Source organism: Nocardia albiluteola, assembly GCF_018860155.1.
Taxonomy (GTDB): domain Bacteria; phylum Actinomycetota; class Actinomycetes; order Mycobacteriales; family Mycobacteriaceae; genus Nocardia; species Nocardia albiluteola.
Genome location: NZ_JAHKNI010000002.1, coordinates 573,471 through 630,707 on the forward strand (window position 1 = coordinate 573,471; position 57,237 = coordinate 630,707).

The following is a 57,237-nucleotide window of genomic DNA, read 5'->3' on the forward strand; positions in this document are numbered from 1 at the left end:
CGCCGAGCCGCGCCCAGCCAGCGGATGGGTGCGTGCGACGGCCAGCATGCGCGGGTAGGTGGCCAGCACCGGGCCGATCATCATATCCGGCTGCTGGATCGGCGCCAGGCACACCTGCACGTCGACCTCGCCGCGGCGCAGCGGGCCCAGGATGTCGATCCACGGGACCTGGATCCGCGTGATGGTGCAGTCCGGATGGCGTGCCCGGAACCGGGCCATTCCGGTGTCCAGCGCGGAGGCATACGGGCCCAGGAAGCCCACCCGGACGCCGCGCGCGGCCCGGCGGGTATCGATGATGGCCCGGCGCAGGTCGGCGAAGGCGGGCCGGACGCCGGCCAGTAGCTGCTCGCCGAAGGCATTGAGGGTGACGCGACGGCTGGTGCGGTGGAACAGCTGCCGCCCGATGCGGCGCTCCAGTGTCCGGATCAGCTGGCTCACCCGCGGCTGGGACAGCCCGAGCCGGGCCGCGGTACGGCCGAAGTGGAGCTCTTCCGCCAGTACCAGGAAAGCCTGCAGTTCGACGGGGTCGATACGGTCCGTATCGGAGTTCTCAACCATAAACATCGCTTATTGATTGTGCCGAATTTGCCCGTTGATGACGAGTCATGACGACGACGAAGCTGGTTCGGTGAGTGAGGAACGGCGATTGATAGTCGGGATCAGCGGCGCCACCGGCATCGCCTACGGGATCCGGGTGCTGGAGCTGGCCCGCAAGGCCGGGGTGCAGACCCACCTCGTGGTGACCCCGGCCGGGCAGCAGACCCGCGCCTACGAGACCGGGCTGAGCGCGCGGGATCTGGCCGCCATGGCCGATGTGGTGCATCGGCCCGCCGATATCGGCGCGTCCATCGCGTCGGGTTCGTTCCGCACCGCCGGAATGATCGTGGCGCCGTGCTCGATCCGCAGCCTGTCGGCGATCGCCTACGCCAACAACGACAACCTGCTCACCCGCGCCGCCGACGTGACCCTGAAGGAACGCCGGCGGCTGGTGCTGATGGTGCGCGAGACCCCGCTCACGCTGGCGCATCTGCGCGCCATGACCGCGGTCACCGAGATGGGCGGCATCGTCATGCCCCCGGTCCCGGCCTTCTACCTGAACCCCGGCTCGGTCGCCGACATCGTCGATCACACCGCGGGCCGCGCGCTGGACCTGCTGGGGATCGACGTGCCGGACCTGCCGCGCTGGGGCGAGACCGCCGTTACCGCAAGCGAATAGAACGTCGCGGCGCGCCGTACGGCCGCCGATGCCCGAGTACGAGAAGGAAAGAGCCTGTGGCACATCTGAAGAGCCTTCGCGAGTTCATCGATGCGCTCACCGAGATCGGTGAGATCCAGCGCGTCGACGCCGAGGTCGACTGGAACCTGGAGTTGGGCGCGATCATTCGCCGCTCCTACGACCGCAAGGCCCCGGCCCCGCTGTTCACCAACATTACCGGCTATCAGGACAGCGGGTTCCGGGTGCTGGGTGCGCCGGGCGGACTGTCCGGGCCCAGCCATCCGCTGGCGCGAATCGCGTTGGCGCTCGGCCTGCCCGCGAACGCGCCGGGGCAGCAGATCGTCGAGACGATCGTCGAGGCCCGGCGCAAGCCGGGCATTCCGCCGGTCCAGGTCCCGGCCGCCACCGCGCCGTGCAAGCAGAACATCGTGCGCGGCGACGACATCGATCTGCTGGCGTTCCCGACCCCGCTCATCCACGGCAACGACGGCGGTCGATACATTCAGACCTACGGGATGAACATCGTCAAGACTCCGGACGGTTCGTGGACCAACTGGTCGATCAACCGCATGATGATTGCCGGTCGAAACACCTTGGCCTGCCTCATTCCCGGGCCGCAGCACCTGGGTATCATTCGCGCCAAGTGGGCCGAGCAGGGCAAGCCCATGCCGATCGCTCTCGCGCTGGGGGTCGAGCCCGGCCTGCCGTTCGTCGGGGCCATGCCGCTGCCCGAGGGCGCGGACGAATCCCATTTCCTCGGAGCGCTGTTCGGCGAGGGCATCGAGGTGGTGCCCGCCGAGACCGTGGATGTGCTGGTCCCCGCCACCGCCGAGATCGTCATCGAGGGGCATATCGCCTTCGACGAGACGGTGCCGGAGGGGCCGATGAACGAATACCCCGGCTACAACGCCGTTGAATCCTCGGAGAAGCCGGTCTTCCACGTCTCCGCCATCACCTACCGCGACGGCGCGATTCTCCCGGTGGTGGCCGCCGGGCCGCCGGTGGAGGAGGACCACACCGCCACCGGCACGATGCACGCCGCCGAGATCCTCTACCAGTTGCGCGAGGCCGGGCTGCCGATCGCCTCGACCTGGTTCTCGTACGAATCGGCGCTGCACTGGCTTGTTGTCGCCGCTGATTCCGACTGGCACGACAAGCTGCCGGTGTCCTCGGGTGAGCTCGCGCAGCGGGTCGGCGAGATCGTCTTCGCGGGCAAGGCCGGTTTCGGGGTTCCGAAGGTGTTGTTGGTGGAGAACGACATCGACATCACCAATGTGAACGAGATCGTCTGGGCCTTCGCCACCCGCGCCCACCCCGAACACGGTGAGGTCCACTTCCCTGCCGAACTCACCGCCGCCCTCTCGGTCTATCTCTCCGAGGTCGAACAGCATTCGTACCGAGCGGGCAAGGTCATCTACAACTGCCTGTTGGCCGACCTTTTCGACGAATCCCAGCGCCCCATCAAGGGCAGCTTCGAAAACGGCTGGCCCACCGCGACTCAGCAGCGTGTCCTGGCCCGCTGGCAGGAATACGGCTACCGCTGACCTGCGATCGCTCGGACGAAACGGCACACCGGCCCAGGCGGTGGAGGTACGGTCCGGGCGCCGAAACTCACTCTGTTGGGAGGACAATGATGAAGATCGGAATCATCGGCGCAGGGCGCATCGGCGGCAATGTCGCGCGTCAGGCCGTTCGCGCCGGGCACGAGGTCGTGCTGAGCTTTTCGCGAAATCCCCAGTCGCTGACGGACTTCGCCGCCGAGCTGGGTGAGCGGGCGCGGGCGGGATCGCCGCGCGAGGCGGTGACCGATACCGACCTGACCGTGCTGGCGGTGCCGTGGAGCACGATCGACAGCGCCGTGCAGCAGGCGGGCGCGCTGGACGGCACGATCGTGGTCGACACCACCAACCAGTTCGGTCCCGGACCGGGACCGGCGGCCGGGCAGACGCAGGCGGGCTTCAACGCCACCCGCATGCCCGGCGCCCGCTACACGAAGTCCTTCAACACGCTCACCTCCGCCTTCCAGGAGGAGGTGGTCGGCCGCCCGGTGGACGAGCGGGTCGTGCAGTGGATCTGCGGCGACGACGCCGATGCCAAGGCGGTGGTCGCAGACTTCGTCGCGAGTCTGGGCTACGTGCCGATCGACCTCGGCGGCATCGCCGGCTGCACGGTCATGGAGTCGCCTCGCCGCCCCGGCGCGGTGTACGGCGAGGAGTACCGCCGCAAGGACGCCGAGGCCGTCGTCGCCGCGGTCCACGCGGGTGAGGCCATTCCGCCGACGCCCGAATACTCCTGACGCACCACGGTATTACCGTCCGGTCAGACGAAAGGCCCCGGCGCACCAGCGGTGTCGCCCGGGCCTTTCGTCGATAGCTGTGCGCTCAGTGCTTTTCGGTGCCGTCCGGGTTGAGGATCAGCTGGGCGCCCTTCGGGCTGGAGAAGTCGAACATGCCCGTCAGGTCGCCGGCGGTGGTCTCGGACGAGCCGTTGCCCAGGGCGGGCAGGGACCAGTTGCTCTCGATGAATTTCACGATCGAGGTCTCATCGGTCTGGGTATGGTCGACGAAGTTGGCCTTGGAGTACGGCGAGATGGCCAGCAGCGGCAGGCGCGGGCCGGTGCCGCAGCGGCCCTGGTGGTCGCCCAGCGCCGGTTTGGTCGCGCACGGGGCGTAGACGTCGGCGTCGCTCTTGGAGCCGTTGATCACCGGACCGGCCACGTGGTCGTACCAGCCGTCGGAGTCGTCGTAGGCGATGAAGACCGCGGTGGACTTCCAGTCGGGGGACTGCTGCAGCGTGTTGATCGTGTCGGTCACGAAGTGCTGCTCGTCGATCGGATCGGAGTATCCGGCGTGCCCGTCCTGGTATTCGGCGGCCTTGACGTAGCTCACCGCGGGCAGCTTCCCGGCCTTGGCGGCCTGCGCGAACCACTCCAGCCCGTACTGGTGGTTCGCCGCCCCGTTGTGGCCGACCTCGTCCAGCGAGGCGGGGGCGGTGTGGTGCTCGTTCGCGGTGGACTTGAAGTACTGGAACGGCTCGTGGTGCGGACTGTAGTCGGCGACCTGCTGGCCGCCGAGGTTCGCGTGCTTGGTGCCGCAGACGGCCTTCCCGGCGTTCTTCCCGGTCGGGGTGAATCCGCCCTGGAACCAGCCCCAGGTGATGTTCTTGTCGTTCAGTTCGTCACCGATGTTCTTGCCCTGCATGGACATCAGGTTGTCGGTGGTGGTGTGGCCCTTGTTCGAGCAGTCGTCGAAGGCCGGGTCGGCGTCGTCGATATCGGAGCCGACGCCGTTCGCGTCCGGCGCGGCCACCAGCTTCGGATCCTTCACCGGCTGGCCGGATTTCGCGTCGACGGCCTGCGCGCCGTAGGTCTGCGCGGCGGTCACCTCCAGCGCGCCCGGCGTGGACGGGCCGAAGGTGGTGCCGAAGGAGTTGTCGCTCATCGCATAGTGCTGGGCGTAGTTCCACATGGCGGTGACGGTGTTGCCGTCGTAGTAGTCCATGACGATCCCGTTGGGGCCGTACTCGGCCGGGCACTCGTCCTTCTGGGTCTTCTGGACGAACTGATCCATCTTGCCGTTGTCGAACGCCTCCTGCTCCGCGGTGTAGGAGTGGTCCTGGTCGCAGGTCATGGCCTGCGTGGGGCCCAGACGCTGGGGCTGGAACAGATTCGGGTTGTGCTGCAGCAGATCCGGGGTCAGCCCGTTCACCGCCGGGGTGCCCGCCGCCGCGGTGAACGGCACGCCGTCGGCATTGGTCGCGTTCGGGTAGGTGCCGAAATAGTGGTCGAAGGAGATGTTCTCGTCGTACAGGACCACGATGTGCTTGATCGGGGTCGTGGTCGCGCCCGAGCCGTCGGCGGCGGGAGCCGACGAGGAGGAGCACCCGGCGGCCGCTAGCAGCCCGGCCGCCGCGACCGCGGTGATGACCGTGCGGCGCTTGCGCTGCCTGCCGCGGCCGAAGGCCCGCGTGTGCCACGCCTGGGAGCCTGTGCTCACATCTCCTCCTGAAGCATCGTGAGAAATTCCCGCTCGCCCCACGGCGATAGGAAGTCACACGATAGTCACGATATGAGATTTCCCGCGGATGAACACAGGGCAACGACCGCTTGTCAGCTGAGCGATGTCGCCGCGTCCGAGGCTCCCCGCGGTGACGCATGCCGCCGCGGCCGGGTGGGTGCCGCGATGCCTGTCACGTCAATAATCCGCGCGCGTAATAGTCCGCGTCGTCGCGCACACCGGGCAGCGCGAAGAAGTATCCGCCCCCGAACGGCGCGATGTAGTCGACCAGCGGCTCGTCCTTCAGCCGGTGCTGCACCGCCTCGAACTGGGCGCGCGGATCGCGCTGGTAGCACAGGAAGATCAGGCCCTGGTCGAGGTTGCCGGCCTGGTCGTTGCCGCGGTCGTAATTGAAGGCGCGGCGCAGGATCTGGCTGCTCGCCGTGTCCGGGGTGCGCGGATTGGCCAGGCGGATATGGGAATTGATCGGAATGACCAGGCCCTCGGGATCGTCGGAGTAGTCCGGGAGATCGGATTCGTGATCACCGCTCAGCGGCGCACCGGTATCGCGCGCCCGGCCGAACATGTTCTCCTGCTCGGCGATGTCGACCCGATCCCAGAACTCGACCAGCATCCGGATCAGCCGGATCACCTGGTAGCTGCCACCGACTGCCCAGGCGGGCTCGCCCGCCCCGGTCCACACCAGCTGCTCGAGGTCGCCGCCGCCCGGGTTGGCGATGCCGTCCTTGAATCCGAACAGATTTCGCGGGGTTCCGGACGGGCGCGGTGGGCTGAGGAAACCGTTTGCCCGCCAACGCGGTTGCATCGCGCCGCGGGTGGCGCGGGTGATGTCGCGCAGGGCGTGCACGCAGGTGTCGGCGTCGGGCGCGGTCAGCTGCAGGCTCAGATCGCCGTGGCACCAGGCGGATTGGAGGGCGTCGTTGGGGAAGACGGGCATCGGCGTCAGGCCCGCCGGGCGCCTGCCGGACAGCCCGAAGCGGTCGTCGAACAGCGACGATCCGACACCGACGGTGATCATCGGCCCGCCGGGCGGCACGTCGGGCCCGAGCACGCCGCTGTCGGCCGGGGGAGCGGTGATGCCGACCGCCGGTGGCGGGCCGCCGATGCTCAGGACGCGTGCCCGCTCGGTCAGCGTGCGGAACAGATCGGTGAGCTCGGCCCGGTCCTGCGCGATGACATCGAAGGCGGCGACGATCGTCTGCGAGCCGGGCGGGGGCGGATCGGCGATCCCGGCCTGGTGGATCCCGTGAAACGAGGGCGGCAGTCGATTCGCGATCGTGCCGGGCAGGGCGGACGCGCTGGTGACGGCGCCGCCCACCCCGGCGGCGCCGGCAACCAGCGCACTGCGCAGAAACCCGCGCCGGCTCGGCGGATTCGCGGTCACAGCCCCACCTCCCGGACGTCGAGCCTTCGCACGGCCGGTGCTGTGCCGGGGATTCGTGGTTGCCCGCCTGTGGTTCGTTGCCCACGCCCGGAGCCGCCCGAGCCCGGCCGATACGCCGTTGCGTTGACGCCGGACGATGCTGTTGCGAGCGTTCCTGTGTGGTGTCCGGTCGCGGGGTGGCGATGTGGGCGTCGCGTGCTGTGCCCGCTCACTGGAACGTCTTTCGCGGCGTGCAGATGGTGGCGATCGGGGCCAGGTACTCGAGCAACTGGCTCAGGGTGCCGTTCAGGTGCTGCCGGTCGGCGAGGCTCAGCGCGGCCACCGGAGTCCACGTGCCGTTCGTATGGTGGCTGTTCACAAGGGATTCGAAGCGGTCGAGCCAAGTGGTGACCTGGGGCAGTTGCGGGTAGCGGGAGCGCAGGAGCGGGTCCAGCACGGTCAGGAGTTCGCGGGTTCCGGCGACATTGGCTGTGGCCGTGGCCAAGCCGGTGCCGCTGCCGTAGTCGGCCTGGCCGGTCAGCTCGAATTGCAGTGTGTTCTCCAGGATTTCGTGGGTGCGCAGACCGAGGTCCAGCAGCGGGACCTGCATCGAGGGGAAGGCCGCGACGAGGGCGTGCACGGTGTCGTCCAGTTGGCCGGTGGCTCCGGCGAGCGCAGTGAGCGGCTCACCGTGCCAGAGGCCGTACTCGAGCCGGTGGAAGCCGGTGAACTGCGGGTCCGCGGTGCCGCCCGGCAGGCCAGCCGCCGCGCCCGGCGGGCCCGGAGGAGGCAGCTTGCGTAACCACGCAGGGTCCTCGGAAGCGGCGACAGTAGACACGGCCCGGCCGTCGAGCTTGTCGTCGAAATCGGCGAAGGCGTCGTAGGCGGCGCCGAGCCGCTCGTAGTCGAGGTGGGCGGTCAGCCAGGCGGTGCGGGCCGCGGCGGCGTCGCCGCCGTCGACCGCGGCGCGCAGCGCATCGGTATCGGTCGCCAGCGTGGACAGCCCCGCCGCGACGTAGTCCGTGTACTGCTTGTCGGGCCCGTACAGGTTCTCGGCGGTGACGGGCTGGATCGCGGCGGCCGTCCGGGATGGTGAGGAGGCGGAGCTTGCGGAGCCGACTGGGCGGGTAAGCACAGGCTTACCGGGGATGGTGATCTTGGGCCCGGTGATCAGCGCGTTGTCCGATCCCTCCATCGCGCATCGGACCGCGAACGTCCCGCCGCCGAGGTTCACCCGCGTGCCGCGGGTGGTGTTCGGCCCGATATTGGGAATCTCGGCGTAGATCGCGCCGGTGCCCGCATCGATGAGATCGGCGGTGGTGGGATTGGACCCGGTATTGCGGAAGTACAGCGTCTGCTGCCCGGCATGCGGATCGGACCAGCCGGTGCCACAGGCGTTCTCGGACACCTGGATGACCTGCTGAGCGCGGACCGGGGCATGTCCGCAGGCACTCACACCCATCGTCGCGGCGGCCGCAACGATGGCCGCGACAGTGCCGCGCGCCGGTCCCTTCCTGTCCATATCTCGCGAAAGCCTACGGGATCCGGACACCCCGCGGCCGGGCCGTACGAGCTGTACCGCCACTATTCACGCCCGCGTTGCCACCGCGCGAACATCGGTGGGGCGTCGGCAGAGCTGGACCCGGTGTCCTTCCGGGAGAGGAGCTGAGGCCACCGATATTCGGTCGGCCCCGGCATCGGCGCGGCCTTCGTCTGTTATGGGTGACGCGCAGTGGTCGTCGAGCGGCGACGACCGTCTGCTGAGGTCGGCGCCGAGTTGGTGCCGCGCCGGCTCCCGTATCAGGCTCATGCACCAGGGGCATGAAGTGGCTCGTCGGCGGGACCGAGGATCACATCGTGGGCGACGCGCGACGGTGACATTCACGCGATCCCATGTACGTCGGGCCGCGGATGCGCCGTTCGCGACGGAGGTGTCAGTCGGCGGGCTCGAGGGTCGGCTCCGTACCCGCGGAACCCGAGTTGGCTCGCGGCATGATCTGGCCGCGGCTCGGGGTCGAATTCGGGATGGTCGGCGGGACGGTTGAGGTGCCCAGCAGCGGGCCGAACAGCTTCGGCAGGTCCGGCAGCGGGATCTGCGGCAGGTTCGGGTCCGGGCGCAGCGGCACGCCGGTGGTCGTCGGGGTGTCGGCCGGTGTGGTGGGCTGCGGGAAATCCGGTGTCGTGGTGGTCGGGGCCGTCGTGGCCGCGGTGTGGCGGCCGGGCTGGGTCTGGTCGGCCGTTGTGGTTGCCGGGGTGCCGGCCGACGGCGGCGCGGACGGGGTGAACTCCGCGCTGCGGCTGGTGCCGGCGGGGGAGATGTCGTGATTCACGGTGGGTGCCAGCTCGCGGACTCCGTAGCCGACAACGAGCCCGACGACGACCACCGCGCCGGCCAGGGTGCCGACCACCTTGGCGAAGGTGCTCGGGCTCGCGTCGGAGCCGATGCTGATCACGGGGAAGGCGGAGGGCTGGGCCGAATCCGCAACCAGCGCAGCGCCCTTCGCGGTGACGGCCTCGGGCTCGGGCACGCTGAACACCGGCACGTCGAGCAGCGCGGCCAGCCCGTCGACGACCGCCGTCATGTTGGCGCCGCCGCCGATCAGGGTGATCGCATCCGGATACTTGGGTGCCCGCGCGAAGACCGCGGCGGCGAAGACGGCGGCCTCGCGGAGCAGGTCGGCGATGAGCTCCTGGAAATCGGCGCGGGTGAGCTTGAGCGGCTGGCCCGCGACGTGGTCGATGGTGACGGCCGGGGCGATGGACAGGTGCTCCTTGGCGGCGCGGCTGCGGTTGATGAGCATGGTGCGGTTGGGCCGGGTGCCGCGCCGGGCGAAGTGGCAGTCGAGCAGGTGGTGGTAGATCAGCTCGTCGACGGCGTTACCGCTGATGGCGTTCGTGCGCTCCGAGTGCAGTACCGTCTCGTCGGCCGGGGCGGCCACCGTGACGGTCATGCCGCAGGCGCCGAGGTCGATCAGGGCGACGGTCTCGTACCGATCGAGCAGGCCGGTGTGGCTCAGGTAGGTCAGTGCGGCGGTGCTCTCGGGGATCAGCTGGACGTCGCGGCGCTGGCGGCCGATGGCCGAGCGGATGGCGACGGCCTGTTCGCGGTCGCGATACGCGACGGCGATGGCTCCGGGCGCGGTGACGGGTTCGGGAGGTGCGCTCGCGGGGCGGACGGCGTGCGCGCCGAGCGGATGCAGGTAATCGCGGGGCATCGGGGTGGTCATCAGCTCGATCGAGGACGCCACCAGATCGCCGAGGTCCGAATGCGCGACGTCGGCCGAGACGACGCGGTAGTCGAAGTCCTGTGCGCCGTTGGGTGCGGTGGCGACCAACGCCGAGCAGACCACTTCGTTCCCGGCGGAGATACCGAGGGATGTTCGCATGTTCACCTCCCTTCGAGCGGATGGTCATCGTGTCGCCGACCATCTGATGCGGACGTCGCGGGCCTCCGCATGGATGGCGGAGAGCCGCACAGCGGGCCCGGCCGAACCCTGCGCCCGTTCGGGTGCGGGGACCGGCCGACGATCACTTGCGGTCTTGCTCTCGTATCAGGTGTGCGCCACGGACTCGCGCGGGTGAAGCGTTTGTCGTCACGCTCGGCGAGCCGAGCGACGGAGATCCCAATCGGCACTATGCCCCCTCTCGGCATGGCGCCTGCTGGCACAGCAACATCACGGAGCCGTCATCCATAGTGTCACATTCCGTTATCCGAACGTTACAGATTTTCCGGATCAATTACCACCATGTTGAAGATGTGACGAGAGTGACTCCTGAGAACAATGGTCAACGCGGGGCTTCGGGGCGAAATCGTCGGCGTGTCGCGCAACGTGTCGCGGCGTCCGGCGGGTCCGCGACCCCGAGCAGAACCCCACCTTGAGTGCTGGCACTCTGCTGTATAGAGTGCTAGGTGGCCCCGAATGGATGTTGCTCGGGGCCGGCACGACTTCTGCGCTGGGGTCCCGGCACCCGCGACGACGGGGCTATGCGCAGGGTTTGGCACACGACCGAAACCGTGCGTCCGGGGAACAGCCCCGGACGAGTAGAAATCCCCTGAAAGTGGAGGGCTCAACGTGGCGAGCGTGAACATCAAGCCGCTCGAGGACAAGATCCTCGTCAAGGCCAACGAGGCCGAGACGACGACGGCCTCCGGCCTCGTCATCCCCGACACGGCGAAGGAGAAGCCCCAGGAGGGCACCGTCATCGCCGTCGGAGCGGGCCGGGTCAGCGACAACGGCGAACGCATCCCGGTGGACGTCCAGGAGGGCGACACCGTCATCTACAGCAAGTACGGCGGCACCGAGATCAAGTACGACGGCGAGGAGTACCTGATCCTGTCGGCGCGCGACGTGCTGGCTGTCGTCAGCAAGTGACCGAGCTGTGACGCACGCTGCCCCGGTGCCCCGTTCGGGTTCCGGGGCAGCGGTCGTTCGCCCCTCCTAAAAGGACGTAGACAAAACCATGGCAAAGCAGATCGAGTTCGACGAGAAGGCTCGTCGAGCAATGGAACGCGGCGTCGACAAGCTCGCCGACGCCGTGAAGGTCACGCTCGGCCCGCGCGGCCGGCATGTCGTGCTGGCCAAGGCATTCGGCGGCCCGACGGTCACCAACGACGGCGTCACCATCGCGCGCGACATCGACCTCGAGGATCCCTTCGAGAACCTGGGCGCGCAGCTGGTCAAGAGCGTGGCCACCAAGACCAACGACGTCGCGGGCGACGGCACCACCACCGCCACCGTGCTGGCCCAGGCGCTGATCAAGGGCGGCCTGAAGAACATCGCCGCGGGCGCCAACCCGATCGCCCTGGGCGCGGGCATGAGCAAGGCCGCCGACGCGGTCTCCGCGGCGCTGCTCGCGGCCGCGAAGCCGGTCACCGGCGAGAAGGCCATCGCGCAGGTCGCCACCGTTTCCTCGCGCGATGAGGAGATCGGCGAGATGGTCGGCAAGGCGCTGACCGTCGTCGGCAAGGACGGCGTGGTCACCGTGGAGGAATCCTCCACGATGAGCACCGAGCTCGAGGTCACCGAGGGCGTGCAGTTCGACAAGGGCTACCTGTCGGCCTACTTCGTCACCGACCTGGACAAGCAGGAGGCGGTGCTCGAGGACGCGGTGGTGCTGCTGCACCGCGAGAAGATCAGCTCGCTGCCGGACCTGCTGCCGCTGCTCGAGAAGGTCGCCGAATCCGGCAAAGCCGTGCTGATCATCGCCGAGGACGTCGAGGGCGAGGCGCTGTCCACCCTGGTCGTCAACGCGATTCGCAAGACGCTCAAGGTCGTTGCGGTCAAGGCGCCGTTCTTCGGCGACCGCCGCAAGGCGTTCCTGGACGATCTGGCCGTCGTCACCGGCGCCACCGTCGTCAACCCGGATCTGGGCATCAGCCTGCGCGAGGCGGGCCTGGACGTGCTGGGTTCGGCGCGCCGGGTGGTCGTCACCAAGGACGACACCACGATCGTCGACGGCGCGGGCACCCAGCAGGCCATCGAGGCCCGCGTGGCGCAGCTGCGCGGCGAGATCGAGGCCACCGATTCGGATTGGGACCGGGAGAAGCTCGAGGAGCGCCTGGCCAAGCTGTCCGGCGGCGTCGCGGTGATCAAGGTCGGCGCGGCCACCGAGACCGCGCTCAAGGAGCGCAAGTACCGCGTCGAGGACGCGGTCAGCGCGGCCAAGGCGGCGGTCGAGGAGGGCATCGTCCCCGGCGGCGGCACCGCACTCGTGCAGGCCGGCGCCAAGCTGGACGAGCTGCGCGACTCGCTGTCCGGTGATCAGGCCGTCGGCGTCGATGTGGTCCGCAAGGCCCTGCAGGCCCCGCTGTTCTGGATCGCCAGCAACGCCGGCGTCGACGGCGCGGTCGTGGTCAGCAAGGTCACCGAGGGCAAGGACGGCTTCAACGCCGCCACCCTCACCTACGGCGACCTGGTGACCGACGGCGTCGTGGATCCGGTGAAGGTGACCCGCTCCGCGGTCCTGAACGCCGTCTCCGTGGCGCGCATGGTGCTCACCACCGAGGTCGGTGTTGTCGACAAGCCGGCCGAGGCCGAGGCCGACGACCACCACGGTCACTCGCACTAGAGTCGACCGCCGTGCACCGGCGGGCCCGGAGGCGGCAGCCTGCGTAACCACGTAGGGCCCTGAAGAAGCGGCGGCAACGAATACAGAAACGGGCCGTTCACATCCCCGGATGTGAACGGCCCGTTGGCTTTCGAATGGTTGGTCAGCAGTCGCGCACGTGGCGCCGGGTGTTTCCGGGGTGTACCGGGCCGCGCGGGCGGGACTGAGCGGGAGCGGGAGCGGGCTCCTCCGCGATCCGGGCCAGCAGGCCTTCGCGGAGGGAGGCGGGCGGTGGGGTCGCCGACGCCGAGGCGAACAGGGTGAGAGCTTGTTTGGTCAGCTGCACTTCCTTGTTGAAGTCCGCGCGCAGCACCGGGTCGTTACCCTCGAGTATCTCCCGCACCGCGCGCTGGTCCTCGTCGCCGATCGACCCGAGCGCGACCGCGTGCGCGAGATCGATCTGGCTTTCGTTCATCTCACGTCACTCCCAAATTCTTTTTCAGTCTAGTCAAGCCGTCCCGAATACGGGACTTAACGGTCGGTAACCCGACGCCGAGATAGTCCGCTACCTCTGCATATGTCCGCCCGCCGAAATAGGCGAGCGATATCGCCTCCCGCTGCGTCTCGGTCAGTGTGGCCAGGCCCGCACGCACGGCCTGCTGCTCGAGTCGTCTACCGACTTCTTCGGTCACCTCGTCGAACTCGTGACCGAGAGTGCTTGTCCCGTAAGCGACCTCGCGCAGGGCGTGGGCCTGTTCGGCGCGTACTCGATCGACCGCCCGCCGATGGGCGAGCGTCATGAGCCAGGTGACCGCCGATCCCTTGGCGGGATCGAAATTGGCTGCCGTGCGCCAGATCTGGAGGTAGACCTCCTGGGTGGTCTCCTCCGCGTAACCGGGGTCGTGCAGGACACGCAACACCAGCCCGAATACCCGGGCGCAGGTGCGGTTGTACAGTTCGGCAAAGGCCTGCTGGTCGGACCGACCGCAGCGTTCGAGAAGTGCGGCTAGTTCGATGCCTTCGGCTGCGCGTGCCGTGATCGCAGAGTCTGCGCTGGGGGTGTCAACCCGCCCGTCCCGAAACGCTCTGTGGAACGAGTCGCCCTCTGCGGCCGTCGGCCGCGTTGTCACAACTCTCCATTGTGTCTCATCGGTCACTACCGTAGCGTGCCGCTATCACCTCCTCTCCGGTGGGGTATCCGCAAACCGCATGTGACTCAGCGAATTTCGGACATCACCGACACGTCGGGAGTGTCGTCGAGCGACACGCCACAGACACGCCGAAAACCTCCGGGCAAACGCTGTATCCGTGCATTATGTTGTTTCCGAATCGTCGCGCTCGCTGCGACGTGCAGGGCGCCGCGCGTTCGCGCGGTGTGCCCTACGCCCTGACCTGGCGGTGCGTGCCGGATCTCACGTGGCACGGCGGGCCGCCGTTGCGCGGCGGCCGATCCGGGGTAGCCGGATCTGCGTGCGCGCCCTCCATCGCCGTTCGCTGGCCGTTTGCTTGATGGCCGGGTGTTTGCTAGGAATTCGGCGCGCCTGGGCATGCGGATGGGAGGAATTTATCCTCGGCCCGTCAAAGACGCTGGAGAGGTGTTCAGACGGCCATGCGGCGGCGGTTGCGGCGCGCATGCATCTCGCGTTCGGTCTCGGACAATCCGCCCCAGATGCCGTACGGCTCGCTCACCTTGAGAGCGTGGCTGCGGCACTGCATCAGCACCGGGCAACTGCGGCAGATCTCCTTGGCGCGCATCTCGCGCTGGGTGCGGGCGCGGCCGCGCTCGCCATCGGGATGAAAGAACACCGACGAGTCCACCCCGCGGCAGGAGCCGCGCATCTGCCAATCCCAGACGTCGGCGTTCGGACCGGGAAGGTGAGTGGGCATGGGCATGATGAACTCCTTATGGTGCGAGCTCGTCGGCGTTGTCGAGCGATGCGTGTAGCAGCGGTCTGCCCGGACCCGGGCGTGGCCGGTTCGGGCCCGCCGAGTCGCGGTTCGTGGCCCCGGGCATTTTCGCACGGCGCCAACGTCGGCGATGTCGTACGTTAGGACGGACAATGAAATCGAGTCAATAGTTTCCACATTGGGGATTTCAAAACGAGGGAATCGTAGATTTAACCTCCAAACTATGTACTTTTGCGCTCGTGATAGCGATACTGATCGGTTGGCCAAGTTCGAGGCCGAGGCCAGAGGGTCTGTGAACGCTCACATAATTGCAGGTGAAAGGTTCTTTTTGTGATCGAATCCGGCCCCTCCGGCCTGCTCGGGCGACCATCCGAGATGTGACAGACGTCATGGTTTGAACAAATCACGGCGAGGTTTCGGTCCGCATTGGATGGCGTGCAGGTTAAATGCCCGAAAAGCATACGAATTCTTGATGTGCATGCTATGCGGTAGCCCACCACAGATTTACGCGATGGAAACACCCCCGAGGCTTTCTGCATGCCGGATGGTTGCCCGCCGTTATGGCCCGATGCCGTGTCGCATCGGCGGCGCGCCTCGATAGGGTGCGGCGGTGCACGAGTTGAGTCTGCCCGCCGGCCTGCCCTTCGCCCCGGGCCGCGCGCTATTCGCCGAGGCCGCATTCGGCGACCGGCCCGGCATTGCCGCCGCCGCGCTGCCCGCCGCCGACGATGCGGTCGAGTCGTGGCTGCGCGGGGTCGTTCTCGGTGGCCAGGGCCGCTATGCCGGCGCGCGCGCCGAACTGGGCCGCACGCGGCGGCTGACCCGCGATCCCGTGCTGTGGTCGCTGGCGGCGAGCACGGAGGCGTCGCTGCTGCGCCAGCTCGGCTGGCACGCGCACGCCGCCACGGTGGACGGCCGGGCGCTCGCGCTCGCGGCACGGGCGGTGGCCGCGCCGGGTGTGGACGCGGCCGCCGAACCGATGTGCGACGCGTTGACCGGATTGGCCGCCGACGCGCTCGGGACCGCGCGGCCGGCGCTCGCGGCTCGGCTGCTGGAACGTTGCCGAGGTCCGGTTGAGGCGGCCGGGGGCTGGCGGCCGCGGCTGCGATGGCACTGGGTGTGCGCCGAGACCGCACTGGCCGCGCCCGGCTCGGGACTGATCGCGGCCCCCGCGCTCGAGCACGCCGAGGCCGCGGTGGAGATCGCGCGGCAGTGCCCCTCGATCCGGCACCGTGTCAAGTCGGCTCTACTACTGGCGGCCGCGTCGGCGGCCGGTGCGCCCGATCGGTCCGCGGCGATGGCGGCGGTGGTGGCGGAGCAGTGCGCCGAGTACGGCCTGCTGCCGCTGCGGTGGGCGACCGCGATGCTCCGCAGCGGGGTTGAAACCGGTTCCACCGCAAGGCATGCGGCGGCCGAGGCCGCGGAGTGTGCGCGGGAACTGGCCGTGCGCGGCGGCCGATTGCGTTCGGAGACCGGAGTTCTCGGCGCCGCCTGATGCCCCATGTTGCCGATCACACCGTCCGGAACGGCTATTGTTGGATCGTTCCGCCGACCGGTGGAAGCACTGGTCGAAATTGACCCGTGTCACTTGTAACGCCAGGAATATCTCTGACGATGACGCACACGGGCGAGGAGTTGGACGCCGCCGTCGCTGCTGCAGCGCAGGGCGATCGTTCGGCTTTAGCCCAGGTACTGGAGATCGTCCGTCCGCTAGTGGTGCGCTATTGCCGCGCGCGGATCGGTTCCGCGGAGCGTGGGCAGCTCTCCGCGGATGACGTAGCGCAGGAGGTTTGCCTGGCCGTGATGACCGCCCTACCCCGATACCAGGATCAGGGGCGGCCGTTCATGGCCTTCGTTTACGGAATCGCTTCTCACAAGGTCGCCGACGCACATCGCAACGCCGCCCGTAACAAGTCGGACGCGATGGCCGAAGTACCAGATGTCATATCCACCGACCAGGGGCCGGAGCAGCGAGCTCTCGAGTCGGAGGCGAGTCGGCAGATGAACGGTCTGCTGGCCACGCTTCCGGAAAAGCATCGAGAGATCCTGATCCTGCGGCTGGTGATGGGTTTGTCAGCAGAAGAAACAGCCACCGCCGTGGGCAGTACGGCGGGGGCGGTACGCGTCGCCCAGCACCGGGCGCTCGCGAAACTGAAGTCACAAGTGGCGAGGGCAGGTGAAATGTATGGCTAGGGATGGCGAGCGCGGTCGGGGTGACTGGAAGGCGCGGCTTGGATCGCACAACAGCGGTCCCTATGCCGACGATTCCGGTGACACCGGACCGGTGGACATCGTCGCGGTACGCCGCGATGATGCCCTGATCGACGCGATCGCTAGCGACGGGCCCATTGAGACGGGCAGCGACGAGGAGTTCGCGCTCGCGGCGTTGCTGGCCAACTGGCGTTCCGACATCGTGGACGAGCCACTACCGGCCGGCCCGGATCTGGACGACATCGTCGCGGCAGTCAATCAGGAAATCGGAGCTCGGCAGGTACGAACCGTCGCGAACAAGCGCGGGCATTTGCGGCTGGTGCGCCCACTCATGGGTGCGGCAGCGGCGATCGCGCTGATCGCGGGCGGCATGACGGCATTCTCCTACAGCGCCCAGCCGGGCGATCCGCTGTGGAAGGTCAAGGAGGTCGTGTTCAGCGAACAGGCCCAGACCACCATCGCGAACAATGCGACCAACGATCTTGCCAAGGCACAGGTCATGATCGAGCAGGGAGAGCCGCTACAGGCCAAGGCCCTGCTGCAGAGCGCGCAGACCAATGCGACCCAGCTCGACGATTCCAGTCGCAAGGAGACAGTGACCAGCAAGTGGAATCAGGTCTGGACGAGTCTGAACGCTCAGCACCCGGATATCGCTGCTTCCCTCCTACCGACGCCGGCGAGCGGGTCGGGCGAGCCGACGACCACGCCGTCCTCGCCGACGACGAGCCGGGGCGGTAACCCGGCAAGTGGCGGGACCACGTCGCCGACCTCTCGGCCGCCCAACACGCTGCCCGGCGGAATTCCGATTCCGACGCTGCCGCCGGTTGTCGTGCCGACGCTGCCGCCGGTGGTGATGCCTACCCTGCCGCCCATCGTGGTGCCGACCCTGCCGGGTCTGCCCGGGCAGCCGGGCCCGACGCATGCCGCGCCGCCGCCGGCCGGGGGAACCACTGTGTCACCGGCCAAGCCCGGCTCGACGACGGCCCATCCGTCGTCGATGCCCGGCACCTCGAGCACGATCGCCGTGGAACCCACGGCGTCGATGCCGCAGCAGAAGCCGACCGCGCCCGGGGTGCCCAGTGCACACCCGGGCCCGGGGCCGATCCTGCCGACCGCCCTCCCCCTACCGACCAGCCTCCCCCAGCTGCCGCCGCTCCTGCCCGGCGCCAGGTAGGCCGCTCGACCCCATACCGAACCGTACGTTCCGGACTTGGTCCCGGCGTGCGGTTTTCGTGCGTCAGCAACCGCACTCGCCAATGCGAAAGAGTGTGATTTTCACCCGTACATCCGCGGCGAACAGCCGACCGGAGGCGGGTGTCGTTGAGACGCAACTCATAGAGTGCTGCTACCGAAACCGGGCGGCGGCGTGACGTTGTGCGGGCGTCACCGAACGCCGGTGGTGGAAATGACGTAGCTGTCGCGGCTGGGCGGCAGGATCAGGCGTCGAACCCGTCGAATCCGTCGCCGTGCAGCGCCTCGTTCATCGAGGCGTCGGCGTACCCGCGGCAGTAGTCCCACGTGACGTAGGCCTCCGGGGTCGGATCGTAGGCGGGCTCGTGCGGGCGCACCGTGCCGTCGACCAGCAGCTGAAGCAGGTTGGCGCGCAACATGTCCCAGTCGTGATAATGATCCTGCCGGCAGTCCTCACAGCTGACCACGAGTCCGCGGATGCCGCGGTGCGCCAGTAGTGCTTCGTAGACGGCGAGGTCGGCGAGATCCTCTTCTACCGCTAGCCGCTCGTGAGGATCCAGCGGCTCCCCAGGCTCGATGGCATCCAGCGCAGCCGACGGGTCGGAGGGGTCTCCGGCGAATGGATCCGGCGGCAGGCCAGGTGGTAGGTCGTTACGCACATTCCCACGGTACGCAGAACCACCCCCTCCGCGCCAGCGCTGCGCGCATTTTGGAGCGCTTGTCGCAGCGTTTCGACGTCGGCGACGCGGTGCGCCGGACCGTCCCACCCGGGAAACTCTCAGCTACTCAGTGCCTCGCGCGGAATTTCCTTCGGTCCCGCGTTATCGGCGTCACCAGCAAACCCCCTGTGCCCCCACCCGCGCAACTCGGACGAGAGCCCCGACTCCGGGCGGGGTCCGGCGGCCGCGACCGCGCGGGGCCGAGCCGCCGCAATCGCGCCGAGTCCGGGCCGATACCATGTACGCACAGGCGCCGGGTAGCACTTCGGCTCGGCCATCCATCAACAGATGTTCGCGAACCCGGGCAAAACCCGGACCGATAAGCGTTCGATGTCCAGGAGGGGTCGATCCGATGAGTAGTCCCGTGATGGGCGAACGCGCCGTCCGCCCGCATACGGGTGGTGACGATCCGAACAAGATCGCGATGCTCGGCCTCACATTCGACGATGTGCTGCTGCTGCCGGCCGCGTCGGATCTGATCCCGAGCTCGGTGGTCACGTCGAGCCGGTTGACGCGGGAGATCACCCTGCGCACCCCGCTGGTGAGCTCGGCGATGGACACCGTCACCGAGGCCCGCATGGCCATCGCCATGGCCCGTGCCGGCGGCATGGGCGTGCTGCACCGCAATCTCGCCGCCGCCGACCAGGCCGCGCAGGTGGAGACGGTGAAGCGCTCCGAGGCGGGCATGGTCACCGATCCGGTCACCTGCCGCCCCAGCGATACCCTCGCCGAGGTCGACGCCATGTGCGCGCGCTTCCGCATCTCGGGTCTCCCGGTGGTCGACGAGACCGGCGAGCTGGTCGGCATCATCACCAACCGCGACATGCGCTTCGAGGTGGATCAGAACCGCCGCGTCGCCGACGTGATGACCAAGGCGCCGTTGATCACCGCGCAGGAGGGCGTCACCGCCGAGGCCGCGCTGGGCCTGCTGCGCCGGCACAAGGTGGAGAAGCTGCCGATCGTGGACGGCGAGGGCCGGCTGCGCGGGCTCATCACCGTCAAGGACTTCGTCAAGACAGATCAGTACCCGAACGCCACCAAGGATCGTGATGGCCGCCTGCTGGTCGGCGCCGCCGTGGGCGTGGGTGAGGATGCCTGGTCGCGCGCGATGACCCTCGCCGATGCCGGGGTCGACGTGCTGGTGGTCGACACCGCGCACGGGCATCAGACCCAGGTGCTCGAGATGGTCACCAAGGTCAAGACCGAGGTCGGCGACCGCATCCAGGTCGTCGGCGGCAACGTCGCGACCCGCGAGGGCGCCGCGGCCTTGGTCACCGCGGGTGTGGACGCGGTGAAGGTGGGCGTGGGCCCCGGCTCGATCTGCACCACCCGCGTCGTCGCCGGTGTCGGCGCGCCGCAGATCACCGCCATCCTCGAGGCCGTGGCCGTGTGCAAGCAGGCCGATGTGCCGGTGATCGCCGACGGCGGCATCCAGTTCTCCGGCGATATCGCCAAGGCCATCGCCGCGGGCGCGTCCACGGTGATGCTCGGCTCGCTGCTGGCGGGCACCGCCGAATCCCCGGGTGAGCTGATCCTGGTGGGCGGCAAGCAGTTCAAGAGCTACCGCGGCATGGGCTCGCTCGGCGCGATGCAGGGCCGTGGTCAGGCCAAGTCCTACTCCAAGGACCGCTACTTCCAGGACGACGTGCTGGCCGAGGACAAGCTGGTGCCCGAGGGCATCGAGGGCCGGGTGCCCTTCCGCGGCCCGGTCAACCAGGTGATCCATCAGCTGGTCGGCGGCCTGCGGGCGGCGATGGGCTACACCGGTTCGCAGTCGATCGCCGATCTGCAGGAGAAGCAGTTCGTGCAGATCACCGCGGCGGGCCTGAAGGAGAGCCACCCGCACGACATCACGATGACCGTCGAGGCGCCCAACTACACTGGTCGCGGCTGACGAGGTGAGTCACGCGCCCCGGACAGTCGGGGCGTGAACCGCCGGTTACGGGGTAACTAGGCTGAGATGCGATCGCGCCGCGGGTCGTCACGAGCGAGGAACGCGGGCGCGATCGCCGCGGTGCGCGCCACGGCCCGCCCGTCGGCGGGTTCCTGTGCGGCGACGGAGTGCGCGGCGCCCACCGCGAGCCGAGGAGCGCCACGGTCCGGCGGGCGGGCCATCGGGTCCCACGGCCGATCGCCGTGAGCGCCGCAAGCCCGCGCCGCCCAGCCGGCGCCACAGACACGCGCCCGTGCGGGCGCAATGAGACAAGGAGTAACCGTGCGCGACATGGTCGAGATCGGTATGGGCCGGACCGCCCGGCGTACCTATGAACTGGACGATGTCGACATCGTTCCGTCGCGGCGCACCCGCTCGTCCAAGCAGGTGTCGCTGGCCTGGCAGCTCGATGCCTACCGCTTCGACATCCCGCTGGTGACGCACCCGACCGATGCGCTGGTGTCGCCCGACTTCGCGATCGAGCTCGGCCGCCTGGGCGGGCTGGGCGTCATCAACGGCGAGGGCCTGTGGGCGCGGCACGCGGACGTGGCCGCCTGCATCGATCGGCTTATGGAGGTGGCCGAGAAGGAGGGCACCGAGGCATCGATCGCGCTGCTGCAGTCGCTGCACGCCGCGCCGATGCAGCCGGATCTGCTGGCCGCCGCGGTGGCGCAGGTGCGGGCCGCGGGCGTGACGGTGGCGGTGCGGGTGAGCCCGCAGAACGCCCGCGCGCTCACCCCGGCGCTGGTGCAGGCCGGGGTCGACCTGCTGGTCGTGCACGGCACCATCATCTCCGCCGAGCACGTGGGCGGCGATGAGCCGCTGAACATGAAGACCTTCATCGCCGATCTGGATGTTCCGGTCGTGGCCGGCGGGGTCAGCGACCATCGCACCGCGCTGCATCTGATGCGGACCGGCGCGGCCGGGGTCATCGTCGGCTACGGTTCCACGCCCGGCGCCACCACCACCGGCGAGGTGCTCGGCATCGGGGTGCCGATGGCGACCGCGATCGCCGACGCGGCCGCGGCGCGTCGGGACTACCTCGACGAGACCGGCGGCCGCTACGTGCACGTCATCGCCGACGGCGACATCGTGTCGTCCGGGCAGATCGCCAAGGCCATCGCCTGCGGCGCCGACGCCGCGATGCTGGGTGTGCCGTTGGCGCTGGCGCAGGAGGCTCCCGGACGCGGCTGGTACTGGCCCTCGGCGGCCGCGCACCCGTCGGTGCCGCGCGGCGCCCTGCTGAAATTCGCCGACGAGGACGAGCGGCCCACGCTGCAGCAGCTGCTGTACGGTCCGTCCAGCGATCCGTGGGGCTCGGTGAATCTCGTCGGCGGTCTGCGCCGTTCGATGGCCAAGGCCGGATACAGCGAGCTCAAGGAGTTCCAGAAGGTCGGCCTCAGCGTCCGCGCCTGAGCTGTCCCGCGGCTCCGCGGTTTCAGCGCGCCGTTGGGGGACTGTCGTCGCGTCGAACCCGTCGATTACGGCGGCCAGGTCGCGGTCGGTAGTGCTTGTGCGGGGTTTCGGAAACGCGGTTCCGAACGCGCTGGTGGCGGGCACCTGCGTTGTTCTCGCGCGTGTTCCTCTGGTGATCGGTCCCGCCCGGCGCGCTTCGGCGGCGTGATGGTCAGTCGTAGTGGCCGATGAGGTAGTAGTTCGACTGCTCTGCCAGCGGGCCCAGCTTCGCCGCGCGGTCCTGGTGTGCAGCCTGTGAGATGTCGACCGGGACCGGCATCCTTCCGTCCCACAGCGCCCTTGTGACCCAGACGCCGTAGACGGCCTCGGACTGGGGCACCTGGGTTTCCAGGTTGCCGCGGACCAGTTCGAGCGCGGGCATCACCGCGGCGACAGTGTCCTTGCCGGCGAGAAACCTCTCTTCGTCGTCGGGCTGGTCCTCGTCATCGTCAGAGTCGTGGGTTTTGTAGTAGTCGTCGTAGTCGTAGTTCTCGCGCAGTTCGGACAACACGCCGTAGCCGAGCATGACACCGGCCAGCGGGCCGCAGGCGGTGGCATAGAGACCGACTTCCTTGCCGAACCACCCACGCGCCAGGACCTCGGGCTCCTCGACGAGATCGGGCACCAGGCCCATGATGGCCTCCCACGGCAACTCCCGCGCGCTCGCCAGAGCCGCGGTGAGCGCCTCATGGTCGACCAGGGCCGGGTAGGTACCAGTTTCTTCCACCAGCAGGCCCACCACACACTCGAGTGCGACCCGCTCCGAAACAGGGACGCCCGTCTCGGTGAAGTCGCCCTCCGGGATCACGACAAGCCGCTTGTGAAGTTCTCCGCCCATCTCGTCGATGCGCGCGCACAGTTCGTCGAACTCGTCCTGCTCGCAATCGCGGATACGGAGTGTCCGCCCGGCGAGGAGATACGCGGTCGGCTCCTCGGTGTAGGCCATGTCTTTGGATGAGATCACCCGCGTATCGTGCCATCGCCCACCGACACCTAGGTCGACATGTATTGCGTCCGTACGAAGTTCGCCGTATCCGCGGCGCTGGCGGCGGCCCGGCGTTGATCGGGCATCACGGTGGTGTCGGTGGCAATCCGTTCGCAGATTTCGAACCCGTGGTAGCAGCGGCCCAGCGGTGCTACCGGCGGCGGCGTGTCGCGAGATTTGCGTTCTGGATGGCGGCTCACTGGGTGAGGATGGTTTCGCGGAGGAATTCGCGGATGGCCCCGTTGATCTGTTCCGGGTGGGTCATGTTCACTGCCTGGCGGGCGTCGGGAATCTCCAGGAAGTGTGAATTCGTCAGCGCCTGAGCCATTTCCAGGGCGTGGGAGCGGGCGACGCCGGCGCGGGTGGGGTGGATCACCAGGACGGGGCACGTGATCTCGTGCAGCCGGTCCAGGATGGAGTCGCGGCCGAGGACGCAGCCCGCGGCCACCTCCGTGGCGTGTGAGTCGCGCTCGACCCAGCGCTGGACCCATGCCGCGCGCGTCTGCGCGTCGTCGCCGATCAGCCACTGTGCCAACTGGTTCGACATCCCATGCCGCAGCCTCGGTTCGTGCCAGCGCTCCAGGAAGCGGCGGGAGTTGTCCAGTTCGTGCGGGGTCGGGCCGTGCGCCTCGGCGGCGATCAGGACCAGCGCGGCCACCCGCTCGGGGGCCAGCAAGGCGGTGCGGATGGCGCTGAATCCGCCCTGGGAGGCGCCCCCGACGACGGCCCGCTCGACCCGGAGTTGATCGAGCACCGCGAGCGCGTCGCGCGCGGAGGTCCAGTACGTGAACGGCAGCCCCTGATCCCGGGTGTCGCCATGCCCGCGCGCATCCCAGGTGACGATGCGGAATTCCGGCGACAGCGCCTCCGCCTGTGCGGCGAACATCGTTCGGTCCATGAAGAATTCGTGCCCCAGCAGTACCACGGGTCCACGACCGCCGCCGTCCTCGTAGTGGATCTCGGCGTCGATCGCGCGGGCGAATGGCACGAGCACGAGGATAGCTGCAACCGCCGACAAGCATCGGTGGGTTGTCCACCTTGACCGGTGGTGCTCGACAGTTGTCATGCGAATTGCAGGCTGCTCCCCATTCGCCCGCAGGACGTTGCGGCGCACCATAATTCGGCTTCACCTCGGCATCCGTACCGCCCGGCGACGCGAACCGGACGGGTTGCGCCAATGACTCGTTCACGTCAAGCACTCCGGGCACGCTGCGGGATTGCGCCGGCCGCGCTGCGGTCCGGCGCCGGACGATCCGTGCTTCGCGGGCGTCGGCTCGCAGCGGTCGGGTCGCGACCCGGGACAGGCGAGCCGGAGTGGTAACCGGTGCGTTGTCGGCGGCCAGGGAACGAGGGGAGCGACCGGTGGTTGCGGCGGTATCGTCGGCCGCCGCATCGGGGCAGCTCACCCCGGGTTGCCAGCCGAGCGCGGTCGCGTCCGGGCGGCTTCGTAGACTGTGCCGGTGGCAGAAACCCAGCGACCGGTGCTTGTTGTCGATTTCGGTGCGCAGTACGCGCAGCTGATCGCGCGGCGGGTGCGCGAGGCGAGCGTGTATTCCGAGGTGGTTCCGCACACCGCGACCATCGAGGAGATCGCCGAGCGCCGCCCGCTCGGGGTGATCCTTTCCGGCGGGCCATCGAGCGTATACGCCGAGGGCGCACCGCAGTTGGATCCCCGCCTGTTCGACCTCGAGGTGCCCGTCTTCGGTATCTGCTACGGCTTCCAGGCCATGGCGCAGGCCCTCGGCGGCACGGTGGCAAACACCGGCACCCGGGAATACGGCCGCACCGAGCTGAGCGTGGACGGCGGCGTGCTGCACGGCGGACTGCCCACGCGCCAGCCGGTGTGGATGAGCCACGGTGACGCTGTCACCGACGCCCCGCCGGGATTCGAGGTCACCGGGACCAGCGCGGGCGCGCCGGTCGCGGCCTTCGAGAATCGGGCGCGGCGGCTGGCTGGTGTGCAGTATCACCCCGAGGTCCTGCACTCCCCGCACGGACAGCAGGTGCTGAGCCGATTCCTGCACGAGATCGCCGGGATCCCCGCATCCTGGACTCCGGCCAATATCGCCGAGGCGCTCATCGAGCAGGTGCGCGCGCAGGTCGGCACGGGCCACGCGATCTGCGGCCTGTCCGGCGGCGTGGACTCCGCGGTGGCCGCGGCGCTGGTGCAGCGGGCCATCGGCGACAAGCTCACCTGTGTGTTCGTCGATCACGGCCTGCTGCGGGCCGGCGAGCGCGAGCAGGTGCAGCGCGACTTCGTCGCCGCGACCGGGGCCAAGCTGGTGACCGTCGACGCGGTGGACAAATTCCTCGGCGAGCTGAGCGGCGTCACCGATCCCGAGGAGAAGCGCAAGATCATCGGGCGCGAATTCATCCGCTCCTTCGAGGACGCGGTCGCGCAGGTGGTGAAAGAGACCGGGGCGCAGGACGATTCGGCCCCGTCCGTGGAATTCCTGGTGCAGGGCACGCTGTATCCGGACGTGGTGGAATCCGGTGGCGGCACCGGCACCGCGAACATCAAGAGCCATCACAATGTCGGCGGCCTGCCGGACGATCTGGAGTTCTCCCTCGTCGAACCGCTGCGGCTGCTGTTCAAGGACGAGGTGCGCGCGGTCGGGCGCGAGCTCGGCCTGCCCGAGGAAATCGTTGCGCGCCAGCCCTTCCCGGGCCCGGGCCTGGCCATCCGCATCGTCGGCGCGGTCGACCGGGACCGGCTCGAGACGCTCCGCCAGGCCGATGCCATCGCCCGCGAGGAGCTGACCGCGGCGGGGCTGGACCGGCAGATCTGGCAGTGCCCGGTGGTGCTGCTGGCCGACGTGCGCAGCGTCGGCGTCCAGGGCGACGGGCGCACCTACGGCCATCCGATCGTGCTGCGCCCGGTGTCGAGCGAGGACGCCATGACCGCGGACTGGACGCGACTGCCGTTCGACGTGCTCGAGCGCATCTCCACCCGCATCACCAACGAGGTGGCCGAGGTCAACCGGGTGGTGCTGGATGTGACAAGTAAGCCCCCAGGAACCATCGAGTGGGAGTAGGACCAGGCTGAGTCCCATTTAGGAACCATCGAGTGGGAGTAGGACAAGGCTGAGTCCCATTTAGGAACCATCGAGTGGGAGTAGGACAAGGCTGAGTCCCATTTAGGAACCATCGAGTGGGAGTAGGACAAGGCTGAGTCCCATTTAGGAACCATCGAGTGGGAGTAGGACCAGGCTGAGTCCCATTTAGGAACCATCGAGTGGGAGTAGGACCAGGCTGAGCCCCGCGTGGGCACCGATAGTCCTACAGCACAGGGGCCCTGGATCCGATGCGGATCCAGGGCCCTTGCGTTTTTTGCGGCTCAGCGCTTGCGCCGCCGCGGCGAGATCACCATCACGATCCCGACGATGCCGACGGCCGCGAGCACTATCCAGCCCCCGGGGAAGTTGTTGTGCACCGGCCAAGCGCCCGGGCCGAGGATGGCCCACACACTCACCAGCAGCGCCAGTACTCCTGCCAGTAGCAGCGAGAACGACGGTCCGCGCTTCCTATCCACGGGTCACCTCCGCGTCTCCGGCGTGGACATCGACATCGAGGGTGAGCACCGGCCCGGTGGGTGGGCCGGACAGGCCCTGCGGGCAGGTGACATCGCCCATCCTGGCCCGGCATGTGGTGTCCAGGCGCATCGAATTCGGCACCAGGACATGGAAGTCGCCGGCGCGTACCTCCACCTTCACGGTGCGGTTCTCGGTCAGGCTCAGCGATCGCAGATCCAGCGTGCCGTCGCCGGCGTTCACCCGGTAGGACGGCTGCAGCTCGGCCACCGTGGCCGGGGTCCAGGTGTGGCCCCCCATCGCGCCGCGGTCGAAACGGACCGGGCCGATCAGCGAGGCCATGACCACGAATCCGGCCAGGGGCGCCAGCAGCGCCAGCAGTCCGTAGCCGCGGCGCAGGAACGCCCCGACGATCAGGCCGAGCCCGACCACCGCCAGCGCCACCGCGCCGATCCGGCCCGGGGTCATCCAGTCCACGCCGGCCGCGGCCAGCACTCCGGCGGCGGCCGCCGCCACGATGGCCAGGCCGATCACCACCGGGGTGAGCCGGGAGCGGGGGCGGCGCGGGGGCAGGGGCGGCAGCACCGGGGCGGGCGGTGTGTTGGGGTCGGGCAGATCCCAGGCCGTCGGGCTCACGCCGAGCGGATCCCAGCCCGAGGCGTCCGGCCGGATCTTCGAGGGGTCCGGGATGGTTCGGAAGGGGGTGGCCGACGAGGTGATCCGTTGTGCCGCATCGTTGTCGGTGGAACGTCCGGGCGACGGGGCGGCGCTCGAGGCGCCGGTGGCCACCGAATCCTGTTCTTCGACAGGGGCATCCATCGGGGCATCGTCCGGCAGTACGGCCGTGTCGTGCGACAGCACCGCGGTGTCACCTGCGCCCGGGTGCGTCTGCTGCGCGATCACCTCGGTCGGCTGCGGCGGAATATCGCTTGCCGCAGCGTCTTTCGGATGATCCGGTTCGTAGTGGTCGGGCAGCCTGGTGTACGGGCCGTAGGTGGTCCCACCCCACGGGGAACCACCCGGGAACATCGCGCCCGGATATCCGGTCGCGGCGAAACCGGCGTCCGGTGTCAGTGCCTCGAAATCGTCGGCGGGCGGCTGCGGCTGCCGCAGATACAGCAGCCACCACCCGGCCAGCATCAGTGCGAAGCTGATCAGCCCGGCTCCGCCCAGGCCGGCCCCCACCGGCCCCACGGTGCTGACCGCGATCAGCAGCGCCACGATCAGCACCACCGTCTTGGTCGGCGACTGCGTGCTGTGTCCGCGGCCGACGAGTCCCTCGGCCGCGGACACCTGGTCCCGAGCCGCGGGCAACAGCAGCCAGCCCAGCAGATACAGCACGATGCCCGAGCCGCCGAAGAGCGTCGACACCACGAAGGCGACCCGCACCAGCACCGGATCGACCCCGTAGCGCCGGCCGAATCCGGCCGCCACGCCCGCGCCCGGCCCGTGATGCGGCAGTCGCACGGGGCGTGTCTGCCACAGATGTTGGAGCTGTCCGTTGAATCCCGCCCGGCCGGTGCTGCCGGCCCAGCCGCTCGCTCTGGTCATGGTGTCCATGGTGGTCGCGGGGGACCTCGGGCCACATCGGGGATGACCCTGATTGGACGCCTGAATTCAGCCCAGTTCGGCGATCGCCTCGCGCAAGCGCGACAGCGCCGTGCGCATCAGCTCCGCGAGATCCTGCTGGTCGTCCTCGCGCACCCAGTCGGCGAAGGCATCCCGGAATGCGAGCATGCCGACCTCTCCCGCGATGGCCGCGACGGGTTCGGGCACGCCACGCGCGCGCAGCGCCTCGGCCATCGAGGCCGCCAGCCCGACGTGTTTGAGCTGGTCGCGCTCCTGCAGTTCGGTGCTCGTCGCGATGATCGCCCGCAGGCGGGGGGCGAGCTCCCGATTGAACGGTGTCATGCTCGCGGCGGCGGCCTCGAGCCCGTGCTCGACGGCGGTCAGAGGCGAGGCCTGCGCGGGCGCCGCGGCGATGCCCTCGGTGAACAGCCTCGACAACGTCTCCTGACCCGCGGCCAGGATCTCGCGCTTGTCGGAGAAGTGCCGGAAGAATGTGCTCCGCGTCAGCTCCGCGCGATCGGCGATCTCCGCGACCGTCGTCTTGTCGTAGCTCTGCTCGGAGAACAGCTGCAACGCCGCCGTGACCAGGCGTTGGCGCGCGTCGGGCTTCCATCGGGGCATCGTTCGATTCTAGTGATGGGATGGATGTCGCAACACTTTGGCGCCGTGACGGGACAGATGTCGCATCACTCGGTAGGCTGATGGGACACTAGTCGCATCACAGTCAGGGGTCATCATGCGAATCTTCGTTACGGGTGCCACGGGCGGTATCGGTTCCGCGGTCGTTCCCGAGCTCATCGGCGCCGGGCACGAGGTGGTGGGCCTCGCCCGTTCCGATAGGTCGGCCGCCAAGCTGGCCGGCTTCGGCGCCGCCGCGATCCGGGGCGATCTGGACGACGCGGACGCGCTGCGGTCCGGCGCGCGGGACTCCGACGGGGTCATCCACCTCGCCTTCGGCAACGACTTCACCAACATCGAGGCGAACATGGCACAGGAGGCCCTCGCTGTCGAGGTCTTCACGCAGACGCTGCGCGACACCGGGAAGGCGCTGGTGATCGCGTCGGGGACGCCGGTCGCGCCGGGCCGGGTGGCAACCGAGGAGGACGAGATGCCGATGCAGGGCCCGCTCGCCGGGCGGGCTCGAAACGCCAAGACGGTGCTCGATTCGGGCAGGGACGGCATTCGCTCCGCTGTCGTTCGGCTGCCGCGGTCGGTTCATGGGCGCAACCCCGGTGACGGGTACGGCTTCGCCGGGGTGCTCATCCGGGCGGCCCGGGCCACCGGGGTGTCCGGCTACGTCGGGGACGGCAGCCAGCGCTGGCCCGCGGTGCACCGCCTGGACGCCGCGCGCCTGTTCCGGCTCGTCACCGAGCAGGCCACCCCGGGATCGGTCACACACGCCGTCGCCGACGAGGGCGACAGCATGCTCACCCTCGCCGAGACGATCGGAAGGGAGCTCGGCCTGCCGGTCGCGAGCGTGCCCGCCGAGAGCTTCGGATTCCTCGGGCAGGTGTTCTCCCTGGACCAGCCGTCCTCGAGCGTCCTGACTCGCAAGCAGTTCGGCTGGGAGCCAACCCATCCGAGCCTGCTGGAGGATCTGGCATCGGGCAACTATCCGGAGTGAGAGCTCGCCGCCACCTGGTTATCGCCCACCACCCTGAGCTGGGAATGGGGTGATTCCCCGATGGTCGGTGTCGGTGGCACGTGCCAGTATCGAAGGCATGTACCCGTCCATGCCTGCCTTCGATGCCCGCGGGGCCGGTCATCGTGGCGCGGCCGTCGCGCCCGAGGGCTCTGCGCCGTATCCGCGGATGCTGCGGCGTTCCGGCGGGCGGGTCGTGGGCGGGGTCGCGGGGGGTATCGCCGATCACCTCGGGGTCGACGTCCTGAAGGTGCGCATCGCATTCGTCCTCCTGTCGGCGCTGATGGGGGCGGGCATCGTCGCCTACGGAATGCTGTGGATCTTCACCCCGTCCGGTGGGGAGGGCCCGCCGCCCACGGCCGCCGAGCGGCGGCAGGCGGCGGGGCTGGTGCTGCTGGGAGTCACGCTCGCGGTCTCGATGGCATGGCTGTTCAACGGCACCGCGGCGCGTGTGGTGGGGCCGATCATCGTGGTCGCGGTGGGCGCGGCCCTGGTGTGGCACGAATTCGATTCCGAGGGGCCGCGTTCGCTGCTCGGGCTGCCCGTGCGGCCGTCGGTCCTCACCTGGACGCGCGTGCTGGCCGGGGCAACACTGATCGTGGTCGGGCTGGGCGTGGTGTTCCTGGGCCGGATCAATCTCAGTTCGATGGGTTCGGCGCTGCTCGCGGTCGGGGTCACGCTGATCGGCGTCGGTCTGCTCACGGTGCCGCTGTGGTTGCGGATGATGCGCGCGCTCAATGCCGAACGAGCCGCGCGCATACGCAACGACGAGCGCGAGGAGATCGCCTCGCACCTGCACGATTCGGTGCTGCAGACCCTCGCGCTGATCCAGCGTCAGGCGCACGACGCGCAGGAGGTGGTGCGCCTGGCCCGCAGCCAGGAGCGCGAATTGCGCAAGTGGCTGTTCTCCGACGCCATGCCCGCGGAGTCGAGTCTGGCCGCCGCGCTGCGCACCATCGCGGGCGAGGTGGAGGATCAGCACGGTGTGAAGGTTGCCCCCGTGACGGTGGGCGATGTGTCGATGGACCCGGGCGAGACCGGAATCGGCCTGCCCCGTGAGCATTTCACCGCACTGCTCGGCGCCACACGCGAGGCGCTGGTCAACGCCGCCAAGCACGCCGGGGTCCCCACCATCGACCTGTTCGCGGAGGTCGAGCCGCACCAGGTGAGCGTCTTCGTGCGCGACCGCGGCGCTGGTTTCGATCCCGCCGACGTCCCCGCCGACCGCCAGGGCCTGTCCAAATCCATCCACGCCCGCATCGAGCGGCGCGGCGGGACGGTGGTGGTCGATTCCACCCCCGGCCGTGGGACCGAGGTTCGGATCACCATGCCCCGCAAGGATTCCGAGGGGGTGGATGCGCCAGGTAGCCAGGATGTCGTGGGCGGGCGGCTCGCGGACGACGATGCGGAGTGTGATGCCGCATCGCCCGAGCCGGACGCAGGGTCCAGTCCGGTTGGCGACCGGGACATGCCGGAGGACGTCGGCCGGAGGCGCGCATTTCCGCATCGATGACGGAGCCGACCAGGGACGTCGATCAGCGGTGCGCACACAGCTCAGCCAAGGCGGGGTGAACACGCTAGAATTCTGTACATGACGACGATTCCTGTGGTCGAGGCCCGACAGCAGTTCTCCGCGCTGGTCGACGACGCGGTGAAGACCCACAATCGGGTACATGTCACTCGCAACGGCAAGCCTGCGGTGGTGCTGCTGTCGAGCGAGGACTACGAGTCACTGATGGAGACCATCGACGTGCTGTCGGATCGTGCACTGGTCCGCGACATCATCGAGTCCACAGCGGACGAGGCCGCCGGACGTTATTTCACCGGCGAGGAGATGACCGAGATCATGGCCGCGCGGGCGACGGGGATCGACCTCGGTGACCATGTCGACGTCATAGCGGACATGCACGCCGCCGGCGTTCCGGACGCCGTCTGCATGACGGCTTTGCGCGCCATGATCGCTGCTGCCACAGCATGACGTATCGAATCGTCCTGCGACCAGCTGCCCAAAGGGCGCTGTCTCGGATGCCGGAGAAGATCGCCGCGGCCTGCTGGGAATTCATTTCTGGACCGCTGGCTGAAAACCCCCACCGGGTCGGCAAGCCGCTCAACGAACCCCTCGCACCGCAGTACTCCGCCCGCCGCGGTGAATACCGCGTGCTCTATCTGATCGACGACGGTGAAGTCATCGTCGCGGTCACGGCAGTCTCGCACCGGGCCGATGCTTACCGAAGCGGCTGAGCGAGATCGAGACGCAGGACACTTCACGCCCAGTCCAGCAGACCCCGGCGGCATACGGCCTACCGCCAGCCGATCAACCGCACAGTCCCAGGCGGACAAGGGCTTGCAGGGCGGCGTCGATGGGGTGGGGTTGAGGGCTTCCGTTGGCGTCGAGTCGATTCCAGCGCTGCAGGTTTACCGCGAGAGACAGTTGGCGGCTCCCGTCGGCGCTGCTCATGGAGATCGCGCCGCCGCCCCAGACCGAGCCGTCGTGGCCCCAGAAGGTGCCGTGACCGGGGATGTCCATGCGATGCAGCCCGAGGCCGTAGTCGAGCGTCTTGCCTTCGAAGGAGATGACGGGTCCGGTGCGTTGCATCTGCTCCAGCGACGATCGGCTGACGATTTCTCCCGCCAGCAGCAGGCGGTAGAAGCGGTTGAGGTCCGCCACAGACGAGATCAGCGCGGCCGCCGGGCCGACGAACGACATGTCGTAGACGCTGTAATCGCGCGGCGGATCGATCATGCCCAGCCACGCTTCGTAGTGGAGTGAGTGCGGCCCCTCGATATGCGGTCCGGCCGGGAGTTCGGTGTCTCGCAGTCCGGCGCGCTCGATGACATTGCGGGTGATGCACTGCTCGGCCGGGGTTCCGGTGACCAGCTCCAGAAGTTGGCACAGGAGTAGATAGTTCGTGTTCGAGTACACCCCCGGCGCGCCGCCCGGGCGTGCGACGGCGGGCGCCGCGACGCCCATCGCGATGAGCTCGACCCGGTCGAAACGCGTAAATCGGTTGTCGTCCAGGCTCTTCGGCGTAGTCTTCGCCACGGCGGGGAAGGCCGCCAGCGACGAATAGGCATGCGGGAGATATTCGGCGAGGCCGCTGGTGTGGCCGATCAGCATCCGGACGGTGATCGCCGCGCCGCGCTCGCCCGGAACCAGTTGCGGCAGATAGTGACCGATGGGTGCGTCGAGTTCGACCTCGCCGCTCTCGACCAGTTTCAGCACCGCGGCGGCGGTGAACGTCTTGGTGATGCTGCCGACGCGGTGGCGCATATCGGGGGTGACGGGACGGCCGGTGGCGAGATCGGCGACTCCGGCCGCGCCGCGCCAGAGCTGGTCACCGTCGCGCACCTCGGCGAATATTCCGGGCATGCCCGCGCGGTGGACGGTGTCCAGGGCTTGCTGCAACTCGGCGGGATCCAGGGAGGTGGTCACGAAACGTGTCCTCTCGTAGTCGAATCGGTGTAGCGCTCGGGTGCGCCGTCGCGCCCGAGGCGGACACCACTATCGACCGGCAGGCCCCTCCCGATATTGGAAAAAAGTTCCCCATGCCCGGTAGCGGTGACGGGCGATAGTGGGCAGGTAGTGCGTCGTCAGCGCCCGCGGCGTGCGGTCGGCGAAGATCGACACATCCCGGATCAGATGCGCCTGATCGGTGTATCCGCAGGAGGCGGCCACGTCGGCGGCGGGCCGTCCCGCCAGCAGGCCGTCGACCGCGTGCCGAAACCGGACCAGCATCGCCGCTCGCTTGGGCGGCAGCCCGATCTGCGCCTCGAACCTCGACAACAGCCGTTTGCGGCTCCAGCCGAATGAGTCGGCGAGCTCACCGATCCGCACCTGGCCGTGGGTGGTGAGTATGCGATTCCAGCCGGCGAGCACCTCGGGATCCGGCGCTCGCGTCGGCCGGTCACACTGTGCCAGAAATGATTTCGTCAGCGCGAAACGCTCGTCCCAGGTGTCGGCGCCCGCGAGTCGTTCACGCAGCAGCCGAGCGCGCGCTCCCCACAGGTCCTGCAGGTCGACGATGCCACGCCCCAGATCCGTTGGGGGAACGCCCAATAACGAATACGCCTGGATCGGCGTCAACCGCACCTCGACACACTCGGCCCGCTCGCTCCGAATCCGCATGGCCTCGATGGGAAGTCCCGCGACGAACCCGCCGACCGCGCGCCGCCCCTCGGCATCGTCGATGACAACATCGCTGTCCCCGAACTGAATCAGCACGGTAACCTGCGGCGTCCCGGCAACCCGCAGATCCAGGCCGGCACCGCCGGCATCCCGATACCCGATGATCGCGGTGCCTGTCGTCCCGGCATCCGCGTGTCTCGCGAAGTCCCACTCGGCACCGGGCTCGCGACCGGGATCCTCGACTCTCACCCTTTCCACGCTACGGCCGACGCGGCAGCGGAGCTCCCGTGCATCTCGATGGCGACCTGTCCCTGGGCCTGATGCTCGAACCCGTTGTCGCTGTGCAGCACCGGCCGACGCGGCATCGGGGGTATCGGGCGGTTGCGGTGCACCCGGCTACTCGGAAATGTGGGTTGCATCGTCGAACGACACCGAGGTTCGGTCTTGCCGGATCGTGACGGTGGCGCAGAGGGTGCTTCGGTCCAGACCCCAGCCCGCGGGATGGCAGGCGCTCCACTTGTTTCGCTTCTCGTCGTATACGAACGGCCAGTTGTGCGCTTGCAGGTGCTGAACCATCAGATCGGCTACCTCCGTCGCCGGTGCCCCGCGGGTGCTGCCGATCTCGAACGATCGAGAGCAGACGGTCGAATCGTTGTCGGAGTCGTCGTAGTCGCGGCACCGGGTCTGGCTGCCGGTCGGTGTCAGTCCCGCGGGCAGTGGCGGCAGGATGCCGGCGGATGGGATCGAGGCCCGCTGTCCGTGCGTGATCAGGGCGATAGCCACCATGCCGCCCAGGCTCAGGACGCAGTACACGGCACCGAGGATCGTGCCGGCGATGGTGATCGCGGTGACGCGCCCGCCCGTCCACCCATCGACGTACAACCCCGAGACGAAGACAACCACGTCCGCCACGATGAGTATCGCCATGACGGTGGTCTTCTGCGCGGGCAGTAGCCGGTCGTTGGCGACGGCGAACTCGCCCGCTGCCACGGCCACCAGAATCACCCCACCCCCCAGCACAATTCGAGGACTGCGTGCCGCCAGTAACCAGCACAGCAGCGGTACGAGAAAGATCAGCTGCACGGGCATGCTGTCAGCCTATGGCTCGCCGAAACACTTTCGTCGAAGCGGGATCACGCAAGGCCGAGAAAGCGGCCGGTCCGGACACCTCCGGCGGATGGGGTCGAGTGCCCGATCGGCGGCGGTGAGATCGTCGTCGCCGGCGCTGCGGTCTCGCGCCGGGCCGACGCCTGATGGGCGCTGTCGGCGAAGCCGTCCGAAACCGCGCACGGCCGGAGCGAATGCGGAGGTACGCCTACCGAAGCGGCCGAACGGGGCTGTCGAGATGGATGCCGGGATGTGGTGCCGGTGGTGATGCTGTGCTCGGTAGCGTGGCATTCATCCGAGGTGAGGAGAACTGTGGCTATCCGGGTGTTTCTGGTCGATGACCATGCGGTGTTCCGGTCCGGGGTGCGGGCCGAGCTGAGCCGTGAGAACGACATGGAGGTGGTGGGGGAGGCCGGTGCGGTGGCCGAGGCCATCGCCGGTGTCGCGGCGACCCGGCCGGATGTGGTGCTGCTGGATGTGCACATGCCCGATGGTGGTGGGGTTGCGGTGCTGCAGGGGATCGAGAAGGGGGCGGGGAACGGACGGGGCGAGGGTGCGGGGCCGGTCTGCCTGGCGCTGAGCGTGTCCGACGCCGCCGAGGATGTGATCGCGGTGATCCGCGCGGGCGCGCGGGGCTATGTCACCAAGACCATTTCCGGACCCGAACTGGCCGACGGTATTCGTCGCGTCGCGGGCGGCGACGCGGTGTTCAGCCCGCGCCTGGCCGGATTCGTGCTGGACTCGTTCACCGGCCGGTCCCCGGCGCCCGAGCCGCCCCTGGATCCGGAACTGGATTCGCTGACCCCGCGCGAGCTGGAGGTGTTGCGCCTGCTCGCGCGCGGTTACACCTATCGCGAGATCGCCGAGTCCCTGTTCATCTCGGTCAAGACTGTCGAGACTCACGCCTCCAACGTGCTGCGCAAGACTCAGCAGTCCAATCGGAATGCGTTGACACGCTGGGCACACCGCCGCCGGATCGACTGACTCGGCTGGAGCGAACGGCGAACGGCGATCAGCGGGCCGCGGTTCGGCCCGATAGGATCACTGGTCACTACACAAAATTGTCGTCATTGTTCGTTCCAGGGGGGAGATCCCATGCAACAAATCGAATTCCGGCTTTCGCCCGCGCAGCGCGCGGCGAACGCCGGCTTCAGTCTCGTCGTGTTCGCCATCATCGGATTGCTGCGTTTGGTTACCCAGGGTCTTGCACTCGGGGTCGCCTTCTTCGTGCTCGGTATCGTGGTGTCGGCGCTGAACTTCGGGCTCGGTGCGCTGTGGTCGCTGACGCTCACTCCGGAGGGGGTGACGATCAAGCGATACGGCACCACGGTCATTGGGTGGGGTGAGCTCCAGTCCGTCGTCGAGCGGAACTGGCTCGGCACCAAGCAGGTGAAATTCATTCGACGCCAGGGCGGTGCGAAGATTTCGCTCGCACCCATGACGCACTGGCTGGTCAAGGATCCGGAGTTCGAGCAGAAGCTGGCGACGATTCGGCAGTGGCATGTGCAGTTCGGCGGCGGGGCCGGCGCTCCGCAGCAGCCTTACGGTCAGCAGCCCTACGGCCAGCAGGGGTACCCGGCGCAGCAGCCCTACGCTCAGCAGCAGCCGTATGGCCAGCAGCAGGCCTACGCCCAGCAGCCGCAGCAGAATTACGGCCAGCAGCCGCCGCAGAATTACGGCCAGCAGCCCTACCCGGCGCCGAATCCCGCTGCAGCACAGCAGCCTTATGGGCAGCCTCCGCAGCAGGGGTATCCCAATGGCGCACAGCAGATTCCGAATCAACAGCAGTATCCGAGCGCCCCACAGCAAGGCCAGCCGCGCTGGTAGTGGTTGCCGCTACGGCGGGACGACTGTCGCTGTATCGATTCAGCACGTGCCTATTCGCGATTCACAGGCGTCCTGCTCGCGATTCGGCGCATGCCTCACTCGTGAGTCGGCACATGCCTTGCTCGCGATTCCATGTACGCCCGCTCGTGAGTCGGCATGCTGGATCGTGTTGTAGCGAGCCTGGATTCGCGGATCCCGCCCCTACATCACGGCGACGAGAATCACGATGAGGATGAGCAGTCCGATCAGCAGCCCCACCGCGATCGCGAGCGGCGCGGCATTCGGGCCCATGGAGTCCAGGCGCAGGCCCACTGTGCGTTGCGGCGCAGGGGCGCTCGGGGCGTTGGCGCGGGGGGCGCGGGGCAGCGGAACCGAGTGCGGGCTGCGGAGTCCGGCGGCGGAGTTGCGCGTGGCCCAGGCCGGGATGGTGCCGTCGTCGGTGCGGACCGGGGCGCCGAGAATGTAGGGCCCGGTGCCGGGACCGAATACGGCGGTGAGGATTTCGTTGCGGGCCTCGGCCATCGTGGGGCGGCGCTGCGGCGCGGGTTCCATCATGTGCAGCAGCGCCTCGGTGAGCGCGCCGCTGCGGGCGGGCGGGGTGATCTGCGCCATCGCGGCGCGCTGCACGATGACGTCGTTGTCCTCGTCGAAGCCGTACGGCGGCCTTCCCTCGACCGCGGTGTATAGCGTTGCACCAAGGGAATACACGTCGCTGGCGGTGGTCGGCTGGGCGCCGCGCGCCACCTCCGGAGGCATATAGGCCGGGGTGCCCGTGATGACGTCCTCCGGCTCGTCGGACAGCTCCCCGGCGCCGCGCGAGATGCCGAAATCGCTGAGTTTCACCGTGCCGACCTCCGCGCCGCGGTCGGCGACCAGGATATTGCCCGGCTTGATATCGCGGTGCACGATGCCCGCGGCATGCGCGGCGGCCAGCGCATCGGCGACCTGCGCGCCGATCTGTGCCACCTCGATCGGCGGCAGCGCATCGGCCAGGGCCAGCGCCTTGGCGACGCTGCGCGAGGGCAGGTACTCCATGACCAGCCACGGCTCGCCGGCCTCGAGGACCACGTCGTAGACGGCGATGGCGTGCTCGTGCGACAGCTTGGCCGCGACCCGGCCCTCGTGCACGATCTGGTCGCGGACCGCCTTGGCCACCTCTTCGCTCAGGCCCGCGGTGGTCAGCACCTGTTTGATGGCGACGTCGCGGTTCAGCAGCCGGTCGCGGGCCAGCCACACCGCACCCATTCCGCCACCGCCGAGCTTGGACTGCAGACGGTAGCGGCCGGCGACCAGATAGTCGGGGCCGACGATGGGGCGCGCGCGTTCGGTCACGGGCGCGAGAATAGCCGAAAACGATGCTGCCTGGCCTGCTTCGGAATCTCGAGATTCGTAAGTACGACTCGAACGGGTCCGAGTCAAGTGGCCGAGAGCCGTTCCACTTCCTCGGCGAAGAGTAGCGCCGGGTCGAACCCCATGCCGGCGAAATGGCCCGCGAGTTCCAGGGATAGCACGCCGTGTACGCGGGTCCAGAAGGTCAGGGCCCGATGCAGAGCCGCGGCCGTCTCCGGTTCCCGGTCGGTGCGCTCGGCGAGATGGGTGTCGAAAAGGGTTGCGGGCCTTGGTGGAACGCTGCTCCACGCCGCGAGCAGCACGGTCATGATCTCGTCCGAGACTGCCGTCGTGTCCTCGGGCGCACGGTATCCGGGGACCGGCGTGCCGTAGATCAGGAAGTATCGCTGCGGATCCTGCAGCGCCCAGTCCCGCACGGTGTGGGCGAGCTGGGCCACGTCGGCGCCGTCGTCGGAGGCGGCCCGGACCGCGTCGGCGAGGCTGCGGTACGCATCGCCGATGAGTTCGGTGATCAGCTCGTCGCGGCCGGCGTAGTACCGGTAGAGGGCTGGGCCGCTCATGCCCACCTGTTTGGCGATCGCGTTGAGCGACAACGCGGACGCGCCCGACTCGGCGATCTGCTCCCAGGCGTGCTGCTTGATCTCCGCGCGCATCTGCTCGCGATACCGTTCGCGCGGACTCCGCACGTCCGTCATGGCCACTCCTCGACTCCTCGGATAGTTAGAGGTTATCACTTTTTCTATTGACTCTAACGACAGAAGAGTTATAGCCTCTAACTCAAGCAAGAGATGCTAACGATCCGGCTCTCGGATCGGCCTCGAAAATCAGGAGTAGAGCCATGACCGACACCCGCTCGTCCCGCGCCCCGAAACAGGCCTCCCGCGGTGGTCGCAGGGCACTGCTCGGCATCGCGCTGACCGCCGGAATCCTCGGCGCCACAACGGCGCCCGCGCTCGCCGACGGCCCGGTGACCGATCCGGCGCCGCTGTCCTGCGAGGGGCAGACCATCGATCTCACCGCCCCGATCCACTACCGGACCGAGGCGCTGATCAAGGCGCCGCTGGAGAAGATCTGGAACATTCAGACCGATGTGGCGCACTGGCCCGCCTGGCAGAAGCCGGTCACGAGCATGCGCCGCCTGGATTCGGGGCCGCTGCGGCCGGGCTCGCAGTTCCGCTGGACCACCCCGGCTCCCGCCACCGCCACGACCCCCGCGACCACCCTGAGCATCACCTCGACCGTCCGGCAGATTCGTGAGCATCAGTGCATTCGCTGGACCGGTCCGGCGATCGGTGACGGAATGCGCATCGACGGCGGCACCCACGTCTGGACCTTCACCCCGGTCCACGACGGCGTCCTGGTGCGGACCCAGGAGAACTGGCGAGGAGCGCAGGTCGAGTCCGACGTCCCGACCTCCACCCGATTTCTCGGCGCCGGCCTCGAGGCCTGGCTGACCGATCTGCGGAACGCCGCTGAGCATTGAGTCGGAGGCCTCATCGCGCTGGGCGGCCACGTAATCCGTTGCCGCCCAGTCGGATCGCTAGACCTCCGCCGCGTCGGCGCGGGCGGCGCGGGCGCGGGCACGGCGGACGACCGCCAGAGTGACGGCGATCAGCACGCCGAAGGTGGTCACCATCATGACGTTGGACAACCACACCATGGTCGGGATGGACAGGTGGTAGACGAGCACCACCCGCAGCGCCGCCTCGGCACACAGTCCCGCGCCCCAGACGACGCTCAGGGTGGCGAGTGTGCGCCGCATCCGCGGGTTGGTGCGGTACCGCTCCCGGAATGCGGCCGCGGCCTCGGCGGACATGCCGCGCTGTGCGCTCACGTAGATCAGGGGCCGGCCGATCGCGGTACTGAGCAGGAAGGCCGCTCCGATCAGGGCGGTGGTGAAGGAGTCCTTGGCGACCACGAAGCGGGCATCGCCGGAGGTGAAGGTCAGCACGAGCCCGAGCGCGAAGCTGGCCAGGATCACCGCCGCGAACGGATCGAGCTGACGCTTGCGCACGATCTCGGCGACCAGGAACACCCCCGACAGCACCGTCCCGGCGCCGAGGGCGACCAGATTGCTCGCACCCGCGGCGTGCAGCCCGTAGTAGGCGGCCATCGGTACCCCGACATCGCGGAGCAACTGGCGGGCCAGGGCCTTGCGGTCCACTCCGGGTGCGGCGGTGCTCGCCTGTGGCACCTGGGTGGGCGCCTCGGCTCGGCTCGGCTCGGATTGTGTTGTACCCAGGCCGTTCTGCGCGTCTGCGAATGCCATGGTGTGTCCCTCTCGATCTGATGGTCGCCCGGGGTGCTCGCCGAAACCGCAGTTCCGGCACCGGCTTCCATCTTTCGCGCCCGACCCGCTCGCCCACATCAGCCGAGCGGTCGAGAAGGGTGGAGTAGCTCGCTCCACCCTCGTCCACCCGACTCGGTATTCACCGTGACTAGGTGTTGACCAATGTGCCATTGACAACTGGCACATTGGTTGCGATGCTGAGCCTCATGAGGACAGGGTCAATGGCGACCCACTCGCCGTCGGCGATCCCCACCCGGGCGACGCCGCGGACGCGACTCGCGGCCGCGGCGTCGGTGGTGGGGTTGCGCCAGGTCAATGGGTGGTTGCCGAACAATCGGATCGGAATCGAGGCTGGGCGGGGACTCATTGCCGCGGTCATGGCGCTCGGCGGGCCGGTCCCGCCGGGGACCGCGGTCGAGCCGGTCCGATCGGGCGGCGTGCGCGGCGAATGGGTCCGGGCGGCCGGGGTGCGGCACGGGAATCAGGCCGTCTACTACCTCCACGGCAGCGGATATGTGGTGTGCTCGGCGCGCACGCATCGGGGACTGGCCGCACGCATCTCGAAGGCGACCGGGCTGCCGGTATTCGTGCTGGACTACCGGCTCGCGCCCGAGCATCCGTTTCCGGCGGCCGCGCAGGACACCGCGGCGGGATACCGCTGGCTGCTCGAACATGGTTACCGCGCCGGGGATCTGGTGATCGGCGGGGATTCGGCCGGCGGCCACCTCGCGCTGGATCTGCTGCTGCAGAACGCGATTGCCGGGATCGAACAGCCCGCGGGGACGTTCATGTTCTCGCCGTTGATCGATACCACGCTGACCCTCGCGCGGCGGCGCGATCGGGTGCTGCCGGACCCCATGGCCCCGGCGGCGGTGGGGCGACGGCTCATCGAGCTGTATACCGCCACCGCGCCGGCGGATTCGCCGCGGCTGCGGCTCACGATTCCGCCCGGCGCGCCCCTGCCGCCGCTGTTCGTGCAGGCCAGCGCGGGGGAGATGCTGGCCGATGACGCCCGCCACCTGCGGGACATGGCCGTGGCGGCGGGGGTGCCGTGCGAGCTGGAGCTGTGGCCCGGGCGGATCCATGTCTTCCAGGCGCTGCCGTTGCTGGTTCCCGAGGCCACGCCCGCTCTGCGACGGGTCGCGGCATTTGCGGCTTCGGTACTGGCGCAGGTCGATTCGAATTCCGGAAAGCAGGTGGGCTGATATGTGGCCGATCGATGAGCTCGTGTTCGCACTCGGCGGCAAGCGCCGCACGCACGACGCGAAGGCCGTGGTAACCGGTGCGGGCAGCGGGATCGGGCGGGCCTTCGCCCTCGAAATCGCCGCGCGCGGTGGCGAAGTGGTGTGTGCGGACATCGACAAGGACCGTGCGGATGAGACCGTGCGGCTGATCGAGCGCACCCACGGCCGGACCGCGCACGCGGTGTTCTGCGACGTCTCCCGTCGTGAGGACGTGGAGAGCCTGGCCGAGCGCGCGGCGCTGCTGTTCGGTGGCGCGCCGACCCTCGTGATCAACAATGCCGGTGTCGGCATCGGCGGAAAACCGGTGGGCGACATCGGGTTCGGCGACTGGGAATGGGCGCTGGGCATCAACCTGTGGGGTGTGGTGTACGGGTGCGAGATCTTCGCGCCGCAGCTGCGGGCGGCCGGGTGCGGCGGGATCATCAATGTGGCCTCGGCCGCGGGCTTCGCGGCCGCGCCCGGCATGGCCGCCTACAACGTGTCCAAGGCCGCGGTGGTGTCGCTGTCGGAGACCATGGCGGCCGAGCTCGCGGGCAGCGGGGTGCGGGTCACCGCACTGTGCCCGACGTTCGTGCGGACCAATGTCGTCGCCGACGGCCGGATCACCTCCGGCCCCTCGCGTGTGGCGGACGAGCTCATGCGCTGGACGGGATTCTCACCCGACCGGGTCGCCCGCACCGCCCTGGACGCGCACGACCGCGGCACGCTGTATGTGCTGCCCCAGCTGGACGCCCGCGTGATCTGGCATCTCAAGCGGCACTTCCCGGCCCTCTACACCCAGGCCCTGGGTGTCCTGAATCACGCCCTGCCGCAGCAGGATTCGACTACCACCACCCCGAGGACGGGAGTCTGACATGTCCTTCGACTTCGACACCATGCTGTCCAAGATCAAGTCCCGGCAGTGGGCGCTGGCCGACATCGACTGGGACGCACCGGGAGCCGAGCTCGTCGACCCGGCGCTACACGCCAAGCTGAAGCCGTTCATGGCCGATCTGATGTGGATCGAGAACGTCGGTGCGCGCGGCTTCGCGGCAATGGCCAGGAAGGCCCCGACGCCGGTGCTGGCCGAGATCTATCGCTACTTCCACGCCGAGGAGCAGCGGCACGCCAATGCCGAACTGGCCCTGATGCGCCGGTGGGGCATGCTCGAGGGTGACGAGATCCCCGAGCCCAATATCAATGTCAAGCTGGTCATCGACTTCCTGGACAAGTATTCCGACGGCATGTCGCTGTCGTTCCTGGGCACCGTCATCCCCATGCTCGAGGTGGCCCTGGACGGTGCGCTGATCAAGTTCATCACCGACGAGATCGCCGACCCGGTAGCGCAGGAGGTCTTCAAGAAGATCAACAACGACGAATCCCGGCACCTGGCCACCGATTACGCGGTCATGGAGCTGCTGGGCAACGCGAGCGCGCGCAAGCTGGCCATCGATCTGGTCGGCGGCTGGATCAAGCCCTCGCTGCTCATCGGACTGCTCAGTTATATTCCGCTGCTGAACAAGATGCGCGACAACATCGTCGAGATGGGGGTGAGCGAGGAGAAGCTCTATGCCGCCATGGCCCGGTTCAAGCAGGTCGGCGAGCGCGCCCCGGTCGTCAACCGGCTGCCCATGTACCGGTTCGTCAAGATGCACTCCGACTGGGTCGTCAACCGCGAGCACCCGTATCACCTGTTCGCGGACGCGATGGTCAAGGTGACCGGGGTGATCCCGGACCGCCTGCTGCCCGGACAGCCGACCTGGTCCAAGGAACTCACCTACGAGCCGGTCGCATGAGCGAGCTTGCGAGCGAATCATCAGCACAGGGCGGCGTCGCGCGCACGACGGAGCCGAGCGTCAGCGAGGCGCAGTCGTGAGTGCGGCGAGCAAGCCACTGAACGTGGCGATCATCGGGGCCGGATTCGCGGGGATCGGCGCGGCCATTCGGTTGCGGCAGAAGGGCATCGGCGACTTCGCCGTCTTCGAGCGCGGCGACCGGGTGGGCGGGACCTGGCGGGACAACACCTATCCCGGTGCGGCCTGCGACATTCCGTCGCGGCTGTACTCCTACAGTTTCGCCCCGAATCCCGACTGGTCCCGAACCTATTCCGGCAGTGCGGAAATCCTCGGGTACATCGACTCCATGGTGACGGAATTCGGTATCGCGCCGCATATCCGGTTCGGCCACAACGTGACCGGGGTGGTGTTCGACGAGGACACCGGGCTGTGGACGCTCTCGTTTACCGACGGGCGGCGGAAAGTGCGGGCACGCACCGTAATTCTCGCCTCCGGTCCGCTCTCGAATGCCGGATGGCCGGACATCCCGGGCATCGACGCCTACGAGGGCCACAAGATCCACAGCGCCCGATGGGATCACGACTACGACTTCACCGGCAAGAAGGTGGCCGTGGTCGGCACCGGCGCCAGCGCCGTGCAGATCATTCCCGAACTGGTGAAACAGGCCGCCGCGGTGAAGGTCTTCCAGCGCACGCCCGGCTGGGTGCTGCCCCGGGTGAACCGGCGCACCAACGGCCTGACCAAGCAGGTGTACCGGCAGCTGCCGCTCACCCAGGCGCTGGCGCGCGAGGCCTGGTTCTGGGGGCACGAGTCGGTGGCGTTGGGCGTGGTGTGGAATACGCCGCTGACCCGCGTCGTCGAATCGGTGGCGCTCCTGCATCTGCGGTCCCAGGTGCACGATCCGTGGCTGCGCCGCCAGCTCACCCCCGACTTCCGGGCCGGATGCAAGCGGCTGCTGATGAGCAGCGATTACTACCCGGCGCTGCAGCGCAACAACTGCAAGCTCATCACCTGGCCCATCGCGGAGATCTCGCCGCACGGCATCCGCACCGCCGAGGGCATCGAGCACCGGGCCGACTGCATCGTCTTCGCCACCGGGTTCGAAGTGTCCAAGCAGGGCGCGCCGATTCCGGTGACCGGCCGCGACGGTCGGGTACTGGGAGACGAATGGAGCAGGGGCGCTTACGCATTCAAGAGCGTGACGGTGTCGGGGTACCCGAATCTGTTCCTCACCTTCGGGCCGAACTCGGGGCCGGGGCACAATTCGGCGCTGGTCTATATGGAGGCGCAGATCGAGTACATCACCGACGCCATCGGGATCGTGCTCGAGCGCGGCCTGCGCACCCTGGAGGCCCGGCAGGACCGGCAGGACCGCTACAACCGCCGCCTGCAGCACCGGTTGACCGCCACCACCTGGAACTCCGGTTGCCGCAGTTGGTATCTCACCGAGGACGGCTTCAACGCCACCATGTACCCCGGTTTCGGGACCCAGTACGCGCGTCAGCTGGCCAGGGTGGATCTGGCGGACTTCCACCTGAGCTAAGGTCGTGGGCGGACTGGGGTGGCCGGCGGACGGGATGGGAGCGACACGGATGGCGGAGTACCGCATCGACGATCTCGCCCAGGCCGCCGGCACCACCGCCCGCAATGTGCGGGCCTACCAGGAGAAGGGGCTGCTGCCCACGCCCACCCGTCGTAGCGGGCGGGCGCTGCTGTACGACGACACCCACCTGGCCCGGCTGCGCATCATCGACTCGCTGCTGCAGCGCGGGTTCACCATCGCGCACATCGCCGACTTCATCACCAGCTGGGAGACCGGCAAGGATCTCACCGAGATCCTCGGGCTGCAGAGCGCGGTCACCGCGACCTGGGGCAGCGCCGAAGAGCCGGTGGAGGTGCCGCGGGAGCTGGTGGACACCTTCTTCGGTGAGGCCGGCGCGCCCGGGATCGACCAGGACCAACTGGCCCGCCTGGAGCAGCTCGGGCTGGTGCGCCTGCACGGCGACACCGTTGAGCTGACCCGGCCCCACGTGCTCGAGATCTTCGCCGGCCTCAGCGCCTACGGCCTGGGCCTGTCGGACCTCATCGACCTGCACGCCGCGCTGTTCGAGCGGCTCGAGGACATCGCCCGCCTGATGGTGGTGACGGCCAAGGACCACATCGTCGCCCAGCACGGCCCCGGCTGGCTCCCCGAATCCAACGCCGAGATCGCCGAAACCACCGGCATGCTCAACCACTTCCGCGAGCTCGGCACCCGCTCGGTGCGCGACGCCCTCGATCAGGCCCTGGACAAGGTGCTGCAGGCCGAGCTCGGCGCCTACCTGGAGACGGCGGCGCGTCAGCGCGCGGGGGAGTGATCGCACGGCGGACCGATCACCGCCGTGCCGTCCGGATCGACACGGAGGAATATCGCGCACTGGCTGCACCCGGAACGAGTGCGCGCTCATGCCGAATTCAGTGAATCGGTCACGTGCGCCACACGCATTCCGTCACGAGCGGCGCACATGCCAAAACGAGGCGATTCCGACGTGCGTTGCCGGTCTTCGGGTCTCAGTAGGTGATGACGGCGCGGAAGCGTACGGCGCCGGTGGCTACGCGTTCGTAGGCGTCGGCGGCTCTTGCCAGTGGGAAGGTTTCGATCATCGGTGTCACCTTGCCGGTGGCGACGAAGTCGAGGGCCTGGGTGAGGTATTCGAAGCCGCCGTGAGTCGCCCCGATGATCTGGTTGCGATTGACCACGAAATTGATGCCGGTCTCCGGCCCGGGAATGACGAAGTCGGTGTCGTGGGGCAGGCCGATCAGCACCATCCGGCCCTCCGGGCGCAACCCGTGCAGGCTGTCCATCGCCGCGCGGTTGGAGTTGCCGGTCATGAGGATGATGTCGGCGCCGCCCATCGCCGCGAGTTCGCGGCCGTCCGAAACCACCTCGTCCGCACCCAGTTTCAGCGCGAGCGCGCGTTTGTCCGGTGAGTGCGTGATCGCGATCGTCTCAAATCCGGCCGCCTTCGCGTACTGCACCGCCATGTGCCCGAGCCCGCCGATCCCCACCACTGCAACGCGCTCGTGCGGCCGCGGATTGCCCGCGCACAGTGCACTCCAGGTGGTGTACCCCGCACACGCCACCGGGGCGGCCAGCTCGAAGGACAGGCCTTCCGGCAACAACACCGTCGCCGCCTCCGGTGCGGCGAGGTACTCCGCATGCCCACCCTGCACGCTGAATCCACTGGTTTTGGGTGCGGCGCAACTCAATCCGGCCACCCCGCTCACCGGCTTGTTGCGTCGGCAATACTCACACCGGCCGCAGGTCTGCAGGATCCAGGTCGTCGCAACCCGATCACCGACTACCCGCGAGTGCACCCCCGCACCCACTGCGACGACCTCGCCGACCGTCTCATGCCCGACCACCCCGGGCACACCCACCGGAATCACACCGGTGGTCGACCAGATGTCGGTGTAGCAGATACCACTGGCCCGCACCTGGATCAGCACCTCGCCAGGACCCGGCTCCGGCCTCGGCAACTCCCGCACTTCCCACATGGCATCGATCGCCGGGACGTAGGCGGCCAGCATTGCCGCAGTTGATTCCATCACGGTCATGGACACTATCCGGCGCCGCTGATATCAGGCTGTCAGCACCTCCCAGTGGGGGCTCAGCCCGCTCGAGAATCAGCCCTCACTAGGGAGGCACCTCGAGACCCGCAGGTTCAAACCCTCCACCGTCGCTCGCCGCACCGCCGTGCTCACTGGGTTCGACCGCACCTGTGTCATCGACGCTGCTGAGCGAGCGACAGCGATGACCTTCGCCAGGGGGCGATCGCGGAAACGGTGTCGCAGGTAAGTGCCCCCGGCGGGGTCGGCCGACGGTGTCGATGATCAACCGGCGCACCGGGCTCCTCACTTCGAGGCGGCCGCAGAATCGACGTCTCTATGAAGGGGCGGATTGTGGCTCGGTAGCAGGTATCACCGTGTCGAGTATTCGTTCGAGGGTGAGGTCGAACAGGTCGTCGTCGGACCACGCTCTGTCGAGGAAGCTGGACGCGCTGAGTGTGGGATAGAGCCCGCGCAGGCCGGTGATGTGGTCCCGTGCCTTGGCGAGGACGGCCGAATCGTTCAGCTTGCGCCAGGTGGCATCGGCCATCGCCGTGCCGATGACGAAATCGGCCAGCAGGCGGGCGGCGGAGGCGAGGTCGATACCGGATAGACCGGCACGGGTCAGCGTCGCGTGCAGGAATTCGGTGCGCGCCAGCACATTCGGGCCCAGCAGAGGCCGCCCCATCAGGCTGGGCGACCAGGGGTGCGCGAGCATCGCGGCGCGCCAGCCGGGCAGCAGTACGCGCAGCGCGGAGCGGGGGTCGAGGCGGGGCTCGGGGATCGGGACTTCGCCGATGACATGGTCGACCGCAAGGTCGAGCAAGTCCTCCTTGGTCGAGACGTGCCAGTAGAGCGCCGTCGAGGACACGTCGAGACGCTGGGCGAGGCGCCGCATGGTCAGTTGTTCCGCCCCGAGCGCGTCGAGCTCGTCGACGGCCGTGGCGACGATCCGCTCCCGGGTGAGCGGGGTAGCACGGCGTGCGGGACGTTCCTCGGCGTGACGAAGCCACAGCACGCTGTCGGCCTCCGGCACCGCGCCCTCGCCTGCTCGGGGTTCTTCTGTGGTCACGGTCATCCAGCCTACTCACGGTAAGGCTATTTATCTCTGGTAAGTTGAACTTATCAATGATAAGTTAACTTTCCGACGGTAAATAAGTGCTGATCACTCAGCTGACGAATCGCAGGTTGAAATGAGCTTTGACGTGTATGAAGCCGGTCGGCAGGCTGCCTTCGGCAGGTTCCGCGGCCGAGGCGCGGGGGGTAGCCGACCCCGGACTGCGAATCGATGGATCGCCCTCGTCGTACTGAGCTTCGCCCAGCTGATGGTCGTTCTCGACTCCACGATCGTGAATATCGCACTGCCCAGTGCCCAGCACGACCTGGGGTTTTCTACCGACGATCGGCAGTGGATCGTGACCGGGTACGCGCTCGCGTTCGGCAGTCTGTTGCTCCTTGGCGGGCGGCTTGCGGACTTCTACGGACGCCGGAGACTGTTCATCATCGGGCTGGCCGGCTTCGCGATCGCCTCGGCCGTCGGCGGCGCCGCGAACGGGTTCGAGATGTTGCTGCTCGCCCGAATCGTCCAGGGTGCGTTCGGTGCGATGCTCGCACCGGCGGCACTGTCGATGTTGTCGGTGACATTTGCAGACGATCCGAACGAGCGCGGTCGCGCGTTCGGGATCTTTGGTGCGATCTCCGGCGCCGGCGGTGCGCTGGGACTGTTGCTGGGCGGCATCCTCACCCAGGACCTGTCGTGGCGGTGGTGCCTGTACGTCAATCTGATCATCGCCGTTGCCGCGCTCGTCGGCGCGTTCGGATTCCTCGCCGCCGGCGGCCGGCCCGAACGCACCCGGCTCGACGTCTCGGGGACGGTCACCGCGGTACTCGGCCTGGTCGGCATCGCCTACGGGCTCGGCGATGCGGCATCGAAGGGCTGGAATGACTTTCGGACGCTGGGGCCGGTGGTCGCCGGTGTGCTGCTCGTGATCGTCTTCGTGCTGATCGAGCGCCGCGTCAGTCGGCCGTTGCTCCCGCTGTCGGTGCTGCTGGACCGAGTCCGCGGCGCGGCCTACCTATCGATCGGGATCTCGGGAATCGGCGGCTTCGCGGTGTTCCTGTTCCTCACCTACTACCTGCAGGACACCCTGAAGTTCACCCCCATCCAGGCCGGTGCGGCCTTCCTGCCGATGGTCGGATCGGTGATGGTGGGTGCGATCGTCTCGGGGGCGGTGCTCATGCCGCGTACCGGACCGCGCCCGATCATGGCCGCCGGCGGCCTGCTCGCCGCGATCGGAATGGCGATGCTCACCGGGATCGGTGTGGGATCCAGCTACGCCGGGGGCGTGCTGCCGGCCCTGCTCGCTATCGGATCGGGGCTGGGATTGATCTTCGGGCCGGGCCAGAACGCGGCGACCAGCGGAGTGCGGCCGCACGAGTCCGGTGTGGCGTCGGCCATGGTGAACATCGCCCAGCAGATCGGCGGGTCCATCGGGCTGGCCGTGTTCAGCTCGCTGAGCGCGACGGCCACCACGAACTACCTCGACCGGCACGCCGCGACGGCGACGCGCCCCGCCACGATCGCCGAGGCAACTCTCACCAGCTACCACTTCGTCTTCTGGCTCGCGGCGGCGCTGTTCCTGGCCGGCGCCGTACTGGCCGCCCTCCTGTTGCGCCGTGGCCCCTTGGCGGCCGACACCGAAACAGCAACCGTCGCAGTGCATTGAGAACCCGGGAGAACATCTCGCGGTTTCCGTCGAAAGTGAGGATCGCAATGAAAGCAGCACAATTCAGCCGGTTCGGAGGTCCCGAGGTTCTCGAGATCGTGGAACTTCCCGATCCACATCCGGGTCCCGGTCAGGTCCGAGTCATCGTGCACGCGGCCGGAATCAACGCCACGGAGTGGAAGCTGCGCAAGGGGGTGCTGAGCTTCGGCGCGCAGCTTCCTCAAACCACCGGGCGCGACGTCGCGGGGGTGGTCGACGAGATCGGCGAGGGCGTCACCGACGTCGCCGTGGGCGATCGCGTCTTCGGCGTGTCCGACGACGGCGCCGGTGCGGCCGAGTTGGCGCTGCTGACCTACCGAGCGATCATCCCGCCGTCACTCGGGTTCGTCGACGCCGCCGGCCTACCCTGCGCGCTCGAAACGGCGACGCGCAGCCTCGATCAGCTCCACATCACCACCGCCAGAACGCTTTTCATCAACGGTGCCACCGGCGGGATCGGCAGCACCGCCGTCCAGCTCGCCGTCGCTCGCGGCGCCCGCGTGATCGGCGCCGCGAGCGCCGCCAACCAGCATTACCTGAGCCTGCTGGGCGCAGAGCCCGTGACATACGGCGAAGGCATGTCCGAGCGGGTTCGCGCACTTGCCCCCGATGGCGTCGATGCCGCACTCGATGTCGCCGGAAGCGGCGTTCTACCCGAGCTCATCGACCTGGCCGGCGGCGCACAGCATGTGCTGACCCTCGCCGACTTCGAAGGCGCAGCAGAGCACGGCGTGCATTTCAGCAACGGATTCGCCGACGGCCCTGCTTACCACGCGCTGGCCGAGATCGGTCAGCTGATCGCCGCCGGGCGATTCTGGCTCCCCGTCGACCGGACCTTCCCACTCGCCGAGATCGCCGAAGCACACCGCGCCGGCGAGCGCGGCCACCTCCGCGGCAGACTCGTACTGATCACCAAGTGAAGATCGCACTACCGATGTGGACGAGCGGGCGAACGGTCCGCTCGTTCCGTGCGTTCGAAAGACAGCTGGCGCGTGTGAGACAAGCCGGTGACCGTGTCGGCGTGTCGAGGAATCAGCGACGAGTGTGTGCGGTGATGATCAGCGGTTTGTGTCGATCCCTGCGGTGCCGAAGTCGTTGCAGCCCTCGTTGGGTGCGTTCCGGCCGTGTTTCACCACTCTCGCTCTCACAGCGGCGGTCGACAGCGGAGTTCAGGCCGCCCCATACAACGCCTTCGGATCCCCGATTCGCTGACCGCCTGAACTTGCAGGGTTGGTGAACAGAGCCACGTCGGCCGAACCGTGCGGTGGGGTGACGGGTGCGCGGTCACAAGGCACCGCAGACCACACGCAGCCGCGGCAGACCCTGTACGCGGGCCATTCCACGTACCGCTGACGTTGCCGAGGTTTCGGCGCCACAGTTCGACGGGTCCACCAAATTGGCTGAACCCTGGCTGTAGCACGGGCAGGAACGCAGAACTATGCCCGACTGGTCTCGGTTGATGTGGTGTGTTCGCTGCGCCAGACTGCGGATTGGCCCGAAAGCCTGGGGTGCGCGGGCTGCGGGTGCTGCTGGAGTCGATCGAAGCGGTCCAGGTCGTGCATCGGTACGAGACCGGTCAACGTGAAGTTCCAGATTTGGCGGATGAGATTCCCTGCAGTACGCCGGGTTTCCGAGCGGGTCGCGTAGCGGCGAGCGATGGTCAGAAAGTCTTCGGGTTCGACGCCAGCGACATCACGGACGTGGGTGGTGGGGCCGCCCACCTCCCAGGTCCCCAGCGCGGCCTCGAGCGCGTAGTGGCGTAAGCCAGACTCCAAGTACAGGTCGAAACCGAGTCGTTTCGCGTTCACGCGCACGGCCTTCATGAGCATTCGTGGGGGAACATCGATGTGGCGCACCCGTCGGCCCAACGCCTCACCCACGGCGTCGGCGATCTCTGCTCCGGTGAGCAGCATGGGCCCGGTCGGGCGGTAGGCCCGACCGTCATGACGGTGCGGATCAAGCAGCGCACCCACCGCAACACGGGCAACGTCTTCGTTAGAGGGAGGCGCGTTGCGTCCGCCCCCAGTCGGCGCGGGCAGCACGCCCAGCTGGGCGGCCATACCGATGAACTGCAGGTAGTTGTCGGCGAACCAGCCGGGGTCAACCGCGACGTGGGCGGTATCGGGCAGCAGCTCGAACAGCTTGTCGATCAACCAGTGCTGGCGGGTCATCAGCGAGGGATGCTCGGGGCTGGCCAGCCACTGCCCCAGCGCCACCACGGCCTCGACACCCGAGCGCCGCGCGGCCACGGCGAAGGCGATCGCACTGTCGAGCGCATGGGGGTGGTACGGGGGGTTGAAGAACAGCCGGTCGACCCCGTCCACCGCGGCCTGTACCTGCTGAATATCGAATATGTCGGCGACGACCGTTTCGGCGCCCAGAGCCCTTAGCCGGGCGCTGCGCGCATCGTCGCGATGCACCAAAGCCCTTGTCGGCACGCCCTTCTCCAATAATTGGGCGGCGACGGCTCCGCCGATCTTTCCGGTGGCGCCGGTAACCAGCACGCGAGTGGTTGTCATCGGAGTTCCTTTCCGGGTTTGTGTCTTGGTTCGTGGACCTTCGGCTGTAACGAAGTTTCCACTGGTCACATTCCCAGTGTGCTACGAGATGTGACCGTTGTCAACATCGGGTGGGCGTGGCAGCCTGAAAGCCATGAGCAGCACCCACCCACACGTGGTCAACGCCGAGCCGCGCAGGGGCGACAGCGAGCCGCCGCGGCGGAAGTCCTACCACCACGGCGCGCTGCGCTCGGCCTTGATCGAAGCGGGCATCGCACTGGCCCGGGAGGGCGGGCCCGAGCGGGTGATCCTGCGTGAGGCCGCCCGCGCGGCCGGAGTGTCACACTCGGCGGCCTACCGCCATTTCGCTGACCGGGACGCACTGCTGGCCGAGGTATCGAGGTACGCACGAAACGAACTCGCCGCCAAGATGCGCCGACGCGTCAAGCGCGCCAGGGACCCGCGCAAGCGATTGGAAGCGGTCGGCATGGCCTACGTTGATTTCGCACTGGCCCAGCCCGGGCTGTTCCGGACCGCCTTCACCTCGCATCCCCCCACCTCTGAGGCGGAGGTGGCGGATGGCGTTGGGCGCGCTAGCGGCGGGGGCGATGACAGTGACCCATTCGAGATCCTGGGTCAGGTACTGGACCAAGCCGAAGCCGCAGGCCTCATGGACCCACATCGCAGGCCTGGAGCCGAAATTGGCGCCTGGTCAGCGGTGCACGGCCTTGCCAGCCTACTGCTCGACGGGCCGCTACCGGCCAACCCGGCAAACGTCGAATTCGCGCGGGGCCAGGTGCTCACCCTGATCGAGCGGGGGCTGTTGAACGAGGCCTAACTAAACGTATTACTCGGTTGCCCGACCACACATAGCGGTAGTCGTCCGATCCGCCGTGCCTGACCCCGCGGGTCCTGCGGATCAGGTCCGCGCAGCGGGTATCGCGTTCGATGTCTTCGGGCCTCCCCGCCATGAGTGAAACTTCAGCTCCTCCCGTCGGACATATCGAGATCGCTTCCGTTGATGAGACGTCCGGCTACCGCCGGTTGCGGAGACTTTTCGCGCCACCGCGGAGCTGTTCTTCGAGGTCGTAGATTTCTGTCTCGAGGTTTTCGAGCTTGACGCGGACCGCACTTCGGGCGCCGGCTGCTTCGTCGGTCAACGATTGCCGATCGGACCGGTCGGCGTTGAGCCAGTCGCGCACATCCGACAGCGCCGAGGCCGCGTTGCGCGCCGCGGCCGCCGCATGGGTGAAGATCTGCTCTTGTGTCGGCAAGGCGCTCACTGGCTGCTCCGTTGTCGGTCGTGCGGATCGGTTCGCCGATGCCGTCGAGTCCTCGGCGACGGAACTCGCCAGCGAGCATCTCGTCCTCGCGGCGCTGCATCTCGGCGAGCGCTGGGGTGGATGTGATCGTGTAGTACTTGTCGGCACCGAGGCAGATGGCGGAGGCCTCGAGAACCCGCCGGGCGTGCGCGTGCCCCAGCGAGCTGCGGGCGGCGCGCAGGTCGACGGGAGCGCCGTGAGCCATACTGACGGCGAGTTTGACGAAGCGTTCCTCGCCGCCGCTGAGGTAGCCGAGATTCTCCAGGCGGCCCAGGGCGGCCCAGTCGCGGATCCACGCGGCCGGGACCTCGCGGTCGCCGAGGAAGACGGTGCCGGTCTCGATATAGACGTTCAGGTCGGCACGGCCGACCAGGGCTGGTATACCACCAAAACCCATCCCAGCTACCCCGACATACTCACCAAGCTCCGGCGCACGCTGATCGCCGCCCAATATTGTGCCGACCTACCCGGCAACCCCACCCCCGAACAAATCCACATTATCCGCCTGGCCTGGGAGAACGCCGCTGCCTAACTACGAAACACGAGTACGCATTAGACTGACAGTGTATCGAACATATATTCGACTACTATCGATAGCTGGATCGGTGCTGGGGTCCATTCGATGGAGGTAGGTGGTCGAGAATGGGTTCGCCCGACGAGGTGCGGCGCGAGCGGCTGGAGGAGCTGCGGCGGCGGATGGCCGCGATTCCGGCGCGCGGGGCGGGGGCGTCGGCGCGGGTGCCGCTGGGGGATGCGTCCGGGGGTGTGCACGGTGCGCCGCTGCCGGTGCCGTCCCCGCTGGCCGCGCTGCTGCCCGAGGGGGGACTGGTCAAGGGGGCGGTGGTCGAATATTCGGGCGCGGGCTCGTTGCTGACCGGGCTGCTGGCGGCGGTGACCGCCGCCGGTGGGCATGCCGCGGCGGTCGCCCTGCCCCGGCTCGGCCTGCTCGCCGCGGCCGAGATGGGCGCCCATCTGGGCCGGTTGGCCGTGGTGCCCGACCCGGGGCCCGATCCGCTGGAGATTGCCTCGGTGTTGCTCGATGGTCTGGATCTGGTGGTGCTCGGCCTCGGCGGCCGCGCGGTGCCGCCCAGTCGCGCCAAGGTGCTCGCCGCGCGCGCCCGCAGCAAGGGCGCCGCGCTCGTGGTGACCGGGGGCGCCTGGAGCGGGTCGGTGCTGCGGATCGATGCGCGGGTCGCCGGTTACGACGGCCTGGGCCGCGGCCGCGGCCGCCTGCGCACCGTGCGCCTGGACGTGTGCGTACGCGGCCGCTCGGCCCCGCCCCGCACCGGCCAACTCGCCCTCACGCCTCGCGAGGGTCGCGTCGAATGGGTTGCCGGGCAATCCGATTCGGTATATGCGACGGCGACCGAGGCGGTCGGATGATGGGGGCCGATTCGGTATCGCGGTGGAAGCCGGAGCGTCGCAAGTCTTCGGATGCGTCGAGGGGGTTGCGGCGCATCACGAGCAGGCGGTGGTGCACGCCTATCGGGCAGCGGCGCGCCGGAGTGGGCGGTGGTGCACGCCGATCGGAGATATGTGGCCCTCCGGTGCCGGCATCCGATCCGTCACCTCGGTGGAAGACCAAGTGTTGCAAGGCTTCCAGGGTTGGGCTACCGATACCCGGTCGGCTGCTGTGGCCTGTGTCGCCCGCGGATCGCGGCCGATCTGCTGGCCATCCGTGTGCGGAGGGCGGTCGCATGGTCGCTCCCTTCGTGGCCGCGCCCGTGTGCGGGGCGGTCGGACGACGTCCGGATTCGGCGGCGTGCCTCCTCGACCGGTCGATCACCGGACGGATGTGCCGATGAGGGCGCGGGGCGGGTCCCGGGTGCTGGCGGTGTGGTGCCAGGACTGGCCCGCGGTGGCCGCGGGCGCGGCGGCGAATATCTCGCCGTCGCGGCCGGTGGTGGTGTTGCACGCCAATCGGGTGGTGGCGTGCTCGGAGGCGGCTCGGGCGCAGGGGGTGCGGCGCGGGTTGCGGCGGCGGGAGGCGCAGGCCCGGTGTCCCGATCTGTATGTGGCGCAGTCGGATCCGGATCGCGATGCGCGGCTGTTCGAGCCGGTGGTGGCCGCGGTGGATGCGACGGTGCCGGGGGCGGAGGTGCTGCGGCCGGGACTGCTGGTGCTGGCCGCGCGGGGCGCCGCGCGGTTCTTCGGCTCGGAGGAGTCCGCGGCCGAACGCCTGGTCGATGCGGTGGCGGTGACCGGAATCGAATGCCGGATCGGGATCGCCGACGAGTTGTCCACCGCGGTGCTCGCCGCGCGCCGCGCCGCGCTGGTGCCGCCGGGTGAGGGGGCGCGATTCCTGGCGCCGCGGCCGGTGTCCGAGCTCGCCGTCGAGCCGAGCCTGGCCGGTCCGGGGCGCGATGATCTGGTGGACCTGTTGCACCGCTTGGGATTACGGCGCATCGGCGATTTCGCCGCGCTGACACCGGCCGAGGTCGCCTCCCGCTTCGGCGCCGATGCGATCGCGGCGCACCGCTGCGCCCGCGCCGAACCCGAACGCCCACCCTCGGCCGCCGCGCCCGCACCCGACCTGGCCGTGGAGTACCCCTGCGATCCCCCGATCGAGCGCGTCGATGCCGCCGCCTTCGCTGGTCGCCTACTGGCCGCCCGGCTGCACGAGCGACTGGCCGCCGCGTCGTCGGCCTGTACCCGGCTGACCGTGATCGCGCACACCGCCGCCGGAGAACGCCTCGCGCGCACCTGGCGCTGTGCCGAACCGCTCACCCCGGAGACCACCGCCGACCGCATCCGCTGGCAGCTCGACGGCTGGCTCACCCACCGCGCCCTGCACGGCGCGGCCGCGGACGACTGGGCCGGTATCGCGACGGTCGGTAGTGCGCCGGAGGGTGGAGTATCGAGGCCCAGGGGAGATTCGGGTGGCGGTATAGCGACGGTCGGTGCGCCAGGTGCCGAGGCGCCGATACTCGGGGTATCCGAGGGGGGCGCAAGGGGTTCCGGAGAGAAAGAGTGGACCGGCCCAGCCGCGATTGGTGGCGGGCCGCGGCCCGGGGGAGGCGGTGTGCCACAGTCCGGGGTATCGAAGCCGCGAGGATCTGGTGCTGAGACAGGCTCGGAGACAAGGGATCCCGGCGAGGGCGAATGGGCCGGTCCCGCGACGATCGGCGGCGGTGCGGAGCTGAGGGGGGATATCCGTCGGCGGGGTGCCGGAAACGGTGGTGGGGCGTCGCCGGCTGGGGAGGCTGTGAGGCGGACCGAGGGAGGGGGGAGGGACGGAAACCGTGGGGGCCGAGGTGATTCCGATACCGATGCCGAGGAGTTGCGAACGCCGGAGAGCGAGCGTTGGGGGGCGAGAAGGAATGCCGGGGCGGATGGCCGATCGCAGATGCGTCGAGGAGGGGCGGTCGGTGGTGCGCCGGCGGCGCCGATCGTGCTGCTGCGCCTGGAACCGGTCGAGGTGGTGGCGGCCGGAGCTCTGCAGCTGGGACTGTGGGGTGGGGTCGGCGAGGAGCAGGAGCGGGCGCGGCGGGCGCTGGTGCGGGTGCAGGGGCTGCTGGGTGGGGAGGCCGTGCAGGTCGGCATGCTCAGTGGTGGTCGC

52 protein-coding genes (2 of these 52 running past the window's edge) are annotated in these 57,237 nt (G+C 68.6%); 29 read left to right on the plus strand and 23 right to left on the minus strand.

All coding sequences use genetic code 11. The annotated features are described in order from the left end of the window. A protein-coding gene (locus tag KO481_RS08485) for a LysR family transcriptional regulator (protein ID WP_215916425.1) crosses the window boundary here: on the minus strand, positions 1-558 show its 5' portion. It extends 333 nt beyond the left edge of the window; the window shows 558 of its 891 coding nt (coding positions 1-558); the start codon lies at positions 556-558; its stop codon lies beyond the left edge, outside the window. Positions 559-628: 70 nt separating this feature from the next. Between KO481_RS08485 and KO481_RS08490 the strand changes: the two genes are divergently transcribed. From KO481_RS08490 to KO481_RS08500, 3 genes are read left to right on the plus strand one after another with little or no spacing between them, the layout of a single operon-like run. Continuing rightward, positions 629-1,216 carry a UbiX family flavin prenyltransferase gene (locus KO481_RS08490; protein ID WP_308166429.1) on the plus strand — a complete coding sequence of 196 codons (588 nt, stop codon included), beginning with the start codon at positions 629-631 and terminating at the stop codon, positions 1,214-1,216. A gap of 56 nt (positions 1,217-1,272) precedes the next feature. Next, the gene (locus KO481_RS08495) at positions 1,273-2,760 is read left to right on the plus strand and encodes a UbiD family decarboxylase (RefSeq protein WP_215916427.1); all 1,488 of its coding nucleotides are present in this window, start codon (positions 1,273-1,275) and stop codon (positions 2,758-2,760) included. After that, entirely contained in the window at positions 2,757-3,512 is a 756-nt protein-coding gene (locus KO481_RS08500; RefSeq protein ID WP_372451977.1) for an NADPH-dependent F420 reductase, read from the plus strand. Before KO481_RS08495 ends, KO481_RS08500 begins: the two co-directional genes overlap by 4 nt. Positions 3,513-3,597: 85 nt before the next feature. On the opposite strand, the gene KO481_RS08505 is transcribed toward KO481_RS08500, so the two are convergent. The 4 genes from KO481_RS08505 to KO481_RS08520 all read right to left on the minus strand — a co-directional run bounded on the left by KO481_RS08505 (position 3,598) and on the right by KO481_RS08520 (position 9,981). After that, on the minus strand, positions 3,598-5,211 hold the full coding sequence (locus KO481_RS08505) for a phospholipase C (protein WP_215916429.1): 1,614 nt from the start codon (positions 5,209-5,211) through the stop codon (positions 3,598-3,600). Positions 5,212-5,404: 193 nt separating this feature from the next. Continuing rightward, complete coding sequence (locus tag KO481_RS08510; RefSeq protein WP_215916430.1) at positions 5,405-6,616, minus strand: Dyp-type peroxidase; 1,212 nt, start codon at positions 6,614-6,616, stop codon at positions 5,405-5,407. A 208-nt stretch (positions 6,617-6,824) separates the two neighbouring features. Continuing rightward, positions 6,825-8,117, minus strand: coding sequence for an EfeM/EfeO family lipoprotein (locus KO481_RS08515; RefSeq protein ID WP_215916431.1), 1,293 nt, complete (start codon positions 8,115-8,117; stop codon positions 6,825-6,827). 412 nt (positions 8,118-8,529) lie between these two features. After that, positions 8,530-9,981, minus strand: a complete 1,452-nt coding sequence (locus tag KO481_RS08520) for a DUF7159 family protein (RefSeq protein WP_215916432.1) — start codon at positions 9,979-9,981, stop codon at positions 8,530-8,532. A 687-nt stretch (positions 9,982-10,668) separates the two neighbouring features. On the opposite strand from KO481_RS08520, the gene groES reads away from it, so the two are divergent. Both groES and groL read left to right on the plus strand, forming a co-directional pair. Next, on the plus strand, positions 10,669-10,968 hold the full coding sequence (groES, locus tag KO481_RS08525) for a co-chaperone GroES (protein WP_215916433.1): 300 nt from the start codon (positions 10,669-10,671) through the stop codon (positions 10,966-10,968). A gap of 88 nt (positions 10,969-11,056) precedes the next feature. Further along, complete coding sequence (gene groL / locus KO481_RS08530; protein WP_215916434.1) at positions 11,057-12,664, plus strand: chaperonin GroEL; 1,608 nt, start codon at positions 11,057-11,059, stop codon at positions 12,662-12,664. A 142-nt stretch (positions 12,665-12,806) separates the two neighbouring features. Here groL and KO481_RS08535 read toward each other — a convergent pair whose 3' ends face one another. The 3 genes from KO481_RS08535 to KO481_RS08545 form a co-directional block, all read right to left on the minus strand. Then, on the minus strand, positions 12,807-13,118 hold the full coding sequence (locus KO481_RS08535; protein WP_245400552.1) for an RskA family anti-sigma factor: 312 nt from the start codon (positions 13,116-13,118) through the stop codon (positions 12,807-12,809). Between the two features lies 1 nt (position 13,119). Beyond that, positions 13,120-13,773, minus strand: coding sequence for a sigma-70 family RNA polymerase sigma factor (locus tag KO481_RS08540; protein ID WP_308166430.1), 654 nt, complete (start codon positions 13,771-13,773; stop codon positions 13,120-13,122). A 469-nt stretch (positions 13,774-14,242) separates the two neighbouring features. Next, on the minus strand, positions 14,243-14,536 hold the full coding sequence (locus KO481_RS08545; protein ID WP_215916435.1) for a WhiB family transcriptional regulator: 294 nt from the start codon (positions 14,534-14,536) through the stop codon (positions 14,243-14,245). A 634-nt stretch (positions 14,537-15,170) separates the two neighbouring features. Here KO481_RS08545 and KO481_RS08550 point away from each other — a divergent pair. The 3 genes from KO481_RS08550 to KO481_RS08560 all read left to right on the plus strand — a co-directional run bounded on the left by KO481_RS08550 (position 15,171) and on the right by KO481_RS08560 (position 17,936). Next, positions 15,171-16,046 (plus strand): hypothetical protein, encoded by an 876-nt coding sequence (locus tag KO481_RS08550; RefSeq protein WP_245400672.1) that lies wholly within the window; start codon positions 15,171-15,173, stop codon positions 16,044-16,046. 119 nt (positions 16,047-16,165) lie between these two features. Continuing rightward, positions 16,166-16,744 carry a sigma-70 family RNA polymerase sigma factor gene (locus tag KO481_RS08555; RefSeq protein ID WP_215916436.1) on the plus strand — a complete coding sequence of 193 codons (579 nt, stop codon included), beginning with the start codon at positions 16,166-16,168 and terminating at the stop codon, positions 16,742-16,744. Further along, positions 16,737-17,936 carry an anti-sigma-D factor RsdA gene (locus tag KO481_RS08560; protein ID WP_215916437.1) on the plus strand — a complete coding sequence of 400 codons (1,200 nt, stop codon included), beginning with the start codon at positions 16,737-16,739 and terminating at the stop codon, positions 17,934-17,936. The genes KO481_RS08555 and KO481_RS08560 overlap by 8 nt, the downstream gene beginning before the upstream one ends. A gap of 262 nt (positions 17,937-18,198) precedes the next feature. Here the strand turns inward: KO481_RS08560 and KO481_RS08565 are convergent, their stop codons facing one another. Beyond that, a complete protein-coding gene (locus tag KO481_RS08565) occupies positions 18,199-18,612 on the minus strand; it encodes a DUF5319 domain-containing protein (RefSeq protein WP_215916438.1) in 414 nt (137 codons plus the stop codon). A 412-nt stretch (positions 18,613-19,024) separates the two neighbouring features. Between KO481_RS08565 and guaB the strand changes: the two genes are divergently transcribed. Together guaB and KO481_RS08575 are read left to right on the plus strand one after the other, a co-directional pair. Beyond that, positions 19,025-20,566 carry an IMP dehydrogenase gene (gene guaB, locus KO481_RS08570; RefSeq protein WP_245400553.1) on the plus strand — a complete coding sequence of 514 codons (1,542 nt, stop codon included), beginning with the start codon at positions 19,025-19,027 and terminating at the stop codon, positions 20,564-20,566. A gap of 321 nt (positions 20,567-20,887) precedes the next feature. Continuing rightward, entirely contained in the window at positions 20,888-22,021 is a 1,134-nt protein-coding gene (locus KO481_RS08575) for a GuaB3 family IMP dehydrogenase-related protein (RefSeq protein ID WP_215916439.1), read from the plus strand. Positions 22,022-22,232: 211 nt separating this feature from the next. Here KO481_RS08575 and KO481_RS08580 read toward each other — a convergent pair whose 3' ends face one another. Together KO481_RS08580 and KO481_RS08585 are read right to left on the minus strand one after the other, a co-directional pair. After that, positions 22,233-23,024 carry a hypothetical protein gene (locus KO481_RS08580; RefSeq protein WP_215916440.1) on the minus strand — a complete coding sequence of 264 codons (792 nt, stop codon included), beginning with the start codon at positions 23,022-23,024 and terminating at the stop codon, positions 22,233-22,235. Positions 23,025-23,241: 217 nt separating this feature from the next. Then, positions 23,242-24,033: an alpha/beta fold hydrolase gene (locus KO481_RS08585; protein ID WP_215916441.1), complete on the minus strand. Its 792-nt coding sequence runs from the start codon at positions 24,031-24,033 to the stop codon at positions 23,242-23,244. A gap of 472 nt (positions 24,034-24,505) precedes the next feature. On the opposite strand from KO481_RS08585, the gene guaA reads away from it, so the two are divergent. Next, complete coding sequence (guaA, locus tag KO481_RS08590; protein WP_372451957.1) at positions 24,506-26,080, plus strand: glutamine-hydrolyzing GMP synthase; 1,575 nt, start codon at positions 24,506-24,508, stop codon at positions 26,078-26,080. Positions 26,081-26,382: 302 nt separating this feature from the next. Here the strand turns inward: guaA and KO481_RS08595 are convergent, their stop codons facing one another. From KO481_RS08595 to KO481_RS08605, 3 genes are all read right to left on the minus strand, one after another. Beyond that, on the minus strand, positions 26,383-26,577 hold the full coding sequence (locus KO481_RS08595; RefSeq protein WP_215916443.1) for a hypothetical protein: 195 nt from the start codon (positions 26,575-26,577) through the stop codon (positions 26,383-26,385). Continuing rightward, the gene (locus KO481_RS08600; RefSeq protein ID WP_215916444.1) at positions 26,570-28,126 is read right to left on the minus strand and encodes a PspC domain-containing protein; all 1,557 of its coding nucleotides are present in this window, start codon (positions 28,124-28,126) and stop codon (positions 26,570-26,572) included. The genes KO481_RS08595 and KO481_RS08600 overlap by 8 nt, the downstream gene beginning before the upstream one ends. 66 nt (positions 28,127-28,192) lie before the next feature. Next, complete coding sequence (locus KO481_RS08605; protein WP_215916445.1) at positions 28,193-28,765, minus strand: TetR/AcrR family transcriptional regulator; 573 nt, start codon at positions 28,763-28,765, stop codon at positions 28,193-28,195. Positions 28,766-28,880: 115 nt separating this feature from the next. Here KO481_RS08605 and KO481_RS08610 point away from each other — a divergent pair, with 115 nt between their 5' ends. From KO481_RS08610 to KO481_RS08625, 4 genes are all read left to right on the plus strand, one after another. Then, positions 28,881-29,768: an SDR family oxidoreductase gene (locus tag KO481_RS08610; protein WP_215916446.1), complete on the plus strand. Its 888-nt coding sequence runs from the start codon at positions 28,881-28,883 to the stop codon at positions 29,766-29,768. 109 nt (positions 29,769-29,877) lie between these two features. Next, on the plus strand, positions 29,878-31,299 hold the full coding sequence (locus KO481_RS08615) for a PspC domain-containing protein (RefSeq protein WP_372451978.1): 1,422 nt from the start codon (positions 29,878-29,880) through the stop codon (positions 31,297-31,299). Between the two features lie 78 nt (positions 31,300-31,377). Continuing rightward, a complete protein-coding gene (locus tag KO481_RS08620; protein ID WP_215916447.1) occupies positions 31,378-31,764 on the plus strand; it encodes a type II toxin-antitoxin system Phd/YefM family antitoxin in 387 nt (128 codons plus the stop codon). Further along, positions 31,761-32,027 (plus strand): type II toxin-antitoxin system RelE family toxin, encoded by a 267-nt coding sequence (locus KO481_RS08625; protein ID WP_215916448.1) that lies wholly within the window; start codon positions 31,761-31,763, stop codon positions 32,025-32,027. The genes KO481_RS08620 and KO481_RS08625 overlap by 4 nt, the downstream gene beginning before the upstream one ends. A 73-nt stretch (positions 32,028-32,100) precedes the next feature. On the opposite strand, the gene KO481_RS08630 is transcribed toward KO481_RS08625, so the two are convergent. The 3 genes from KO481_RS08630 to KO481_RS08640 all read right to left on the minus strand — a co-directional run bounded on the left by KO481_RS08630 (position 32,101) and on the right by KO481_RS08640 (position 35,001). Beyond that, positions 32,101-33,219 carry a serine hydrolase domain-containing protein gene (locus KO481_RS08630; protein WP_308166435.1) on the minus strand — a complete coding sequence of 373 codons (1,119 nt, stop codon included), beginning with the start codon at positions 33,217-33,219 and terminating at the stop codon, positions 32,101-32,103. A gap of 69 nt (positions 33,220-33,288) precedes the next feature. Then, positions 33,289-34,161, minus strand: coding sequence for a helix-turn-helix domain-containing protein (locus tag KO481_RS08635; protein ID WP_308166436.1), 873 nt, complete (start codon positions 34,159-34,161; stop codon positions 33,289-33,291). A gap of 147 nt (positions 34,162-34,308) precedes the next feature. Next, complete coding sequence (locus KO481_RS08640) at positions 34,309-35,001, minus strand: hypothetical protein (RefSeq protein ID WP_215916449.1); 693 nt, start codon at positions 34,999-35,001, stop codon at positions 34,309-34,311. A gap of 285 nt (positions 35,002-35,286) precedes the next feature. On the opposite strand from KO481_RS08640, the gene KO481_RS08645 reads away from it, so the two are divergent. Both KO481_RS08645 and KO481_RS08650 read left to right on the plus strand, forming a co-directional pair. Next, on the plus strand, positions 35,287-36,003 hold the full coding sequence (locus KO481_RS08645) for a response regulator (RefSeq protein WP_215916700.1): 717 nt from the start codon (positions 35,287-35,289) through the stop codon (positions 36,001-36,003). Between the two features lie 111 nt (positions 36,004-36,114). Beyond that, the gene (locus KO481_RS08650) at positions 36,115-36,846 is read left to right on the plus strand and encodes a hypothetical protein (protein WP_215916450.1); all 732 of its coding nucleotides are present in this window, start codon (positions 36,115-36,117) and stop codon (positions 36,844-36,846) included. A gap of 201 nt (positions 36,847-37,047) precedes the next feature. Here the strand turns inward: KO481_RS08650 and KO481_RS08655 are convergent, their stop codons facing one another. Further along, complete coding sequence (locus KO481_RS08655; RefSeq protein ID WP_215916451.1) at positions 37,048-38,178, minus strand: serine/threonine-protein kinase; 1,131 nt, start codon at positions 38,176-38,178, stop codon at positions 37,048-37,050. Between the two features lie 83 nt (positions 38,179-38,261). Continuing rightward, positions 38,262-38,891 (minus strand): TetR/AcrR family transcriptional regulator, encoded by a 630-nt coding sequence (locus tag KO481_RS08660; protein WP_215916452.1) that lies wholly within the window; start codon positions 38,889-38,891, stop codon positions 38,262-38,264. 143 nt (positions 38,892-39,034) lie between these two features. Here KO481_RS08660 and KO481_RS08665 point away from each other — a divergent pair, with 143 nt between their 5' ends. Next, positions 39,035-39,679, plus strand: coding sequence for an SRPBCC family protein (locus KO481_RS08665; RefSeq protein ID WP_215916453.1), 645 nt, complete (start codon positions 39,035-39,037; stop codon positions 39,677-39,679). A 57-nt stretch (positions 39,680-39,736) separates the two neighbouring features. On the opposite strand, the gene KO481_RS08670 is transcribed toward KO481_RS08665, so the two are convergent. After that, a complete protein-coding gene (locus tag KO481_RS08670) occupies positions 39,737-40,465 on the minus strand; it encodes a VC0807 family protein (protein ID WP_215916454.1) in 729 nt (242 codons plus the stop codon). Positions 40,466-40,707: 242 nt separating this feature from the next. Here KO481_RS08670 and KO481_RS08675 point away from each other — a divergent pair, with 242 nt between their 5' ends. The 5 genes from KO481_RS08675 (at position 40,708) to KO481_RS08695 (ending at position 45,862) form a co-directional block, all read left to right on the plus strand. Continuing rightward, positions 40,708-41,691 (plus strand): alpha/beta hydrolase, encoded by a 984-nt coding sequence (locus KO481_RS08675; RefSeq protein ID WP_215916455.1) that lies wholly within the window; start codon positions 40,708-40,710, stop codon positions 41,689-41,691. Between the two features lies 1 nt (position 41,692). Beyond that, entirely contained in the window at positions 41,693-42,583 is an 891-nt protein-coding gene (locus KO481_RS08680) for an SDR family NAD(P)-dependent oxidoreductase (RefSeq protein WP_215916456.1), read from the plus strand. Position 42,584: 1 nt separating this feature from the next. Continuing rightward, positions 42,585-43,505 carry a ferritin family protein gene (locus tag KO481_RS08685; RefSeq protein ID WP_215916457.1) on the plus strand — a complete coding sequence of 307 codons (921 nt, stop codon included), beginning with the start codon at positions 42,585-42,587 and terminating at the stop codon, positions 43,503-43,505. A 76-nt stretch (positions 43,506-43,581) separates the two neighbouring features. Further along, the gene (locus KO481_RS08690) at positions 43,582-45,048 is read left to right on the plus strand and encodes a flavin-containing monooxygenase (protein ID WP_215916458.1); all 1,467 of its coding nucleotides are present in this window, start codon (positions 43,582-43,584) and stop codon (positions 45,046-45,048) included. Between the two features lie 49 nt (positions 45,049-45,097). Continuing rightward, positions 45,098-45,862 (plus strand): MerR family transcriptional regulator, encoded by a 765-nt coding sequence (locus tag KO481_RS08695; protein ID WP_215916459.1) that lies wholly within the window; start codon positions 45,098-45,100, stop codon positions 45,860-45,862. A 193-nt stretch (positions 45,863-46,055) separates the two neighbouring features. On the opposite strand, the gene KO481_RS08700 is transcribed toward KO481_RS08695, so the two are convergent. Then, positions 46,056-47,093, minus strand: coding sequence for an alcohol dehydrogenase catalytic domain-containing protein (locus KO481_RS08700; protein ID WP_245400679.1), 1,038 nt, complete (start codon positions 47,091-47,093; stop codon positions 46,056-46,058). 337 nt (positions 47,094-47,430) lie between these two features. After that, positions 47,431-48,165, minus strand: a complete 735-nt coding sequence (locus KO481_RS08705) for a TetR/AcrR family transcriptional regulator (RefSeq protein ID WP_215916460.1) — start codon at positions 48,163-48,165, stop codon at positions 47,431-47,433. A 121-nt stretch (positions 48,166-48,286) separates the two neighbouring features. On the opposite strand from KO481_RS08705, the gene KO481_RS08710 reads away from it, so the two are divergent. Continuing rightward, on the plus strand, positions 48,287-49,819 hold the full coding sequence (locus KO481_RS08710; protein WP_215916461.1) for an MFS transporter: 1,533 nt from the start codon (positions 48,287-48,289) through the stop codon (positions 49,817-49,819). A 47-nt stretch (positions 49,820-49,866) separates the two neighbouring features. Further along, on the plus strand, positions 49,867-50,778 hold the full coding sequence (locus KO481_RS08715; protein ID WP_215916462.1) for an NADP-dependent oxidoreductase: 912 nt from the start codon (positions 49,867-49,869) through the stop codon (positions 50,776-50,778). 516 nt (positions 50,779-51,294) lie between these two features. Here KO481_RS08715 and KO481_RS08720 read toward each other — a convergent pair. Beyond that, positions 51,295-52,362, minus strand: coding sequence for an NmrA family NAD(P)-binding protein (locus tag KO481_RS08720; protein ID WP_215916463.1), 1,068 nt, complete (start codon positions 52,360-52,362; stop codon positions 51,295-51,297). 148 nt (positions 52,363-52,510) lie between these two features. Between KO481_RS08720 and KO481_RS08725 the strand changes: the two genes are divergently transcribed. From KO481_RS08725 to KO481_RS08740, 4 genes are all read left to right on the plus strand, one after another. Beyond that, positions 52,511-53,194 (plus strand): TetR/AcrR family transcriptional regulator, encoded by a 684-nt coding sequence (locus KO481_RS08725; RefSeq protein WP_215916464.1) that lies wholly within the window; start codon positions 52,511-52,513, stop codon positions 53,192-53,194. A 278-nt stretch (positions 53,195-53,472) separates the two neighbouring features. Beyond that, positions 53,473-54,210: a hypothetical protein gene (locus KO481_RS08730; RefSeq protein ID WP_215916465.1), complete on the plus strand. Its 738-nt coding sequence runs from the start codon at positions 53,473-53,475 to the stop codon at positions 54,208-54,210. 110 nt (positions 54,211-54,320) lie between these two features. Then, a complete protein-coding gene (gene imuA', locus KO481_RS08735; RefSeq protein WP_215916466.1) occupies positions 54,321-55,061 on the plus strand; it encodes a DnaE2-dependent mutagenesis accessory factor ImuA' in 741 nt (246 codons plus the stop codon). 418 nt (positions 55,062-55,479) lie between these two features. Next, a protein-coding gene (locus tag KO481_RS08740; protein WP_215916467.1) for a DNA polymerase Y family protein crosses the window boundary here: on the plus strand, positions 55,480-57,237 show its 5' portion. It continues 396 nt past the right edge of the window; only the first 1,758 of its 2,154 coding nucleotides appear in the window; the start codon lies at positions 55,480-55,482; its stop codon lies beyond the right edge, outside the window.

What these genes read in the sequence shown, in the direction of transcription:
- KO481_RS08515 (WP_215916431.1), bottom strand. Translation starts at nt 8,117, where the DNA reads ATGGACAGGAAGGGACCGGCGCGCGGCACTGTCGCGGCCATCGTTGCG.
- KO481_RS08520 (WP_215916432.1), bottom strand. Translation starts at nt 9,981, where the DNA reads ATGCGAACATCCCTCGGTATCTCCGCCGGGAACGAAGTGGTCTGCTCG.
- groL (WP_215916434.1), top strand. Translation starts at nt 11,057, where the DNA reads ATGGCAAAGCAGATCGAGTTCGACGAGAAGGCTCGTCGAGCAATGGAA.
- KO481_RS08535 (WP_245400552.1), bottom strand. Translation starts at nt 13,118, where the DNA reads ATGAACGAAAGCCAGATCGATCTCGCGCACGCGGTCGCGCTCGGGTCG.
- KO481_RS08545 (WP_215916435.1), bottom strand. Translation starts at nt 14,536, where the DNA reads ATGCCCATGCCCACTCACCTTCCCGGTCCGAACGCCGACGTCTGGGAT.
- KO481_RS08555 (WP_215916436.1), top strand. Translation starts at nt 16,166, where the DNA reads ATGACGCACACGGGCGAGGAGTTGGACGCCGCCGTCGCTGCTGCAGCG.
- KO481_RS08560 (WP_215916437.1), top strand. Translation starts at nt 16,737, where the DNA reads ATGGCTAGGGATGGCGAGCGCGGTCGGGGTGACTGGAAGGCGCGGCTT.
- guaB (WP_245400553.1), top strand. Translation starts at nt 19,025, where the DNA reads ATGAGTAGTCCCGTGATGGGCGAACGCGCCGTCCGCCCGCATACGGGT.
- KO481_RS08600 (WP_215916444.1), bottom strand. Translation starts at nt 28,126, where the DNA reads ATGACCAGAGCGAGCGGCTGGGCCGGCAGCACCGGCCGGGCGGGATTC.
- KO481_RS08605 (WP_215916445.1), bottom strand. Translation starts at nt 28,765, where the DNA reads ATGCCCCGATGGAAGCCCGACGCGCGCCAACGCCTGGTCACGGCGGCG.
- KO481_RS08610 (WP_215916446.1), top strand. Translation starts at nt 28,881, where the DNA reads ATGCGAATCTTCGTTACGGGTGCCACGGGCGGTATCGGTTCCGCGGTC.
- KO481_RS08615 (WP_372451978.1), top strand. Translation starts at nt 29,878, where the DNA reads ATGCCTGCCTTCGATGCCCGCGGGGCCGGTCATCGTGGCGCGGCCGTC.
- KO481_RS08620 (WP_215916447.1), top strand. Translation starts at nt 31,378, where the DNA reads ATGACGACGATTCCTGTGGTCGAGGCCCGACAGCAGTTCTCCGCGCTG.
- KO481_RS08625 (WP_215916448.1), top strand. Translation starts at nt 31,761, where the DNA reads ATGACGTATCGAATCGTCCTGCGACCAGCTGCCCAAAGGGCGCTGTCT.
- KO481_RS08640 (WP_215916449.1), bottom strand. Translation starts at nt 35,001, where the DNA reads ATGCCCGTGCAGCTGATCTTTCTCGTACCGCTGCTGTGCTGGTTACTG.
- KO481_RS08645 (WP_215916700.1), top strand. Translation starts at nt 35,287, where the DNA reads ATGCTGTGCTCGGTAGCGTGGCATTCATCCGAGGTGAGGAGAACTGTG.
- KO481_RS08650 (WP_215916450.1), top strand. Translation starts at nt 36,115, where the DNA reads ATGCAACAAATCGAATTCCGGCTTTCGCCCGCGCAGCGCGCGGCGAAC.
- KO481_RS08660 (WP_215916452.1), bottom strand. Translation starts at nt 38,891, where the DNA reads ATGACGGACGTGCGGAGTCCGCGCGAACGGTATCGCGAGCAGATGCGC.
- KO481_RS08665 (WP_215916453.1), top strand. Translation starts at nt 39,035, where the DNA reads ATGACCGACACCCGCTCGTCCCGCGCCCCGAAACAGGCCTCCCGCGGT.
- KO481_RS08670 (WP_215916454.1), bottom strand. Translation starts at nt 40,465, where the DNA reads ATGGCATTCGCAGACGCGCAGAACGGCCTGGGTACAACACAATCCGAG.
- KO481_RS08675 (WP_215916455.1), top strand. Translation starts at nt 40,708, where the DNA reads ATGGCGACCCACTCGCCGTCGGCGATCCCCACCCGGGCGACGCCGCGG.
- KO481_RS08680 (WP_215916456.1), top strand. Translation starts at nt 41,693, where the DNA reads ATGTGGCCGATCGATGAGCTCGTGTTCGCACTCGGCGGCAAGCGCCGC.
- KO481_RS08685 (WP_215916457.1), top strand. Translation starts at nt 42,585, where the DNA reads ATGTCCTTCGACTTCGACACCATGCTGTCCAAGATCAAGTCCCGGCAG.
- KO481_RS08695 (WP_215916459.1), top strand. Translation starts at nt 45,098, where the DNA reads ATGGCGGAGTACCGCATCGACGATCTCGCCCAGGCCGCCGGCACCACC.
- KO481_RS08700 (WP_245400679.1), bottom strand. Translation starts at nt 47,093, where the DNA reads ATGGAATCAACTGCGGCAATGCTGGCCGCCTACGTCCCGGCGATCGAT.
- KO481_RS08710 (WP_215916461.1), top strand. Translation starts at nt 48,287, where the DNA reads ATGAGCTTTGACGTGTATGAAGCCGGTCGGCAGGCTGCCTTCGGCAGG.
- KO481_RS08715 (WP_215916462.1), top strand. Translation starts at nt 49,867, where the DNA reads ATGAAAGCAGCACAATTCAGCCGGTTCGGAGGTCCCGAGGTTCTCGAG.
- KO481_RS08725 (WP_215916464.1), top strand. Translation starts at nt 52,511, where the DNA reads ATGAGCAGCACCCACCCACACGTGGTCAACGCCGAGCCGCGCAGGGGC.
- imuA' (WP_215916466.1), top strand. Translation starts at nt 54,321, where the DNA reads ATGGGTTCGCCCGACGAGGTGCGGCGCGAGCGGCTGGAGGAGCTGCGG.